Genomic DNA, 46,685 nt, shown 5'->3' on the forward strand with positions numbered 1-46,685 from the left:
TTTTCTGATTGAGAATGACGGGAATTTGGTGGTTTTTCTTGACCAGTGAAGTTTCAGCGACAGCCATTTTTCCGCAATTAGGACAGCGGAAACGGCGCTTACTTAGACGAATCAGGGTTTTATAGCCAGCACAGTCCAGGTAGGGTATTTTGGATGGTTTCTGGAAGTCGTACTTGGTCATCTGTTCTTGGCAATGTTGGCATTTTGGGGCAGGGTAGTCCAGCTTAGCGATGACTTCCTTGTGACTTCCAGCATCGATATAGTCTGAAATCGAGATATTAGGGTCTTTTATTCCGAGTAGGTTTGTGATAAAATTGAACTGTTCCATATGAGTCTTTCTAATGAGTTGTTTTATCGCTTTTCATTATAGGTCATATGGGACTTTTTTTCTACATTCAAAAAGGCTCCATAATCTCTGCAGGGGAGCTACCCACTACAGAAATTATAGAGCCTTTTTGGTTTAAATATGCTATAATAGAATGATAAAACTCAGCGAGTCGTGAGATTCTGCAGAAAGGACTATGATGTCATTTAACGATTTTAATTTTAAACCTTACATTCAGGAGGCCTTGGAGGCGATTGGTTTTAAAAACCCAACTCCTGTCCAACAAAAGTTGATGCCGGTTGTCCGTTCAGGTCGTGACCTGGTCGGCGAGTCAAAGACAGGTTCTGGCAAGACCCATACCTTCTTGCTCCCTATTTTTGAACGCCTGGATGAGACCTTGGAAGAAGTCCAGGTTGTCATTACGGCACCATCGCGTGAGTTGGCAACCCAGATTTACCAGGCAACCCGCCAAATAGCAGAGCATGCCGAACAGGAAATCCGTGTGGCTAACTATGTGGGAGGAACGGACAAGCAACGTCAGCTCGATAAGCTTAAGGTCAGCCAACCCCACATCGTCATCGGGACACCGGGTCGTATCTATGACCTAGTGAAATCAGGGGATCTCAGTATTCATAAGGCCAAGACCTTTGTCGTCGATGAGGCGGATATGACCCTCGATATGGGCTTCTTGGATACGGTGGATAAGATTGCCTCCAGCCTGCCTAAGCAGGTCCAAATCCTGGTCTTCTCGGCCACCATCCCGCAAAAACTGCAACCCTTCTTGAAGAAGTATCTCAACAATCCTGTTATGGAGAAAATCAAGACAGAGACTGTCATTGCGGATACAATCGATAATTGGTTGGTTTCGACCAAGGGTCGTGAGCGTAATGGTCAAATTTTAGAAATGGCCAAGATTCTCCAGCCTTATTTGGCAATGATTTTTGTTAATACCAAGGAACGGGCGGATGACCTGCACAGTTTCTTGGTAACCAACGGGCTTAAGGTCGCTAAGATACACGGGGGAATTCTACCACGTGAGCGCAAGCGCATCATGAACCAGTTCAAGAATTTGGACTATGAATACATCGTAGCGACGGATTTGGCAGCCCGTGGTATTGATATCGAAGGGGTCAGTCATGTCATCAACGATGCTATTCCACAGGACTTGTCCTTCTTTGTTCACCGGGTTGGACGGACTGGACGAAACGGTTTGCCGGGCACTGCCATTACCCTTTATCAACCGAGTGATGACTCTGACATTCGTCTTTTAGAAAAGCAGGGAATCAAATTTGTTCCTAAACAAATAAAAGACGGTGAGTTTCAGGATACCTATGACCGTGATCGTCGCCTCAACCGTGAGAAAAAGATGGTCGCTCCTGATACTGAAATTATCGGTTTGGTTAAGAAGAAAAAGAAGAAAATCAAGCCAGGCTATAAGAAGAAAATCGAGTGGAAGGTTGCTGAGAAACGTCGTAAAGAACGTCGTGTGGAAGCTAGAGCCAAGGGCCGTGCAGAGCGTAAAGCCAAACGCCAAAGTTTTTAAACTTTTCCAACTGATAAGTAAAACCTATCTATGTGATAAAAAATAACTATTATGCAGGTCTCCTTTGTCATGATAAACTGAAAGGAAGTTACGTGATAAAGGAGATTTATAATGAAAAAAAGTTTAGCCTATGTGTTGACACTGCTTAGTCTTTTAGTGATTGGTCTAACCCTGACATTGCCAGTCGATGCAGCTTCCAAAAAGAAAACGATAGTTCTTGCAACTGATTCCGATACAGCCCCTTTCACCTACAAGGAAGATGATAAGTTTAAGGGCTATGATATTGAATTAGCAAAGGCTATTTTCAAGGATTCTAAGGACTATAAATTGACCTTTGAAACAGTGCCTTTTTCTTCCATCTTAACGGGGATTGATGCAGGGCGCTATCAGTTGTCTGCTAACAATTTCAATTACAGCGAAGAACGTGCAGAAAAGTACCTCTTCTCTGATCCGATTTCCAAGTCTAACTACGCAACGGCAACTAAGGACGGAGTGACCTATGATTCGCTTGACGATCTTTCCGGTAAGTCAGTAGAGCTCTATACAGGTTCTAACTATGCGGCTGTTCTTGAAAAATGGAACAAGGAACATACGGATAAAACGCCGATTACCATCAACTATGTTGCCAACAGTGTGACCCTGGCTCAGCGCTTGCAAAACGTAGAGTCTGGTAAAATTGACTTCCTCTTTTATGATGCCATTTCTTTGAAAACCGTTATTGAAGACCAGGATTTTGACCTCAAGGTGACCAATATAGAAGGTTCAGTCGGTGGTGACAAGGATGGCCTGGAGTACATTTTATTTGCGGATGATGCGGAAGGTAAGAAATTGCAGAGCTTTGTCAACAAGCGTATCAAGGCCCTCAAAAAAGATGGAACAATGAAGAAACTCAGTAAAAAATACTTCGGTGGAGATTATGTATCTTCACTAGATTAACCATACCTTTGGTAAGGTAGGAGACGAGGGGTGCCCGAAATCCTTTGAGCAGTCTCTCGCCTCCGTTTTTCTATCAATGCTGATTTAGATAAGGAAAATTATGACTCATTATTTTTTAGCCCCTGCCTGGTACCAAAACCTGGTAGATAAGATTCCAGCCGGAAAACTCTTTTCATGGCAGTCCGTGTTTGATGCGATTCCAAATATTTTGGCTCGTCTTCCTATCACGCTTAGCCTAACCCTTGCCGGTGCCTTTTTTGGTTTAATTTTGGCCTTGGTGTTTGCCATCGTTAAAATCAACCGTGTGAAAATTCTCTACCCCATTCAGGCTGTCTTTGTCAGCTTTTTGCGGGGGACACCGATTTTGGTTCAGCTCATGTTGACCTATTATGGGATTCCTTTGGCCCTTAAAGCGATCAATATCAAATACGGTTTTGATTTTAATATCAATAATATTCCTGCTGAGTTTTTTGCCATTGCGGCCTTTGCCTTTAACGAGGCTGCCTATACCAGTGAGACCTTGCGGGCAGCGATTCAGTCGGTTAACCCTGGTGAGATTGAGGCGGCACGCAGTCTTGGGATGACCAATGTTCAGGTTTATCGCCGTGTTATCATTCCAAATGCGGCTGTCATTGCGACACCGACTTTGATTAACAGTTTGATCGGTCTGACTAAGGGAACTTCTCTGGCCTTTAATGCGGGTATCGTGGAGATGTTTGCCCAAGCACAGATTATTGGTGGTTCGGACTACCGTTACTTTGAACGCTATATCTCAGTAGCCATTGTTTACTGGATTATCAGCATTGCGATTGAGAATTTTGGTCGTTTCGTTGAAAATCGGATGGCCATTAAGTCACCAGTGAGCAATCTGGCAAGTGACAAGGATGATTTGACAGGAGGTTTTGGGGCATGATTACCATTAGCAATTTAACCAAAGAATTTTCAGGTCAAAAGGTCCTCGACGGTCTCAACTTGGAGATTAAAAAGGGAGAAGTTGTGGCCCTGGTCGGAGCTTCAGGAGCGGGGAAATCAACTTTCCTACGGTCGATGAACTATTTGGAGCAACCGGATTCTGGGACAATCGACATTGACGGTTTCAAGGTTGACTTTAATGCCATCAGCAAGGAACAAATTTTGACCCTCCGCCGTAAGTTGGCCATGGTTTTCCAACAGTTTAACCTTTTTGAACGTCGAACAGCGCTTGACAATGTCAAGGAAGGCCTCAAGATTGTTAAGAAGATGAGCGATGCCGAGGCTACTGTCCTTGCCAAGCAAGAATTGGCCAAGGTCGGTTTATCAGACCGCGAAAATCATTACCCTCGCCATCTTTCCGGTGGTCAGAAGCAGCGGGTAGCCTTAGCGCGGGCCCTAGCCATGAAGCCGGATGTCCTTCTTCTCGATGAACCTACATCAGCCCTGGACCCAGAGTTGGTCGGAGAGGTTGAAAAGTCAATCGCTGATGCGGCTAAGGCGGGTCAAACCATGGTTCTGGTGAGTCATGACATAGCCTTTGTCTATCAAGTTGCTGACAAGGTTCTTTTCCTAGAAAAAGGAAAGATTTTAGAGCAGGGGACGCCGGAGGAAATCTTCAATCATCCCAAAGAAGAACGGACCAAGGAATTCTTTGCTAGCTATTCTCGTAATTTTCAAGAGTAAAATCAATGGAAAAATCCTGAGAGAACCGATGAGGTTCTCTTTTTGTCTAAAGTAGAAGACTTGCGTCCTATCCTCATTAATGCTTAAAATTTCTATTGAGAAATCTGGTTCACGTAGGGAGAAGAGGTTTGACAAGGACACTTAGAAATCTTTTGTTTTATAGTTATTTGAATTAGCCTTGCTACATTGTTGTTTTCGACTTGCCGTACTCGAGTACTGTCTGCGTCTCATGCTTTGTCTCAAAGTTCTTCATTCGACTATACCCTTTAGCGAGACTAGGAATAAGATTAAGATAGGATTTGCTAGTGTTTAAAATACAGGTCCATACCCGAAAAATATTATGTCGAAATTTTCAAAAAATAAAGAGAGGAAACTCAATTTTTTATGCTATAATAGGGTCATTGAATGAATGGGAGAGCCTATGTTACTGATAAACCTTGCCTTGGTATTTGGTCTGATTGTGACCGTCTTAGTGTTTTGAAAACCGCTTTATCTAGCCTTGACTTTGGGGATTGTAGCGACGATTGTGCTGTATCAACTGAGTTTGGGTCAAGTGTGGGAGGCAATCCATAACTTTCTGACCAATCATGATTCTCTGGCTATTTTGCTGTCCATGTATTTGATTACCTTCTTGCAGAAGATGTTAGAGAGTCGTGACCAGATTAAGCTCGCAGAAGGGGATTTGTCTAGGCTCTTTCAGAATCGGCGCGTGACAATCTCAGGGGCATCGCTGGTTATTGGGCTCTTGCCATCTGCAGCCGCCATGGTACTCTGTGCCGATATCGTCAAGAACCAGACGGACGAGTATCTGGAGAAGGAGGAGCAGGCCTTTGTGACCTCTTGGTTCCGCCATACCGCCATATTCCAGAGTCTAGCCTGCCGACCTATCCCAGTGTCCTTCTCATGGCGAGTTTGTCAGAGGTCGCCATTTCCAGGTTTATGGCCTTTATGGTTATTCCTTTTTTGACCCTCTACGCCATTGGTTACCTGCGCTATCTCCGTCGGGTTCCGAAGGAACCTTCGGGGAAAATAGCAGAGCGGCACTGGCAGTCTGACCTGGTCCAATTATTCCAGCATCTCTGGTCTCTGCTCTTAATCATCTTCTTGATTTTGGCCTTCAGGGTCGAGGTGGTGCCAGCTGTTTTGATTTCGATTGCCCTGGCTGCGGTGGTCTATCGTTTTAGCCTCAAGGAACTGGTTTCTTTCTTCTTTGCATCATTTGAGGTGAAGTTGTTAGCCAGTATGGCTTTTGTGCTTTATTTCAAGGAATTTCTCAATCTGACAGGAGCTCTGGCGAGTTTGCCGGATGCTTTATCTGGTCTGCCATTGCCAACCTTTTTGATTTTCGTCATTCTCTTTTTCTTGGGAGGGATTATCAGTGGCGCCAGTGGCATTATTGCGCTGGGGACACCACTTGCCTTTGCGGCTATTTCGGATGGTGGGGTGGCCTTGCTGGTGCTCCTTATGTGTTGTGCCCATGCGGCTAGTCAATTGTTCCTTGTTCATGTTTGCTTGATAGTGGCTTCGGAGTACTACGGCATCAGCCTGGGTGATTTGATGCGCAAGACTTTGCCAGCGTCCCTGACCTTTATTGTGCTGATGATAGGGTATTATCTAGCGCTTAACGTCGTTTTCTAGGAATTCTGGCTCAAAAGGCCAGTTTTTTCTTAGCTATGCTATGTCTCAAATCAATAATATCGACTAAATTCAGCAGACATGGCAAGAAAATTAAATGAAGGCTCATAAGATTTTAGTAGTGTATCAAGTATTTGATTTTGGCTGGGAATAGGTGTAAACTAGTGATAATTTTATCTGAGGAGGGTAAGTATGAAAACAGCTATTTTTGAAAAGGCAGGATCCATGATCCTGGAAGAAGTAGCCAAGCCAGTAATAGAAGCTGAAGACGATGTCATTATCCGTATCGTGCGGTCTTGCGTCTGTGGTTCAGATCTCTGGTCCTATTCACATGGTGATGCTAAGGATGCGCATTCACTGAATTCGGGACATGAGGCACTAGGAATTATTGAGGAGGCAGGTTCTGCCATTACGACAGTTAAACCTGGAGACTTTGTTATTGTTCCCTTTACCCACGGTTGTGGGGAATGTGATGCCTGCCGTGCAGGTTTCGACGGCTCTTGTGACCGTCATGTGCCGGGAAATAATTTTTCACGTGGCTTTCAGGCGGAGTACATCAAGTTTCACTATGCTAATTGGGCCCTGATTAAGGTACCTGGCCAGCCTTCTGACTATACTGAAGGCATGCTCAAATCCCTTTTGACCCTTGCAGATGTGATGCCGACAGGCTACCATGCAGCCCGTATGGCCCAGGTTGAAAAGGGAGACCGTGTCGTTGTTATTGGGGATGGTGCGGTTGGACAATGTGCAGTTATCGCAGCTAAATTTCGCGGTGCTTCGCAAATTATCATGATGAGCCGTCACGCGGATCGCCAAGCCTTGGCCCTTGAATTGGGAGCTACTGCTGTTGTTGCAGAACGTGGTGAAGAAGGGATTGCTAAGGTTCGTGAGATTTTAGGTGGTGGTGCTGATGCAGCCCTGGAGTGTGTGGGAACAGAAGGTTCCTTGGAACAGGCCATGGGTGTTCTTCACAATGGTGGTCGAATCGGCTTTGTCGGAGTGCCTCACTATAATAGCTATGCTATTGGCTCGACCTTTGTAAAAAATACTCTTATCGGTGGCGGACCAGCATCCGTGACGACCTATGTTAAGCAAATCTTGCTAAAGGCCGTTTTAGATGGAACCATCAATCCAGGTAAGGTCTTTACAGAAAGCTATGCCCTGGCTGATATCAACCAGGCCTATGCTGACATGGCTGACCGCAAGACCATCAAGTCTATTTTGGTCGTTAGCCAGTAAGTTGTTTTCTCAGAGAGTCAGTTGCGACTGATTTTTCTGTAACTATATGATTCACGCTAACTAATAAATACTGAGCAGGCTCCCTAGACTTGCTATAAGCAATAATTCTAGAGATTTTGAAAGAATCAAGGAAGGATAGAAAGCGAAGGAATATGGGACCTTATCTCCATTTTGTACAATACTATGAAACGGACCGCATGGGTATCACCCATCATTCTAATTACATCCGTTGGATGGAGGAGGCCCGTACCCACTTTCTAGCTGAAATCGGCTGGCCCTATGACAAACTTGAGGAGTCTGGTATCATTTCACCAGTGACCAGTCTAAACTGTGATTACAAGCAGACCTCAACTTTTGCGGATGAGATTAGCATCACTCTGTCTGTTGTGGCTGTAAAAGCCGCAAAATTGAGCCTGGCCTATCAGATGATTAACCAAGCTGGAGTTGTTGTTTGTCAAGCGACCTCTGAACACAGTTTTTTACAGCAGGATGGTGGTTTTGTTAACCTTAAAAAGGACTATCCCAACTTTTTCCAGGCCCTAAAAGCATTAGAAGACTAAACAAACACCCCTAGGATTTTTCCTAGGGGTGTTTATATATGAATTAGCTCTGCTATGTTAGAGAAGACTTAGGATAACGTTGGCCCAGAACCAAGAGAAGGGCATGACCAGAATCATGGCTGGAATCATATCCGCAACAGGGAACATTTTGACTTGGATCATACGGAAACCGGTCGCTAACATGAGAAAGCCACCGCAGGCCTTGAAGTCATTGATCATGGCTGGATTAGTATAAGGCACGATAAAGACTGAGGCAAAGAAGAGGCAGACAAAGAAGAGGAATTGAGGAATGGAAATGAGGGACACGACATAACCGAGGTTGCAAGCAAAGATGGCTGCTGTGAAGAAGTCCAAGATAGATTTGGAGATGAGAATAGACGAATCTCCAGTCATCCCAGCTACGAGTGAGCCGTAAATCCCAGTCCCTGAAGCACAGAAGAGAACGATAACGGTAACCAATTGGGCGGTAAAATCTTCATCGCTGAGACCAGTTGGCTTGGTTTTGATAAATTTGGAAATCAGTCCCTGCATCCAACGACCAAACCCGTTAAAGGCTTGTCCTAAATGGCAGGCGAGACCGACTACAGTTCCCAAAATCAGAGCAAAGATTACAGCTGGCATGTTTTCCATCTTGGCAATGGAGGCAATCCCCATCCCCATAGAACAGACCCCGAAAATCATGTTGATTTGTGTCTTAAAGTCGTCTGATAATTTGTGGCCGACCAGACCACCGGCAAGTCCTCCCAAGAGGACAGAAAGTCCATTGATAATAACGCCAGTTGGCATAAGATAACCTCCTATAGGGCTTTTAGCCCTCAAATATTCTTATTATATCACTGATTTTTTGAAGAACAATTCTGTTTTTTATGGTATACTATTCCATATCGGAATAGGAGTTGTAATCATGAATCGGCAACGATTGGAATATTTTGTAGACCTTGCAGAAACTTTGAATTACACAGAGACGGCAGAGCGACTTTTTACCAGTCAGGGGAATGTGTCTAAGCAGATTCTAGCCCTGGAAAAGGAATTAGGCGTCCAGCTCTTTGTACGGGAACACCGGCAGATTCGTCTGACGGACGTTGGCAGAGATGTCCTGACTGAAGCGCAAGAAATTCTACGTTCTTATGAGGATTTGGATAAGGTGGTCAGCACCCATAAATTCAAAGCCAACCATCATATTATCTTGCATGGGATTCCAACCATGTCATCCTATGGTATCACTAGTCTCATTGGCCAGTTTCATAAACACTATCCTCAGTATGACCTCTCTATTGAGGAAGAAGAAGGGACGGATTTGTCTCGGTCCTTGCGTCAGGGGCATTGCCACCTGATTTTTAATCGTTATTTTGAAGGAAGTTTGCCAGAGGAAGACTATCTGGTTATCGATAAAGATGAGCTGGTTGTGGTTCTTCCCCAGGGACATAAAATGGCAGAGCAGGCTGAACTAGACTTGGCTGATTTAAAGGACGAAACCTTTTTAGAGCTCGGCCATTCATCAAAACTCTATGGCAAAATGATTGAGTTGTGCCAGGCGGCAGGCTTTACCCCTAAGATTTCTTACCAGGGTAAGCGCGTCAATTATATCCTGGAGTTTGTGGCCCAAGAGATGGGCATTTCCTTGATGATGAAAAGGAGTATCGCTAAGGAAAACCTGTCACAACTCGTTATCCGCCCGCTGAAAACACCGTTGATCTGTCAATTGTGCTTGGTCAAGGGGGCAACGGATTCACCAGCAGTAGAAAAATTCTGGGAGTTTGTCCAGAAGGCTTTGGAAAATTAAGAAGAACCTATTCCATTTTGGAATAGGTTCTTCTTAAACTTGAATTGTTTTTTTGAGAGAAAAGAACTAAAATGGCTGGTGTTAATACGAAAGCGAGGAAAACTCATGACTGAAAAACTATATGACCTTCGTCAGGTCTTGGAAGATTTGAAAGATATTCCTGGACAACTCCATGAGACAGATGTGGAAATCGATCCCCATGCAGAAATCTCTGGTGCCTACCGCTACATCGGTGCGGGTGGTACCGTTATGCGTCCAACCCAAGAAGGACCAGCTGTTACCTTCAACAACATCAAGGGCTTTCCTGGTGTCCGTGTCAACATTGGTACTATGGCTAGCCGTAAGCGTGTAGCCCACATCCTTGGTCATGATTACAAGACCTTGGGACACTTGCTCAATGAAGCGGTGAAAAATCCAATTGAACCCGTTAAGGTTAGCCGTGAAGAAGCACCTGCTCAAGAAGTGGTTCACTTGGCAACAGATGAAGGCTTTGATATCCGTAAACTGATTGCTGCACCTACCAACACTGAGTACGATGCAGGTCCTTATATCACAACTGGTTTGGTCTTGGGTTCAACACCTGACAAGTCCATGAGCGACGTTACGATTCATCGTATGGTCTTGGAAGATGCAGATACAATCGGTATCTACATCATGCCTGGTGGTCGTCACTTAGGAGCTTTCTTGGCAGAGCACCAAAAACTCAACCAACCAATGCCTGTTACTATCAACATCGGTCTTGACCCAGCTATCTTGATTGGGGCAACCTTTGAACCACCTGCAACGCCACTTGGTTACAACGAATTGTGGATTGCGGGAGCTCTGCGTAACCAAGCTGTTCAAGTCGTGGACAGTGTAGCGATTGACGAAGTTGGGATTGCCCGTTCTGAGTTCATCATCGAAGGGGAGATTTTGCCAAGCGAAACCATTCGTGAGGACATCAACACCAATACAGGTCATGCCATGCCAGAATTCCCTGGGTACAACGGCCCAGCCAACCAAGCTCTTAGCGTAATCAAGGTAAAAGCTGTAACTCATCGTAAGGACAACCCAATCATGCAAACTACGATTGGTCCTTCTGAAGAGCACGTGTCTATGGCCGGTATTCCAACCGAGGCTTCTATCTTGAACTTGGTTGATAAAGCCATTCCTGGTAAAGTGCCAAACGTATACTGCCCACCTGCAGGTGGTGGTAAATTCATGGCCATCCTGCAAATCCGTAAGGAAAACCCAGCAGACGAAGGAATCCAACGCCAAGCAGCCCTCCTTGCCTTTTCAGCTTTTAAAGAATTGAAGACGGTTATCTTGGTAGACGAAGACGTGGATATCTTTGATATGAACGACGTGATGTGGACAATCAATACTCGTTTCCAAGCCCACAAAGACATCATGGTCTTGGAAGGTATGCGGAACCACCCGCTCGACCCATCTGAAACACCTGAGTATTCACCAGAATACATCCGTGTCAAAGGGATGTCCTCTAAACTCGTCTTGGATGGTACCGTTCCATTTGACATGAAAGACAAGTTCAAACGAGCTCAGTTCAAAGAAGTTCCAGACTGGGAAAAATACTTGAAATAATAACACCAGCCAGTTGGCCTGTCCAACTGGCTTTTAAAGGATAAGACTATGACACGAAAAAAACGGATTATTGTGGCGATTTCGGGTGCCTCAGGGACCATATATGCCATCAATCTACTTCGGAAATTAAAAGCAAATCCAGACATTGAGACCCATGTGGTCATGAGTGACTGGGCGCGTGAAAATTTAAAAATCGAACTCGATATGTCTCACATGGAATTTGAAAGTCTTTGTGATGTGCTCTATAGCAATAAAAATCTGGGTGCCAAGATTGCATCAGGGTCCTTCATCACAGATGGCATGGTCGTCGTACCGGCATCCATGAAGACTGTAGCAGGAATCGCCTGCGGTTTTTCAGACAATCTGATTGGACGGGCAGCTGATGTGATTCTAAAGGAGCAACGCAAACTCATTCTTGTGCCACGGGAGACACCTCTCAACACCATTCATCTGGAAAACCTGACCAAACTATCAAAAATGGGCGTTCACATCATCCCGCCAGTCCCAGCCTTTTACAATAAACCGGAGACTATCCAGGACATCATCGACCACAATACCTACCGTCTCATGGACGCTCTGGGCATTGAAAATGACTATGGTCATCGTTGGGAGGGCTAGGATGGAACAAACCTTTACTTTAACAGAATCTGGCTTTCAGATGGAGGCTAGCGCTCAGTTTGTTGGGGCGGATTTGCTGATTGTTTTGACAGGGGGGAGTCATCCCCACATCGGAACAGTGACGACTTATTGTAAGGAGACAGCTGACAAGCAGACCACTCGGTTTCCAAGTCACTCAGGCCGCTTCCACAAGGATGATGTTCTAGCCGACGTCATTCTGGAAGCAATTGTTGCGCTTTTGCCACAAAATGCGACCATTACCTCAGGCATCCATGTCGATGGCATTACCAAGGAACAGATTCAGGCCTCTTTCGGGATGGCACAACATCTGGGACAACAGATAGCTGATTGGCTTCAGACTATCTCTTTCGATGCGGATAAGCCTACTTATTACAAGAAATAATGGATTTCCTTGAAAAAATACGGATTTGACAAATCAGGTATTTTTTCTTACACTATTGTTTGTTAGCTTGCTAACAAAATGAACTTAAGGAATGAACATGGAAACGATTGGACGTTTGATTCAGCGGGCTTCTCACCAGCTGAGCCGCAATTTTGACCGCTTTGCCAAGCCCTATGGGCTGACAGGCACCCAGGTCGCTATCATCGACTTTCTTAGCCGGGGGGAAAAAGATCTCTACCTGCAACGGGATATTGAGCAGGAGTTTCATATCCAGCGCTCAACGACAACAGTGCTCCTACAAGGCATGGAGAAAAAGGGATTGATTACCCGTCAGACCCTAGCCAGTGATGCCAGACAGCGGTCGGTGCATTTGACGGAGAAATCCAAAAGCTTGGCCCAGGATTGCTTGCAGTATTTTGCAGCAGAAGAAGCGCGATTACAGAGCCGATTCACCGCCCAGGAACGGGACCATTTTCAAGCAATTTTACATTTTATCATCCAAGGAGGAACCAATGACAACCCAACACGTGACGGTCTCTAAAGAGACCAACGGAGCTGTTATCGCAACAGCCTTACTTGCCTTTTGTGGTATCTTATCAGAGACAGCCATGAACGTGACCTTCTCTCATTTGACCGAGGTCTTTCATCTCTCGCTCGGGAGTCTACAGTGGATCACGACTGCCTACCTTTTGGCGGTTGCCATCACCATGACCACCAGTGCTGCCCTCAAGCAAAACATGAAGGAGCGGACCATTTTCACCCTAGCCTTTGCCTTTTTCGTGGCAGGAAGCATCGTCGCTATCCTGACCAACCAGTTCTGGCTCATGATTGTCGGTCGTCTGATGCAGGGTGTCGGTACGGGGATGGCAATGCCGCTCATGTTTAACATCATTGCGGAGCGTGTGCCACTGGAACGGATAGGTTTTTACATGGGGATTGGTGGCCTTATCATCGGGCTCGCACCAGCCTTTGGTCCGACCTACGGTGGCCTTATGATTGCCAATTTCCCGTGGCAGTGGATTTTCATTGCGGTCATTCCGATTGCAGTTTTGGCCTATGTCATCGGTTTTCTCTTTTTGGAAAATAGCAGAGCTGAAAAGCAAAAGCGTCCGTTCAATTTCCTTAGCTTTATCATGCTGGTGTTTGCCCTGTCTGCCCTGCTCCTTGCGACCAGCAGCCTTGAGGCTGGTCAGATGAACTGGCTTTATGTGGTCATCTTTGCAGTTGCCCTAGCTATTTTTATCATCCTGGCCCTCAAAGATGCCAATCCTTTCTTGGATATTCGACTCCTGGGTAATCCACTGGTTCTGTTTGGCCTCTTGCCCTTTGCCATCTTCCAGTTTGTCAACCTCTCTGTCAACTTTGTCATTCCCAACTTTTTGACCATGGGTCTGAGTGTGTCTAGCTCCATGGCAGGTTTCTCTCTCTTACCAGGAACCTTGCTGGGAAGTGTGACCGTTCCCTTCTTGGGAAAACTCTATGATGAAAAAGGCCCACGCCTGTCTCTGTATGCAGGAAATGTCATCTTCTTCCTATCAATGGTAGTGATGAGCCTCTTGACCAAGAGTCTGGTCTTGTGGTCCATTATCGTCATCTACATTGTCTTTACCATGGGACGAAACATGGCCTTTAACAACACCATGGCAGCGGTTCAAAGCCAATTGCCACGTGAAAAGTCTGCGGATATTACCGCTATTTTCCAGATGATTCAGCAGTTCGCAGGGGCTTTTGGAACAGCCATCTCAGCCGTTCTAGTAGAAAGTGGTGGCGATGTTATGACGGGTAGCCAGCATGTCTTCTTCCTCATGACAGTCCTAGTCGTTTTAAACTTCATCTTTTACAAGCTGATGTTCAAACAATTTAGCACAAAATAGAAAAAAGTCCGACTCAGTCTGAACTGGTCGGATTTTTTGTATGGATAGTCCTTATTGGCAAATGCTGTCAATCCAGGCAAAGAGTTGGTCTAGGTCGTAGTCGCCGTCGTGTTCCACTCCCCATGGGGCCTGATAATCGACAGAGTGTCCGTATTTTTCTAGCATGAGGCTTAAGATGGCTGAAATGGCTAGAGAGGTATCGCGGTCTCTTTGACCATGGCGGATACGGATGTGGGCAGCCTTGCCAGCCTGCTCATCTGCAATGTAGTGCATGGGGTTCATGAGTTTGACGATTTGCGGATCGGCTAAGGGCTGGTCTGAGGTGGCTTGCTCTTTTGTAAAGCTTGTAAAGTGTTTAAACTGGTGCTGACGGTCCCCGAAGAGGTCATTTTCACCACTGTCACAGCTAAGAGCATCAAAGGCTGGTGGTGTTTTCATCCGCGTGATGTCGGCAGCAAAGCCAGCCAAGTCAAATGTCTCTGTGGTCAGCCAACCGATTCGTTCCAAAGGAATACCAGCCTGCTCTGCCGACTGACGGAGGATATCTCCAAGATGGTCTGCATAACTCCCATGGCCATCGACATCTAGCTGCAAGGCTCTGCCATTGCCATCCGTCAACTCCAAACTGTTAAGATAGGCAGGAAAGGCTGCCTTGAGTTGATCAGAGAGGTTGAGCTGGCTAGCTGTCAAATCGCCATCTTCAGGAATGAAGTCTGGTCGACCGCCTGCTCCAATAACGATGTTGGTCCGTGTATAGGCGTGAACACTGTTGAACTGCCATTCGTAGGCCATGTCGGCGTGTTCGAGATTGGTGATGGGACAATAGCAGGAAGCCGCTAAGACACGGTCGGTTGTTTGAGCTGCCCCAATCTCTGTCAAATAGGGCTCGTAGTCAGGATGGTCAATGGTTGTCGCAATGAGAGAGGATAAGGCACCGCCTGCACTGGTACCGTTCGTGATGATTTTATTTTGGTCACCAGGAAGGACATCTGAGAAGGCATGGAGGTAGCGGATAGCCGCCTTATAGTCGACTAATCTAGCTGGAGCCTTGCCGGTCCAATTGCCAGCCTCGTCGCATAAAGTACGGCCACGAAGAGCTGGGCTAACCACGACATAGCCATGGTCAATAGCCCAAAAAAGACTGTTAATAGTTCCAGGAGGGGCAAAGAGGTTGTAGCCAGGCTCTGCCATTTCCCCTGGCATATAGCCACCAACCGCGTTTGGCACAAAAACTGGAGCGGTCTCGAGATTATAGCCATTGAGGGACTCTCCATGGTAGTAGGCCTCGGGAACATAGATTGCTAATTTTTGATAGTCAGGAACAAGGGGATTATCGACGTAGGGGATGTCTGTGAAAGCTCGGTAACGAATTGTGGTCCCTTTGAGGGTAAGTTCCTTGACGGTGTAGGCTTGCGGGTCAAAATACATGGTGAATCTCTTAGGTGTTTTTAAATTTCAGTCTAGCAGAAAGTAGATTAGGGAGCAATTCAAAAATATTTTTTCATCATTCCAAGGTAGAATAGAAAAAGTTTTTTGCCTATCAGATAGTGGAAAATATGGTATATTTAAGTATACGATTATAAAAAGGAGTCCTAATGTCTAAGAGTCAGTACTTACTAACATCCTTACAAAAATCTCTAAAAGTTCTTGATGTTCTCAGTCAAGCAGATGAGATGACCTTGACCGAAATTAAGGAGAAAACAGGATTCGATAACACGTCTATTTATCGGATGCTCTATACACTTGAATTAGAAAATTATATTGAAAAGACGCCTAAATCTACTTATCATCTAGGGACTAAGTTCATTTCGTATGGCGAAAAGTTAAAGAGCCGATTCAGTATTGCTACTCTAATTAAGGATGATATGGCGGACCTGGCTAAGAACTTGGGGCAAACCATTTATCTAGGGACCCTGACTAATACAGGGAAAGTTGCCTTTATCCATCGTGAGGATAGCCCGTCAGGCGTTCAGGTGAGTGTACCCGCTGGTCATTCTACCAAAGCTTTTAATTCTGCTTTAGGAAAAATTCAGCTTGCTTTTATGAGCGATCAAGAGCGTCTCGAGTACTTAGAAAAATTTCAAAATATTCTCAGTGACGAACAAATTCTAGCCCTGCATGGAGAATTGAATCAGGCTAAAGCCTTAGGCTATACTATTGACTGTGATGAGCACTTTAAGGGCTTCGGTTCATTTGCAGTTCCTATCTTAGATGATAAAGGTGCTTGTCAAGGGGCTTTGGGAATTGTAGCTGTAGCCAGCCAAATCAAACTCCTGATCGACGCTTATCTACCTCAAATGACAGCGGCTGCTCATGCCATGACTTCGAAAATTTCCAGTAAACCATAGATAGCAACAGCGATTTTTAGAATTGCTGTTTTTTCATGTCCTAAAAAAATTTAAAAATTGGAAAAAAGTTTCCTGAAAGCCTTTACAAGAAAAATCATTTTGCTTTAATTCGTATAAAGAAAAAAATATTTCGTAAAGCGACAAATAAAAAAGAAAGCAAGCTCTTTCATAGCTGAAAAGAAAAAGCGTAATAACTCTGTCGACTTCTGGCGAATGATCTTCACCATCGGTGTGGCATTTTAACATTCTTTTGAATGTGCTAGCATTGCACCATATTCCAGGTAAGGATTTCCATCCATGGTTTAATGGTGGCTATGTCCTTGGTTTCTTCCTGTTTGTAACAGGTTACTTTATGACGGCTTCTTTTGAGAGAAAACGTCAAAACAATCTCTTGGATCCAGCGAATGCCCATGTTTCTGCATGGCAGTATTTCTGGACACGTGTCAAAGGTTTGATGCCAGCCTCTATTCTTGGCTTCATCGTTGTATTTTCAATCCGTAATTATGCGATTAAAACACCTTTGTCTCAAATTTCACTTTATTTGATTAAAGCAGGTTATGAAATTCTTGGTCTCTACCAAATCGGTATGAATGGCTATACAGAAGGTACTGGATTAGAAGGTACTGGATTGGAAGGATTGAAAGGGGCGTTGAATGCGGTAGCTGAAAGCCGTATGGGAGCAGCACCAGCTGTTCTCTGGAACGGGCCTAGCTGGTACATTTCCGCTATTATCATTACCTCTGTTATCATCTATTATGTGTTAGTAAAAAATAGAGACTTTTTCCTTGGTTTCTTTGTTCCGTTTATGATTATTGCCACATACGGCTATACTGGTTTTGCACAAGAATCAGGTTTCCAACGGACTCAACTACATTTCTTAGGATTGCCAACAAACATTATGCGTGTTACTGGCGGTATCTGTATCGGTGTTTTGATGTACTATGTTGTTCAATGGATTAAAGAAAAACAAATTGTTGAAAAACATAAAGCTGCTTGGAACACTTTTGCAGTCTTGTTAAGTGCCTTTGTATCATGGACAGTTTGGGCTGGTATTTCATGGAGTGAAATTCAAAACAACCTCTTCCTCATTCCATTTACAGTTGTTGTTATCGTAGGTCAAGATCCGATTTCTAAATTCTTGTCTGATCAACTTGGCAAATTTAGTGTTCACGTTGGACAATTGTCTCTCTACATTTATATTTCTCACTGGGCTTATATCACCCTTTTCCAAACAGCTCCATTCTCAAAAAAGGCTTATGTTCCAATGGCCTTCACTTACATTGGTTTGTGTCTATTGACAGGTTATGTCCTTATGTTGATTGATACTAAATTGATTCAACCAAAATTATTTAAACGTGCTTAATGGCAAACAGAGAGTGGGACAAAAATCGGTAACTCGTAGAGTTCGATTTTGTCGTCCCACCTCCGCACGGTTGAGTAGGGTTATAAAAGCTGATGAAATCAGCGAATTAGAATCCACTCAACCACTGCGTCTTGCAAAGAATACCTTATTAAGTTTGAAGCTGATACTTTTGTCCCAGCCTCATTCACTTATGTTTATAAAGGAATTGAATATGAAAAAAATATTTGTCATGAACTTTGGGGCAACCTCCAGTAAGATTGCTTACTTTGAAGATGACCAGTGCCTCTACAAAGAAAATTTAACTCACCCTGCCGACCAGTTGGCGGCCTGTGAGACCATCTAGGACCAATTACCAATCCGCAAAAAGCTGTTGGTGATTTTATGGCTGAACATGGTATTGTGGTTAGTGAGTTGGATGCTGTCGTTTCTCGTGGGGGGCATACAGAACCCTTACAAGGTGGTGTTTACCGAGTAACACAGAAGATGTTGGACCAGTCCCGTTCCATGGAATATGGAAACCATCCAACAGATTTAGGTCTTCAATTGGCTGGTGTCTATACCCAAGAAGGACCAACAGCCTATACTGTAGATAGCTCATGTACTGATGAATTTGAAACCTTGGCTCGCTATTCTGGCCTTAAGGAAATCGAGCGTGTCAGTCGCTTCCAAATCTTGAACCAACGTGCGGTTTCTCCGATCTATGCAGAGTCAATCGGTAAAAAATATGAAGACCTCAACCTGATTACTTGTATGATGGGTGGAGGAACCACTTGTGCAGCTCATAAAAAAACGTGCAGTTGATGCCGATTACGGTCTTGAAGGTGATGGACCATTTTCTACGGATCGCGCTAACGGCCTTCCTTCAGGTGCCTTGGTTGATCTCTGTTTCTCTGGAAAATATACTTACAAAGAAGTGAAGCGTAAACTCAAAGGTCTCGGTGGCTTAATGAGTTATGTTGGGGATACTGATGTACGCTCGATTGAAGAAAAAGCCCTCAACGGCGATGCTGCTTGTAAGAAAGCTCTGGAAGCAATGGCCTATCAAACTGCTAAGGACATTGCAGGTCTAGCTGCTGTACTAGAAGGTCAGGTTGACGCTATCTTGATTACTGGTGGTATTGCAAATTCAAAATTTATGATGAGCGAAATTACCAAGCGGGTTAATTTCATTGCTCCTGTTAAAATCTATCCAGGTGAGTTTGAAATGGACCCTCTTGGAACCAATGTCTATAAGGCCTTTATGGGGCAAGTAGATGTAAAAGAACTCGTCTAGAAAGAGGTTGAAATGGCTTTTACAAGTTTTACAGAAATTGAATCTTACATTTTATCTAATAACATCGTTAAAACAATTGCCTTGGCCTGTGCACAGGATGAAATTGCTCTAGCTTCTCTTGTCGAAGCGAAACGCAAAGGCGTTGTTAAAGGAATTCTAATCGGTGACCTGGAAGAGATTAAGGCGATTCTCTCTGACCTCTCTGAACCTGTCGAAGATTATGAATTGATTGAATGTCTCGATGAAATGGAAGCTGGTCGTCTAGCTGTTTCTCTCGTAAAAGAAGGTCGTGCGGATATCCCTATGAAGGGATTGATGATGACGTCTTCCTTCATGAAGGCTATCTTGAATAAGGAAGAAGGTTTCCTTGGTCAAGGTGATCTTTTGAGTCAGTCAACCGTCTTGGAATATCCTGAGCAAGGTCGTATGCAAATCATTGCTGACTGTGCGGTTAATATTGCCCCAGACTTGGAAGAGAAGAAAAAATTACTCAAAATTGTATCAATTTGGCCCACAAATTGGGCATTGACAAACCTAATGTCGCTTTCTTGTCAGCCCTTGAAAAAGTGAATCCTAAAATGCCATCAACTGTTGATGCGGATGCTTTGGCGAATTGGGATGGCTTTGTGGGAGCAGGTCATCTAGCAGGTCCTTTTTTCCTTTTTCCAAAAACAGTTGTGCACTTTCAAGAGGAGAGGTGACTACTTTCATAGCATTTTTAACAAACTCATTTGAAAGCCCTGTATGACCATCAGCATTTTTAACACATAAGATTCCCTCCGTTTAAACTTAATCAAATGAGTTCTAGCCTAGAATTTTCCTCTTCTAGGCTTTTCTTTTGCCCTTATTTTTATCATTCTATGCTAAAATAAAGATAACACTTTCAAAGGAGCGATTTATGTCTCAAACATTAGCATTTGGTTATGGAAAAGCAATAGCAGAGCTACAGCTCAAGCGACTTAACCGCCACGGGATTATCGCTGGGGCGACAGGGACGGGCAAGACTGTAACTCTCAAGGTCTTGGCAGAGCAGCTGAGCGATGCAGGGATTCCTGTCTTTCTCTCGGATATCAAAGGCGATCTGACCAGCCTAGCTCAACCCAATACTGGTGAGGTTAGTCCCGACCGCCTGACAGCAACTCACTATGAGAACTATGAGCCAACAGCCTATCCTGTTGAACTCTGGGATGTGATGGGAGAGTCTGGTGTGCCAGTCCGCATGACCATCTCTGAAATGGGTCCTGTGCTTTTGACCCGTCTTTTGGGGCTCAATGAGACGCAGGAATCAATTCTTAACATTGTTTTTAGCGTAGCAGATGAACGTGGTCTTCTCCTCATTGACATGATGGATTTACGTGCCATGCTCAACTATGTGGCTGAACATGCTACTGAATTAAGCCAGTATTACGGCAATATTCCAGCACGTTCCGTTGGGGCGATTTTACGAAGCCTGGTCGTTTTGGAACAGCAAGGAGGCAAGGTCTTCTTTGGTGAGCCGAGCCTTGAAATTGCAGACCTGATGAAGACAGATGCCACAACAGGTAAAGGGGTTATCAATATCCTCAATGCGACTCAACTCTTTAACCAGCCAACCCTCTATTCAACTGTTCTACTCTCACTCTTGTCGGAGTTGTATGAGACTCTTCCGGAGGTTGGTGATTTGGATCAGCCTAAGATGGTCTTCTTCTTTGATGAGGCTCATGTCCTCTTCAAGGATGCACCGAAGGTGCTCATGGAAAAAATCGAGCTTATCGTTCGCTTGATTCGTTCCAAAGGCGTCGGGGTCTTCTTTGTCACCCAAAATCCTACCGATATCCCTGATACGGTAGCTGCCCAACTGGGGAACCGAATCCAGCATGGTCTGCGGGCTTTCACACCCAAGGAATTAAAAACAGTCGATACTGTTGCTCAGACCTTCCGTCAAGAAGACGGCCAAGACCTGGCTAAGGTCATTCAGGAACTCCAGGTCGGTGAGGCTGTCGTTTCAACGCTAGGAGCTGATGGAACACCGACTTATGCTGATCGCGTCATGATTTACCCACCAAAGAGTCTCTTAGGAACAGCAGATCCAAGTCTGGTTCTCAACCTCATCAACAACTCTGCTCTTATGGACAAGTATGCGGAAGCCATTGACCGTGAATCAGCTCATGAACAAATCGCTGCCATGACGCAAGAAAAAGAGGCTCAGCTTATGGCTGAAGCCAAGCGGGCTGAAGAAGAAAAAGCTGCTCAAGCTGCCCAAAAAGAAGCAGAAAAAGCAGCCAAACAGGCTGAGAAAGAGGCTGAAAAGGCCCGAGCTCAAGCCGAGCGTGAAGCTGCTAAAGCTAGCCGCCAAACATCAAGCCGCCGTAGCGATTCTGCCATGGACCGCCTGACCAAGAACATCATGGGCTCCGTCGGCCGTGAAGTCGGTCGTACCATCACCCGCGGTATCCTGGGGATGCTTAAAGGAAAATAAGATGATCTCTCATCAGCAGACGCTGGTGAGAGTTTTATATTTGATAAATAAAAACTAGAAGAACTTTGAAAAGGCGCAATAGAAATTGACTTTAAAACTGATTCAAAATCTCATCAGACATGGGCTCTAAACGGTGTGTATAAACCCTGCCACATCCTTGTCTTCGACTTGCGCCACCAAAGTACTATCTGCGTCTCACCGTCTTGTCTCGAAACTTTTTATTCGACTATGGCTTTGATTTTGCAAGAGTAGAGAAGTAGAAAATAACCACCCTCCTCATCCCTTCTTTTAATAGTTGGGAGAGGTAGGGTGGTTTCTTGTTTAGCGGCCGTTCATTGGAGCCATAGTGTTGAGGATGTTGTACTTGCGTTGGAGGTAGAATTTAATACCGAAGGCCACAACTGCGATGATAAGGGCAGGAATGGCAGGGGCCGCAAGGTTGATGCTGGCTGGGATGAGGGTTGACAGGGAGAAGATAGCGACCCAGCCCAGGGAAATCACGAGGAGAATTCCCAAGCGTTTCCAGAGACTTGGCACTTGACTCCGGTCTGGAGCGTTCATGTGGCGGTAGATGTAGTAGTAAGTCGCATACATTGCCCCCCCGCCAGCAAAGGCTAGGACGAAGAGGGAGATAATCCCGTAGTTGACAGTAGCCTGCTTAAAGAAGCCCAGGATACCGTTCATTCCGGCGAATAAGGCTAGGAAGAGGAGAGAAGTATCAAGCCACATGAGCCAAGGATTGGTATTTTTGGCTTCCTGGTTGGCCATGTTAGCAGCAGTCGCAGGCTTGCTAAAGCCAGCAGCCCAAGCAGTTGGTGCACCATAGAGATGACGGGCTGTATAGCCTTTTTTCTGGTTTTCTAGAATAGTTGGGATGATGGTTTCAAGGATTTCCTTGATTTCCGTATCGTTTTTCCCATCCTTGATGAGCTGGTTGGTAGCGATGTGGACAAATTCTTGGTTTTTCTTGGTGAGTTCAGTAAGGTTGTTCATGGGGCTTCCTTTTCTTTAGTTTTTAGGGGAATGGCAGAGCGGGTTTTCAAATCTTTGACAGTCCTGTCAGTGTTGGGGACGGGTCAGGTCTCTGCTCTGCTATGGCTTAGAGCTATTAGAACCACTTCTTGCGGAAGAAGTAGAGAATCATGAGGGAGCTTAGGCTAACAGCTATGAGGACGATGTACCAGAAGGCATGGGGGAGTCCGTTGAGAGGAAGCCAATTATTCTGGAAGTTCATCCCGTAAGCTGAGAAAATCACGGTCGGGATGTCCAAGGCCATGGTAACGAGGGCCAGGGTTTTCATGATGGTGTTCTGGTTGTTTCCGATGATGGAGGCAGAGGTTTCTGCCATCATGTTCAAGACGGTTTCATAGATAGTCGCCATCTCGATGGCCTGTTGGGTCTCGATGAGGGTATCTTCCAGTAAATCCTCGTCCTCAACATATTTTTTGAGGCTGCTGGTCGAGCTGGAGAGTTTTTTGACAATTCGCTCGTTGAATTTGAGTGAGGCCTTCAGGTAGACGATGGATTTTTCCAGCTCCATCATGTCGATCAGCTGTTCATTACTGGTCGAGCGTTCTAGTTGTGCCTCAATACGATCAGTTTGACGGTCGATGGACCGCAAGGCTGTCAGGAAAAGCTCTGCATTGCGGTAGAGAATTTGAAAGATGAATCTAGTCCGCATAAAGGTATAGAAGTTCTTGATGCGGCGATTATGGAAGTTGTCAAATAGGGTCAGGTCTTCCAAACATGTCGTGATGATTCCAGACTTGGTCGTGATGATACCTAGCGGGATGGTCACATAGTAGTTGCGGCCATTACGCTCTTCGATGATGGGTACGTCGACGATAATCAGGGTGTAATCATCCTCAATGGTGATACGGGAAGTTTCTTCCGCATCAAGAGGCGCCCGCAAGTCGGTGATATCGATGTTAAATTGCTCTGCTAATTTAACAGACTCTTCCTGGGAGGGGTTGACCAAATTAATCCAAGCCCCAGGCTCGAATGTATCAATTTCTTTTAATTCTGTCGCGGTTGATAGAAAAATCTGCTTCATCGCGCGCCCTCCCATTCTATAAGATTTTTGTCATGCAGGTGAGGAAGGGACTGTTCCATTTCCTCAAATTGCCATACCAATCTATTATACACTAAAACTGGTCAAAAAAGACGAGAAATGATAGTTTTTTAGAAAAGTGTTTGCCTGAAATTTTGTTATAATAGTAACAATTATTCTAGAAAAGGATGGCAGTAGGGCTGATACACACTCAGAATCAAAATGAGACGAGACAGGTTACGTAGACTTAAGTGAGTTAGGTCAGAAAAGCTAACGACGTTTGGTTTTGATTTTGGAAGAGTTTAAAAGGTCAGGCTGCCCACGGTTAAGATGCAAGAAACCATTTCTATACACGGGGCGCGTGCCCATAATTTAAAAAATATCGATGTGGATATCCCACGTGACAAGCTGGTTGTTGTGACGGGCTTGTCAGGGTCAGGCAAGTCCAGTTTGGCCTTTGATACCATCTATGCTGAGGGGCAACGCCGTTATGTCGAGAGCTTGTCGGCCTACGCCAGACAGTTTTTGGGCAATATGGATAAGCCTGACGTAGACTCTATTGATGGTCTCAGCCCTGCTATTTCCATCGATCAAAAAACGACCAGCAAGAACCCTCGTTCAACCGTTGGGACAGCAACGGAGATTAATGATTATCTCCGCCTGCTTTTTGCCCGTGTTGGGAAACCCTACTGTGTCAATGGGCACGGTCTCATTACGGCATCGTCGGTTGAGCAGATTGTAGATGAGGTCCTGGCCCTGCCTGAGCGGACACGGATGCAGATTTTGGCGCCAGTCATTCGCCGTAAGAAGGGCCAGCACAAGACCATCTTTGATAAAATCCAAAAGGATGGTTACGTGCGTGTGCGGGTCAACGGAGAAATCTACGATGTGACCGAGGCGCCGGAATTATCCAAGAGCAAGCTTCACAATATTGAGGTGGTAGTGGACCGTCTGGTGAACAAGGACGGCATTCGCTCACGGCTCTTTGATTCAGTGGAGGCTGCTCTTCGTTTGGGGGACGGCTACCTGATTATTGACACTATGGACGGCAATGAACTGCTGTACTCGGAGTATTATTCTTGTCCGGTTTGTGGCTTCACGGTGCCTGAGTTGGAGCCCCGCCTCTTTTCTTTCAATGCTCCTTTTGGGTCCTGTGCGACCTGCGATGGTTTGGGCATGCATTTGGAGGCTGACCTGGACTTGGTCATTCCTGATCCTAGCCTGACCTTACGCGAGGGGGCTATTTCTCCATGGAATCCGATTTCCTCCAATTATTATCCAGCCATGTTGGAGCAGGCCATGGCCCAGTTTGGGATTGATTTAGACACGCCTTTTGAACAAATGGCAGAGCAGGACAGGCAGCTGGTGCTCTACGGTTCAGGTGACCGTCAGTTCCATTTCCACTATGAAAATGACTTCGGTGGGGTGCGTGATATTGACATGCCTTTTGAAGGAGTTATCACCAATATCGAACGTCGCTACCACGATACCGCCAGCGACTTCACCCGTAACGTTATGCGGGGCTACATGAATGAACTGCCCTGCGCGACCTGTCATGGTTACCGTCTCAATGACCAGGCCATGTCTGTCAAACTCGGTGGTGAAGAGGGGCTGAATATCGGACAAATTTCAGACCTATCGATTGAAAACCACCTCAGTCATCTCCAAGGTTTGACCCTGGAAAATAATGACGAAGCCATCGCAAGACCCATTCTCAAGGAAATAATTGACCGCCTGACCTTCCTTAACAATGTGGGCCTCAACTACCTGACCCTGTCTCGGTCTGCTGGGACTCTGTCAGGTGGTGAAAGTCAGCGGATTCGCTTGGCGACGCAGATTGGGTCCAACCTTTCAGGTGTCCTCTATGTTCTGGACGAGCCCTCCATTGGCCTCCATCAGCGCGACAACGATCGCCTCATTGACAGCTTGAAAAAGATGCGTGATTTGGGTAACACCTTGATTGTGGTAGAGCACGATGAAGATACCATGATGCAGGCGGACTGGCTGATTGATGTCGGACCTGGTGCAGGAGCTTTAGGTGGACAGATTGTGGCCTCTGGGACACCTGCTCAAGTCGCTAAAAACAAGAAATCCATTACAGGCCAGTACCTGTCCGGCAAGAAAGAAATCCCTGTCCCCCTAGAACGTCGCGAGGGCACGGGTCGTTTCTTGGAAGTTAAGGGAGCGACTGAACACAACCTGCAAAATCTGGATGTCAAATTCCCGCTGGGTAAATTTATCGCGGTAACCGGTGTCTCAGGCTCTGGGAAATCAACCCTGGTCAACAGTATTCTGAAGAAAGCTATTGCCCAAAAACTCAACCGCAATAGTGAGAAGCCTGGCAAACATAAGTCTGTCGAAGGCATTGAGCACATCGACCGTTTAATTGACATTGACCAGAGTCCGATTGGGCGGACACCACGGTCTAATCCTGCAACCTATACAGGCGTATTTGACGATATTCGGGACCTTTTTGCCAAAACCAACGAAGCCAAAATCCGTGGCTACAAGAAGGGACGTTTCTCCTTTAACGTAAAGGGTGGTCGCTGTGAAGCCTGTTCTGGTGATGGGATTATCAAGATTGAGATGCACTTCCTGCCAGATGTCTACGTTCCTTGTGAGGTCTGTCATGGCAAGCGCTACAATTCAGAGACGCTGGAGGTCCACTACAAGGAAAAGAGTATCGCAGATATTCTTGACATGACGGTGGATGACGCGGTAGAATTCTTCGCGCCTATTCCTAAGATTGCCCGTAAGGTGCAGACCATCAAGGATGTGGGGCTGGGCTATGTCACTCTAGGGCAACCAGCTACAACCCTCTCTGGTGGTGAGGCCCAGCGGATGAAGTTGGCCAGCGAACTCCACAAGCGGTCAACGGGCAAGTCCCTCTATATTTTGGACGAGCCGACAACAGGACTTCATACGGATGATATTGCTCGTCTCCTCAAGGTACTGGAGCGTTTTGTGGACGATGGCAATACAGTTCTTGTGATTGAACATAACCTGGATGTCATCAAGACGGCCGACCACATTATCGACCTCGGACCAGAGGGCGGTATCGGTGGTGGAACGATTGTCGCAACCGGTACTCCAGAAGAGGTAGCTGACAACCCAGCCAGCTTTACAGGGCAGTACCTTAAGGCTAAGCTAAAATAAGGAAATGTACAGAGCTAAAAAGTCGACTTTTCTTGGGGTCGGCTTTTTGCTATCCCTACTTTAAAAACCAGCGATTTTTTGCTATACTAGGAGCAAAACAATGCGATTGAGGAGGCATCTGATGCAGGCACGTGTAGAACGTTTGGTGACTAAGATTGAAGAGGCTGGTTTGGGCGGTCTTTTGGTGACAGAAGCCAAGAATATTTTTTACCTGACCGGCTTTTCTGGAACGGCGGGCACTGTTTTTGTCAGCCCCAAGCGACGGATTTTTGTGACGGACGACCGCTATGCTCTCATCGCCAAGCAGACCATCCAAGGTTTTGATATCATCAGCACGCGGACAGCTCTGACAGAGATTGCCAATGCTATCGCAGATGATGGCCTAGAGACTCTCGGGTTTGAAGACACGGTCAGCTACCAGTTTTATCAGGCTTTGAAAGCTGCCTTTCCCCATCAGGACTTGCAGGCCCAGACCAACTTTGTTGAAGGGTTACGGATCATTAAGGATGCGGATGAGGCAGCGATTATTCGCCGGGCTTGCCAGATTTCTGACCAGGCCTTTATCGATGCCTTGGATTTCATCAAGCCTGGGAAAACTGAGCTTGAGGTTGCTAATTTTCTGGACTTTCGCATGCGTGAACTAGGAGCTTCTGGCATTTCCTTTGATACGATTGCGGCATCAGGTTTCCGCTCTGCTATGCCCCATGGCAGAGCAAGTGACAAAGTCATCGAGGCTGGCGAGTCTCTAACCTTGGACTTTGGCTGCTACTACCAGCACTACGCCTCTGATATGACACGGACGGTCCACGTGGGCCACGTGACCGATGAGGAGCGTGAAATCTACGCGGTAACCCTGGCGGCCAACCAGGCTCTCATTGACCAAGCTAGGGCTGGCATGACCTACATCGATTTTGACCGTGTACCACGGCAATTGATTGAGGATAAGGGGTACGGTGCTAACTTTACTCATGGTATCGGGCATGGTCTAGGACTGGACGTCCACGAACTGCCATTTTTCACCAAGACGGCTGATGAACTAAAACCAGGTATGGTGGTGACTGACGAACCTGGGATTTATCTGGATGGACTCTACGGTGTCCGCATCGAAGACGACCTCCTCATCACCGAAACTGGCTGTGAAGTCTTGACCCTGGCACCCAAGGAATTGATTGTCTTGTAAAGAGGGTAGATGAGGAATAGAGTGTCAGAAAGACAGTCGACCTTGTTTAGGATGTTCATATTATAAAAAGTAAAGATAGAAGACTTAGGAGAAAATACCTATGCCAAATCGTTTATCATGGGAAGATTATTTTATGGCTAATGCGGAGCTGATTTCCAAGCGTTCCACCTGTGATCGTGCCTTTGTAGGGGCGGTTTTGGTCAAGGACAACCGCATCATTGCGACTGGTTATAATGGTGGTGTGGCCGCGACGGACAACTGTAATGAGGCTGGCCATTACATGGAAGATGGCCATTGTATTCGTACGGTTCATGCGGAGATGAATGCCCTCATTCAGTGTGCCAAGGAGGGGATTTCGACCAATAACACGGAGATTTACGTGACCCATTTCCCTTGCATCAACTGCACCAAGGCTCTACTTCAGGCGGGCATCACCAAGATTACCTACAAGCATGCCTATCGGCCCCATCCCTTTGCCCTGGAACTGATTGAGAAGAAGGGTGTGGTCTGTACCCAGCATGATGTACCGACCCTGACCTTGGGTGAAGAGTCCTAGTTCCGATAGTTGCTCTGCTATGGTTGAAAAATAGCAGAGCAGAAATGGCACAGGTCTTGCCCTCGAAAGAGAGGATTTTTCTGAGTATTGCTTGACAGAAGCCAGCTGGTTTGTGCTATAATGGAAATAAGAAAAAAGCCCAATTTGGGTTTTTTAGTTTAGAAAAAAGGAGCATTGCTATGCTAGATTCATTTGACAAGGGCTGGTTCGTTCTGCAAACCTACTCTGGTTACGAAAACAAGGTTAAGGAGAACCTCCTTCAACGCGCTCAAACCTATAACATGTTGGAAAATATCCTCCGTGTTGAAATCCCAACACAGACGGTAAACGTTGAGAAAAATGGTGAAGTTAAAGAAGTTGAAGAGAACCGCTTCCCAGGTTACGTCTTGGTTGAGATGGTTATGACCGATGAAGCTTGGTTTGTGGTCCGTAACACGCCTAACGTTACGGGATTTGTCGGCTCTCACGGGAACCGTTCTAAGCCAACACCACTCTTGGAAGAAGAAATCCGTCAAATCTTGATTTCTATGGGACAAACAGTCGATGTTATTGATACCAACATCAAGCCTGGTGATATGGTTCAAATTATCGACGGTGCCTTCATGGGACAAGAAGGGCGTGTCGTTGAAATTGATGGCAACAAGGTCCGCATCATGATCAACATGTTTGGTTCAGAAACAGCGGCTGAATTGGAACTCTACCAAATCGCAGAACTTTAAGATAAAAAGCTGAGCTCGCTAAGGCGGGCTTTTTACCTGCTCAAAAGCTTACATGAATAAGGGATTTTTGCTATAATAGTCCACAATGTAGAGATTGCGAGGTAGGACATGACAGTCGGATTAGCTTTAGAAGGTGGAGGCATGCGGGGCCTCTATACAGCAGGAGTCTTGGACGCCTTTATGGAGGCGGACATCCGGGTGGATGGCATCGTGGGAGTGTCTGCAGGTGCCCTCTTTGGGGTCAACTATGTTTCTGGTCAAAAGGGCCGAGCCCTGCGCTACAACAAGCACTTTGCCAAGGATCCTAACTACATGGGCTTTCGCTCTTGGTTGACGACGGGTAATATGGTCAACAAGGACTTCACCTACTACAAGGTGCCCTTTGAGCTGGATGTCTTTGATGAAGCGGCCTTTGAGGAATCCTCAGTTGACTTTTATTCGGTTGCGACCAACATTGAGACAGGGAAAGCCGAGTACCATCTCATTACCGATGTCCGCCAGGAGATGGAGTTGCTCAGAGCCAGCTCCGCTCTGCCACTGGTTTCCCGTGTGGTCGAATGGCAGGGCAAAAAATACCTGGATGGCGGCCTGTCTGACAGCATTCCGATTGACTTTGCTAAGAGTCTGGGGTTTGACAAGCTGATTGTCGTCTTGACCCGGCCGCTGGATTACCGCAAAAAAGCCTCCAGCCCTCTTCCCTACAAACTGGCCTACCGCAAGTATCCCAAGTTTGTTGAGGTCGCTAGCAAGCGTTACCTCCATTACAACAAGGCGGTGGAAAAAATAGCAGAGCAGGAAATGCAGGGCGAACTCTTTGCCATCCGCCCCAGCCAAAATCTGGTTATCGGCCGTCTGGAGAAAGACTCTGATAAATTTGACGAGATTTATGGCATCGGCGTAGCGGATGCAGAAGCAGCGCTGCCAGAGTTGAGGGCTTATTTAGCAAGAGAAGACAATTAGGACACTAATATAAAAAAGATGTTGAGAAATAGCAGTCTCAACATCTTTTTGATTTATAGAAAGGTAGTGACGTCATCAACAGAGTAGCGAGTGGTCTTGACGGTATCCTTGTTTTTCAGAACATCTTCTTTTCCGATAGCGATAGCCATGGTTGGTACATAACGGACAGGGTCGAGGCCAAGTATTTCCGCTGCAACCTTGGCGTTATAACCTTGAATGGCATTGGTATCGTAGCCGTGCGCACGAGCGACTAACATGAGTTGCATGGCTGCCAATGACCCGCCAATCTTCGCATCTGTGACCAGTCCTTCATAGGAGGCAGCTTCATAGAGCGGCAAGAAGGTTCGTAAGACTTCATCCCGTTTTTCTGGAGAAATACGTCCTTCTTCAGCGGCCTTATTCCAAACATCACGATAGGACTTGTAAGCGTTGGTGTCTCCAAAGATAAAGACGATAGCTGCTGCGGTGTCTACTTGTGGCAGGTTAAACTGTAAAAAGAAGGAGCGCAGCTTTTCTTTGCCTTCTTCTGTATCGATAATGACAAATTTCCAAGGTTGCAGGTTGCAGGCTGAAGGGGCTAGGATTGTTTGCTGTATCATCTCAGTCAATTCTTCTCGGCTGATTTTAGCTTCTGTGTCAAAGTAGCGGACAGAATGGCGGTTGAGAACGACATCTGTAAAGTCATTGTTTCGTATAGTCATCATGGCAATACTCCTTTTATTATAATCTTGAATGCGCTTTCAATAATATATTATAAATCAAACTATCAAACAATGCAAAAGAAAAATAAAAAAATCACAAACTTTCCCCTTATAAAATCTCCGTTATCAAAATCCTCCCCAATTCCACCAAAACATGGTATAATAAAAAGAATATTCATTCTATTATTGGAGAGAGATATGGCAACTTACAACCACAGAGAAATTGAACCCAAGTGGCAGGGCTACTGGGCAGAAAATCACACCTTTAAAACAGGGACAGACAGCAGCAAGCCAAACTTCTACGCTTTGGACATGTTCCCTTATCCATCAGGAGCGGGTCTTCACGTAGGACATCCAGAAGGCTACACGGCGACAGACATTCTCAGCCGCTACAAACGGGCAGCTGGCTACAACGTCTTGCACCCGATGGGCTGGGACGCTTTTGGTTTGCCAGCAGAGCAATACGCCATGGATACAGGGAATGACCCTGCTGAGTTTACAGCACAAAACATCGCGACCTTCAAACGCCAGATCAACGCCCTTGGCTTTTCCTACGACTGGGACCGTGAAATCAACACAACCGATCCAAACTACTACAAGTGGACCCAGTGGATTTTCACTAAGCTCTACGAAAAAGGCTTGGCCTACGAAGCAGAAGTGCCTGTTAACTGGGTAGAAGAACTGGGCACCGCTATTGCCAATGAAGAAGTGCTGCCAGATGGAACGTCTGAGCGTGGTGGCTATCCTGTTGTCCGCAAGCCTATGCGCCAATGGATGCTGAAAATTACAGCCTACGCTGAACGTCTCCTCAATGACCTGGAGGAAGTGGACTGGCCAGAATCCATCAAGGATATGCAACGCAACTGGATTGGCAAGTCAACCGGTGCCAATGTGACTTTTAAGATTAAGGACACCGATCTGGATTTTACTGTCTTTACGACTCGTCCGGATACCTTGTTTGGGGCGACCTACGCTGTTTTGGCGCCAGAGCATGCCTTGGTCGATACCATCACGACAGCCGACCAAGCGCAAGCAGTAGCCGACTACAAGCATCAAGCCAGTCTCAAATCTGATTTGGCCCGGACCGACCTAGCCAAGGAAAAGACAGGTGTTTGGACTGGTGCCTACGCCATCAACCCTGTCAACGGCAAGGAAATTCCAATCTGGATTGCAGACTATGTCTTGGCAAGCTACGGAACAGGTGCCATCATGGCTGTACCTGCCCACGACGAACGCGACTGGGAATTTGCTAAGCAGTTTGACCTGCCCATCCTTCCTGTCCTTGAAGGTGGCGACGTAGAAGCTGCAGCCTACACTGAAGACGGCCTCCACATCAATTCTGACTTCCTCAACGGTCTGGACAAGGCTGACGCCATTGCTAAGATGGTCGCTTGGTTGGAAGAAAATGGTGTCGGCAACGAGAAAATCACCTACCGTCTCCGCGACTGGCTCTTCAGCCGTCAGCGTTATTGGGGTGAGCCAATTCCGATTATCCATTGGGAAGATGGCACGTCAACTGCAGTTCCAGAAAATGAACTTCCGCTGGTCCTTCCAGTGACCAAGGACATTCGTCCTTCAGGAACAGGAGAAAGCCCGCTGGCTAACCTGACGGACTGGCTGACTGTGACCCGCGAAGATGGTGTCAAGGGTCGTCGGGAAACCAACACCATGCCCCAGTGGGCGGGTTCTAGCTGGTACTACCTGCGTTACATCGATCCGAAAAACAATGACAAATTGGCTGACGAAGACCTGCTCAAGGCTTGGTTACCAGTGGATATCTACATCGGTGGTGCGGAGCATGCCGTGCTTCACCTCCTCTATGCCCGCTTCTGGCACAAGTTCCTTTATGACATCGGCGTGGTGCCGACCAAGGAACCTTTCCAAAAACTCTTCAACCAAGGGATGATTTTGGGAACTAGCTACCGCGATGACCGTGGGGCGCTGGTTGCGACGGATAAAGTGGAAAAACGCGACGGCAGTTTCTTCCACATCGAGACGGGAGAGGAGCTGGAACAAGCCCCTGCCAAGATGTCTAAGTCTCTTAAAAACGTAGTCAACCCTGACGATGTGGTCAACCAGTACGGTGCCGACACCCTGCGGGTTTACGAGATGTTCATGGGGCCGCTCGATGCCTCAATCGCCTGGTCTGAAGAAGGCCTCGAAGGCTCACGTAAGTTCTTGGACCGCGTCTACCGTTTGATTACAACTAAGGACATTGTGGCGGAAAATAGCGGAGCTTTGGACAAGGTCTACCATGAAACCGTTAAAACGGTGACCGAGCACATCGAAGAGCTCAAGTTCAACACCGCCATTGCCCAGCTCATGATTTTCGTCAACGCAGCCAACAAAGAAGAATCTCTCTTTGTGGATTACGCCAAAGGCTTTATCCAGCTGATCGCACCATTTGCCCCGCACTTGGGTGAAGAGCTCTGGGCAAGTGAGACTGGCAGCACCGACGGTATTTCCTATGTGGCATGGCCAACCTATGACGCTAGCAAGCTGGTCGAAGCCGAAGTCGAAATCGTTGTCCAAATCAAGGGCAAGGTGAAAGCTCGCTTGATCGTAGCCAAAGACCTCAGCCAAGAAGAACTGCAAGCTGTAGCCCTAGCCGACGAAAAGGTCCAAGCCGAAATCGCTGGACAAACCGTAGTGAAGGTGATTGCGGTTCCGAATAAGCTGGTCAATATTGTGACCAAATAATAGACAAGAGGAAAGGCTGAAATGAAACAGAGACCAACTTCCTTAAAGGAAAAGACGAAAGTTTTTTTAGAAAATTTATTTGGCATTGTGATTATAATCCCTGTGGTTATTGTGTGTTGGTTTATCTTTCCTTATGTGATTATTAGAGATACGATTGTAGCAAAAGGAGCGATTATTTGGTACACGGTCAGTTCGCGAGGAGGACAGTTGCCTAATTACATTCTAATTTTGCTCTCTCTCTTTCTCTGGTGGGCCGCTCTTAGTGAGTTTACCCCTCTTCCTCATTCCTTATCTATCTATAGGTTTATGGGGTTTGTAGAAACACCCAATACTGCTAAGTTGAGAAGGAAAAAGGCCAAAGAAGTTTACAGCTCTCTTTCCCCAGAAGAAAAAGCCATCCAAGATAAAATGGATGAGACTTTGCAAAATATTTCTTTTTTAGGGTTATTGCCAGATAAACCTGACCAAGGGCGCTTTTCCTGTGTCAATTGTGGTTACGAGTGGGAAGTCCGTATTGCTAAAATCTATCAGCGGAAGCAATGCGGTCAATGTGCTGTCAGGTATGCCAAGGAGTAGCGATACCTAGTAAATTGATAAAGGAAAATAACCATCCACCTGATCAGGTGGATGGTTTGTTTATCTTTCTTCAACGACTTCGATACAATAGTTGGTTTGGTGGCAATGTGGGCAGGTCAGCTTGCGGGTGCGAGGGGTGTGTCTTGCAAAGAAAAAGGTTTTGAAGTTCGGTTTGAAGGTTTCTTTGCAGAGAGGGCAGATATAGCTAATCTGTTGATAATAGTTCCAAATCCAGTAGCCGATTCCGTTTAAGAAAAAACAGCGGAATACAAGAAGAGGTGTTAATGCTCCGAATATCAGTATAGTTGCTGGGAGGTGTCCAGTAGCAAACAGCAAGGCAGTCAGGATATTGCTCACAATCAGCAGTTTGTTTGGAATTGTTTTTGAATTCCGAAAGAACAGTTTCCAAACAATCCAGGAGAGCAAGGACATGATGAATAATCGCATCATGATTTCTTCGACGACGCCACCATAAGTGATTGAGGATACCCATGATGCCAGTGAGGGCTTGTTGTTATAGGTTTGAGAAATCTGAGATATATGTCCAAATAATAGTTTATCTAAACTAAGGATACAACCAGTTCCTACTGCGATGACTACAGTGGCTTTTAAAGCTGTTTTTTTACTGTAAAACCTCTCATGAGTCCAATTTTTTGTGCTACTAGATAGCCAAGGAAGCCTAAAACAATCGCGTATAATAGAGTTTGCAATGTCACAATGGCATAATATGCTGGTAGTGAGGGTAATTTTGAAAGCAACAAATTTCTATTTTCAACACTCATATTTTCCCAAGTATAGATAGCGGTGACAACAACAAAACAAACTTCAATGCGGGTTTATACGACGTGAACATCCATTTTCCTCCCGGTTCTAATGTTTAGTGGAATTCTCAACCACTTCCACACAGTAACTGGTGTGCTGGCAGTGCGGACAAGGGAGTTTACGAGTTCGTGGAGTGTGTCTAGCTAGCAGAAATGCTTTCGGCTCAGGCTTGAAAGTCTTATGGCAGACTGGACAGAGATAGAGTACCTGCTGGTAGTAATTCCAGATTAAATAACCTAGGCCTCCCAGATAGAGGATCGCTGCGGGCCAAGCCAGCCAAGACATTTCCTTGGTTTTGGCTATCCAGATCATGCTGAGAAAGACAGTGACAACAAGCAGCAATTTCAAGACTTGCTTGCCAGCAAAATGACGCCAGGTGAGTTGGTGTTTCATGGTTAGAGAAATGTCAGGTAGTTGATTTAGAGTGAAATTGGTATCTTGCTGCAGGGTTTTCCGTAAGAACTGCAATTGCTTGATTTTTTCTTCTTGCAGTTTAGCGGCAGTTTCGAGACTAGTGATATGGATATCCAAGAGACTAGCCAGGGTGCTCTCAGCGTGTTGGTCTTGGATGATCTCCTTAATCTGTGGAATGGAAAAATCCAGCTCCCGCAGGTAGCAAATCATCCGTAGCTTGTTCAAGTCTTCTTCCGAATAGAGACGACGGCCGCCCTCGCTCCAGTCAGAAGGGATTAGAATCCCACGGCTATCATAATATTGTACCGTCCTCACAGAGACATTTGCAGCTGAGGCCAATTCACCCGTAGTGTATTGAGACATTTCTTTCACCTCCTTTCGATGCTATCTTACTACATGACCTTGGGTCACAAGCAAGCCCTAACGCTAGGTCATTTTTCTTTTTTTATTTTATTTTATCAAAAATAGCAGAGCTTTGCGAGGTTGACAAAAGGTTGACAGTGTTGTCAAGTAGCTCCGCTATTTAAAAAATCCATATATTAACCGTTTACAATTTTTAAATTTAGGGGTAAAATGAAGTTAGAAACATAAATGAGGTGACCTTATGGAAATCAAAACACGTGTGATTGAAGTGCTGGATGGGCAAGACTATAACCAGATTACCTTGGTCAATGACCATGGAGTGGAGGCAAGTTTCTTGACGCTTGGAGCGACCTGGCAGACATTTTTAGTGCCAGATGGTAAGGGAGGACAAAAGGACTTGGTTCTCGGATTTGCGACACCCAGCGATTACCTTAAGAGCGGGATGGCTGCAGGCCAGTCTGTTGGCCGTGTAGCAGGGCGGATTAGTCAAGGGCATGCGGAGATTAGTGGCCTTAGCTACCAACTGCCAACTAATAATAATGGCAATACCCTCCATGGGGGGCCTGGTGGACTGCATTTGCAAAATTGGGACTTTGAGACTCTGGAAGCACCTGATCGAGTTGGTGTTGTCTTTACTTACCAGGCTCGCCAGGAACTAGATGGTTTCCCGGGAGATATGACGGTTACGGCGACTTATACGCTGGACAATGCCAATCAGTTAACGGTTACTTACAAGGGAGCTGAAGCGACAGAAGATACGCTCTTTAATCCGACCAACCATGTCTATTTTAACCTCAGTAACGGTCAGGATTTGGCGACGCATCGATTTACAGTGGCAGCTGATGCCATTTTAGCGGTCGATGAATTCCTCATTCCATCGGGCCAATATTGCGATGTCACAGATACGCCTTATGATTTTCGAGCGGGCGCACCTCTGGTCCCTGCTATTGAGGCGACTGGTGGGATTGATGATACCTTTTTGGTCAATAGCAGAGCGGATGAACCGATTGCCGTTCTTCTAGATGAAGCCTCAGGCGACCAAGTGTCTATATTTTCTGACCGGAATGCCCTGGTTGTCTATAGCTTGAATTTCCCTGATGACCAAGCCTATTTTAACCGTGATCATGGAAAACCAGGCACCAAGCACGAAGGAGTGGCCTTGGAAGCCCAATTCCCACCTGATGCTATTAACCATCCAGAATTTGCGGACATCGTCTTGCCAAAAGGTCAAGAACGAACTTATACGATTAGCTACGCCTACGAAAAAATTTAGAACAAGCTAAAAAGGACTTCCATGGTCCTTTTTGCTTGCCTTGACAATCTTCCAAAATCAAAAGGATACGTCGTTCGTTTTCTATATTTAATTCTCTTTTGGATATGTTAGCCTGCCTTGTCTATTGAGGTTTTGAACGAGTATAAAACATTAAAAAGGACTTTCATGGTCCTTTTTGACTACTTTGAAGATAGGCAGGAATCTGATATCTGAAAAAGTCATCTATGGCAGGTTTTTCAGACTACACTTGTGTGAGACTGCTCTGCTATTTTTCCGTGATAAAAAAATCCTAACCCTGTGATAGACAATCTGTATTGGACGCGACTGCCTTAGCGTGATAAGATAGGGATACTAGATTTGACAGGAAGTGAGGGTGGCACATGGCTAAGGTAAAGATTGGAATTTCTGGTAATATCAAAGAGATGCCGGCAGATTCAGGCTGGATTTATGATGCGGTTCCCCGCGGTCTGTCGGATTGCGTCAAGGAGGCTGGTGGTCTGCCAATTGTCATTCCTGTTAGCGATCCTGCCCTGGCCAAGGACTATGTTGAAATGATCGACAAGCTCATCTTGTCCGGTGGGCAAAATGTGGATCCGAGTTTTTATGGAGAAGAAAAATCCATCGATTCTGATGACTATCACTTGGAGCGGGATGAGTTTGAATTGGCCCTCATTCGCGAGGCCCTCAAGCAACACAAGCCAATCTTTGCAGTCTGCCGTGGCATGCAGTTGGTCAATGTTGCTCTTGGAGGCACTCTTAATCAGGCTGTGACGAAACATTGGCAGAGCTATGAGGACTTGACGTCGCATTCGCTAGAAGTCAAACCTGACAGTACCGTCAGTCGCTTTTTCAAGGATGGTAATTCTGTCAACTCCTACCATCGCCAGAGTGTCAAGGACCTGGCTCCAGGGCTTGAAGTAACGGCGCGTGATCCTCGTGATGGAACGATTGAGGCAGTTGAAGGTAAAGATGGCCATGCTATTATCGGCTTTCAATGGCATCCTGAGTTTTTGATTGGACATTGCGAACAACACCGATCATTTTTCCAGTATTTGGTGAATCAATTTTAAAAAGCATATTGAGCAGGCTGACAAGAGTTGGTCTGTTTTTGATTTACTTCATAAAAAATAAACCACCTGTTAGACAGATGGTTTACCAATTTGAGACTTTAACGATTCTTAAGTTCAAGATAGCGGTTGTGCCAGATATCTATAAAAGCCTGCGAAAACGGCCCTTTCTCGGTGTTAATCCAATCGACAAGGATTTTAACGTTTTCTTTGATGATGAAATCCAAATCCGGACCATAATTCATGGATTTTTTATGGGTCTCGTATTCATCGACATCGAGGAGACGTTTCTCTCCATCAGGGAAAACCTTGATATCCAAATCATAGTCGATGTATTTAAGAGCTTCTTCATCCATGAGATAGGGGCTTGCAAGGTTGCAGTAGTAGGACACACCTGTGTCACGGATCATCGCAACAATGTTAAACCAGTATTTCTTATGAAAATAGACGACTGCCGGTTCTCGTGTCACCCATCGTCTACCATCGCTCTCAGTCACCAGAGTATGGTCATTAACGCCGATAAGAGCATTTTCAGTTGTTTTTAATACCATGGTATCGCGCCAAGTTCGGTGCAATTTGCCGTTATGCTTATAACTTTGAATTGTAATAAAGTCTCCTTCTTTGGGTAATTTCATGAGGATTCACTTTCTACAATTAAATTTATCCTATACAGTTTATCACAAAATTTAGAAAATTGCACCTTTTATCAGTCTAAAGATAGTCGCGGAGACTCTGGTTTATCATATCGGATGAAAAACCCTTGCGGTAAAGCCCCTGATAGAGCCGTTGTTTGAGATCGTAGCCCTCATATTTTTTACTGTATTTACGGTAAAGTTTGTCCAATTCTTTTTCTAGTAGAGCTAATTCCTGGTCTTCATCGTCGTCAAACTCAAGAGCATCTATGCCAGCCTTGGCCAGCTGGGAGGAGAAGCCCTTGGTCAGGAGAGACTGCAATAGTTTGTCACGAAGGGCACGTTCCGTCAGTTTATTGGCGTACTTGCGATAGAGCTTGCTAGCAACCTTTTCCACCAGTTGACTAAAGTCCTCATCTTCAAGGGCAGATTCGATAGTCGTCGCAGGAATTCCCTTTTGCAGAAGTTTTTGCTTGAGCACAAAGGGCCCTTTGTCGCCTGTCGTTTGGTTGCTTTGGATGAATTGCTGAGCATAACGCTTGTCGTCCAACCACTTGTCTGCCTGGAGCTGGGAGATGATTTTGGGAATGATGGCTTCATCAATCTCATGCTTGTGGAGGTAGTCGATAACTTCCTTGCAGGTCCGTTGCTTGAAGGAGAGGTGGTAGAGGGCCAAGTCTTTTCCATAGGACAATTGAGCAAATATTTTGATGTCTGCCAGTTCCTCAGATGTGAGAGATTTGCCCTTGGTCAGCATGAATTTAACAATCGTATCTTCTGTGATGTAGAGTTTGTCCGTCTCCTCGATTTCCATCAGATAGAGGCGTTTTTTCTTTTCGAGTGTGGTGATTTTCATAAGGCTCCCTTTCTATCCAAAGGCTTCAATAGCAGCAATGAGTCGTAGCTTTTCCTCCTCAACCGTTTCTCTTCCATAGCAATCTAAGAAATAATCTCCGTATTGGTCTGTGCCGGTATTGTAATGGAGTGACCAAACAGCCCAAAAGAGGTCAACATGACGGTCCGAAATGCCTGCTAAGCCTACATCTATTAGTGCGGAAACGGTTTGTTCGTTGGTTAAGAGGATGTTCGGCAAGCAGTAATCTCCGTGAATGAACGTATCGGCTGTTAGCAGATGGGCTTGTTTTGTCATCAATGCACATGCCTCCTCACGGCTAGTTATTCCAAAATCTGGCAAGAGCGCCTTTTCGTAAAAACTTCCTCTCTCAGCATTTTCTTGAGCTGTTTTTAGATAGGTGTTAAGGCGGTTTGGGAGGGGAACGTTGTCAAGGGATGTATCGTGCAGCTGTCTGAGTGTGGTTGCCAGTGTTTGACAGACAGCCTTTGGGTTATCAAGGAAGGTGTGAGCTGGTTGGCCTTTGGCGGCTCGTGTCACTAAATAATCGCGGTCAGTGGAGATATAGTCTACAACTTCCACACTAAGGCCTTGGAGGTAAAACCAGTTTGTCAGATAGGTTTCTCCCTGCAGAGCCTGTTTTTGGTCTATTTTTAGGAAAAAGTCATCGCCGATTTTCAATACCTGTGCCCCTGAGTGCCCACTGGTATCTTGAATGACTTGATTATCTAGCAGCAGCTGTAATTGCTGGGGTAAGTTTTGTAGGTCATGGTTGGTCATCTTGTGCTCCTTATCTGTATTATAGCATGTTTCAGCACTATTTTTAGGTGTGAAATGGTACAATAGACTCATGTTACTAAAAGAAAAGCAAAAATTCCCTTTAAAAATTAAGCGAATGGGGATCAATGGCGAAGGCATCGGCTTTTACAAGAAAACCTTGGTCTTTGTACCTGGGGCTTTAAAAGGCGAAGAGGTCTATTGCCAGGCGACCAAGGTGCAGAAGAACTTTGTCGAGGCACGGATTGTTACTATCAACAAGCCTTCTAAGTTTCGGGTTCAGCCGGCTTGTCCTATCTATGAGGCCTGTGGTGGTTGCCAGATTATGCACCTGCGTTATGACAAGCAGTTGGAGTACAAGGCCGATGTCCTCAGACAAGCCCTGAAAAAATTCCAACCGGCAGGCTATGAAGACTATGAGATTCGCCCGACTATTGGTATGGACAAGCCGGTTCACTACCGGGCTAAATTGCAGTTTCAGACTCGCTCCTTTGGTGGCTCTGTCAAAGCTGGGCTCTACGCAGAAGGCTCTCATCGCTTGATTGAAATTCAGGATTGTCTTGTCCAGGACAAGCTGACCCAGGACATTATCAACACCACGGTCAAGCTCTTGGACAAGCACAAGATTCCCATTTACAACGAACGAAAGATCGCTGGGGTACGGACGGTCATGGTACGCCGGGCGGTCGCAACCGACCAGGTCCAGATGATTTTTATTACCAGTCGAGAAGTCCGTTTGTCAGGACTGATTTCAGAGCTCACAAAGACTTATCCGGAGATCAAGACAGTTGCTGTCAACCTCAATACTAGCAAGTCCAGTGATATTTATGGGGATAAGACCGAGATTATCTGGGGGCAGGAAGCAATTTCCGAGGAAGTCTTAGACTATGGCTTTGCCCTGTCACCACGTGCCTTTTACCAGCTTAATCCCCAACAGACCAATGCTCTCTACGGAGAGGCTGTTAAGGCCCTGGATGTGACACCTGATGACGACCTGATTGACGCCTACTGTGGTGTGGGGACCATCGGTTTTGCCTTTGCAGGCAAGGTACGGAGTGTGCGTGGTATGGATATTATCCCTGAAGCCATTGAAGATGCTCAGAAAAATGCTGTTGCCATGGGTTTTACCAATACCTACTATGAAGCTGGTAAGGCAGAAGACATCATTCCCAAATGGTACAGAGAAGGCTATCGTGCGACTGCCTTGGTGGTTGACCCGCCTCGGACAGGGCTGGACGACAAGCTCTTAGACACCATCTTGGATTTTGCTCCTGAAAAGATGGTCTATGTGTCCTGCAATGTCTCAACCCTGGCGCGTGACCTGGTCCGCCTAACCAAGGCCTATCAGGTGGAGTATATCCAGTCAGTTGATATGTTTCCGCATACAGCAAGGACCGAGGCTGTAGTGAAATTACAACGCAAATAGTCCTTTCCCTTTTATATTGTTAGGCTCAGGCTGAAAACGTCCCCCGGACTCTTTGACACTGACTACGTCAGTTCTATTTCCCACTTCAAAAGGTCTCAGCACCAGACCTTTTGAACTCCCGCATACCGCAAGGACCGAAGCGGTTGTTAAGTTGTCCAAGCTTAATATCGACCATGATATTAATCTTGAAATTGATGAGGAAGATATCAAGCAAATTACTTTCAAGAAAGATACTACCTATCAAGAAATTAAAGATTATACTCTAAAGAAACATAGGTTAAAAGTCTCAACGCTTTATATTGCTCAAATCAAGCGTAAAATTGGCATTGTTGAGCGCAAAAACTATAATCTATCAAAAAAAGAAAAACAAAAGATTCCAGTTTGTCCACCTGAGAAAGAAGCGGCTATTAGAGATGCTTTCGAATGGTTTGGAATGTTCTAGTCGTAAATCAAGTGTTGTTCTTATCTAACTTAAACAGAATTATAAAAACTCTATTATTTAGAGCATAGCAATAACTAAATTAAGTAATGAATGTACGAATTGTTTCGTGTGTAAGGGAGAAACATTTTGAAAGAATTTAAATGTCTAGCAGAAGATGCTAAATACATCTACTCCGTCGATATAGATGCTCTTATTAGTGCCTTTTCCGTAATTAGTGTGAAACAAGAAGATATTACTACACGTGATTTTTATAGTGTAGAGCAGTGGTCGGTCTGGAAGAAAAAGTACCGTTTGGTTTTTGAAACTTTCCATTGTGTTAAAGATTTTACTGGTGCATTCCTTTTAAACTTCTTAGTAAATATGATAAATGAATCATTAACTCTTGAGATGTATGAAAAGACTATATTATCTTTATCTAAAGAAGAAAGAGTATGGCAAATAGGGGAATGGTCAGGACTATCTTCTGTTGAAATAGAAACTATAAAAAAAGCAATGACTGATGACTTTTCTTTACAGGAACTTTATGAAAAAGTTGAGGAGTACTGTACTAGTTATTTAGGTTTTGTATCTTTTGTTCGAGATAGTGACAAATATATTAATGAGTTTATGTCGTTAGCTAAAGAATTAAGAAATCGTAAGGTAGAGGATTTTAAAAGCTTCCAACCGAAATTATTTGTAGAATTTAAACATTTTCTTGAGGATCGGTTGAAAGTGACAGATGTACTAACTTTATCGGAGGAATTGATGGGGAAATCCTTCCGTAATCGAGGCCCCTATGAGGTAACATACTTCGTTCCGACTGTATCTATGCCATTTCAAGCTTTAAGGTTATTTGATGAGAATGGAACAAAAGATGCAAAACAAATTCTTTTTTATCAACTGAAAAGTGACGAACAAACTCCTAAACAAATCGTCGAAAATTTAAGAGTTCTTTCTGATGAGACAAGATACCGCATTCTAACCTTATTATCTCAGAGAGGACCATTGAAAGGTAATGAAATAGTTAAAGCTCTCAATCTTGCTCCATCTACAATTTCTCATCATATGGTTTCATTAAAGCAGAGTGGATTGGTGATGGAGGAACCGGTTAAGACAGCTAAGTATTACAGTCTTTCTAAGAAAAACATAGCACGTCTTTTTAAAAAACTATCTAAAGATTTATCACTTGATGATAATTAACATTTATACTGAAAAAGGGCTGGAAGAACTCCAGCTTTTTTCTATTGACTTTTTATTTTTGTTCGACTATAATCTAATTAGATATAAATGGAACAAAGGGGGTGAAAATGGAAACTGTTATCCGAATAAAGAATTTAATAAGGCATTATGGAAATTCTTCTCATCTATTAAAAAGGAATGATAATGTTGTTGAAGCGTTGAAAGATATTTCATTTGAAGTTAAGAAGGGAGAAATTTTTGGATTATTGGGACAAAATGGTGCTGGAAAATCCACGACTATTAAAATTTTATCCACGATGCTTCTTCCAACTTGTGGTGAAGTCACTATTTTGGGTTACGATGTGACAAAGGATGAATCGAAGATTAGAGAATGTATTAATTTTGTGTTTGGAGGAGAGCGAAGTTTATACTTTAGGTTAACTGCTGAAGACAATCTGTACTATTTTGCTGATTTATATAAGATTTCACATGAAGAACAACTGATAAAGGTACCTCAACTTTTAGAATTAGTTGGACTTGGTGATGTTGGTAAAAGACGTGTTGAAACCTTTTCTAAAGGGATGAAGCAACGACTTCAAATCGCTAGAGCTCTATTAAATGATCCTGAGATTATTTTTTTAGATGAGCCTAGTATTGGTTTAGACCCTGTAGGGGCTTTGGAGCTTAGAAAGTTAATCAAAGAGTTAGCAGCTAAAGGAAAGACAATCTTATTGACAACTCATTATATGGCTGAAGCTGAAGAACTATGTGATCGTATTGCTATTTTGAACAAAGGAAAACTATTGACGTGTGGGACATTAACAGAATTAGCAAATTTTGTGACTGATTCAGAGAAAGAAGCTATTCTAGCTGAAAAGTTAAGAAGGCAGAGCCAATTAGAAGTTACTTTAGAAGATATCTATGTTACCTTAGTTGAAAGGAGTTAGGATGAAAGTTATATTTTCAAGTGCTTTAGTTCATATGAAGCAGGCATTTGCAAGAAGTATGTTCCGATACTGTATTTTTTTAAATCCATTATGTAACGCCTTTTTATTAGGAATGATATATACCGATAAATCTGATGCTGAATTTACCTTATATGCAATCTTAGGGACAGCGTTATCGTCTTTTTGGACAATTATCTGTTTTTCTTCTGCAGGTGACATTAACCGTGAAAAATATTTAGGTACTTTGCCAGTATTATTTATAGCCCCTGCTGGATTTCGAAAAATTATTTTTGGAAAACTTTTAGGAAACAGTCTATGGGGATTAATTTCTTTTGTTTTAAACATTCTATTCGTTGTATTCTTATTTGGTCGGACACTAGTCGTTAGCAATATTATTGCACTTATTCTGTTTGTTATTTTATCAGTGCTAACATTTGTAAGTTTAGGATTGTTAATGTGCTCAGCATTTACTCTATCAAGGCTCGCTCAATTATTAATGAATACGGTGGAATATCCATTATTGTTGATCACAGGCATGGTTTTTCCTTCTCATATATTATGGGAGCCCTTTCAATGGTTAGGACTCTGTTTTTCTCCAACTTGGGTAATGAAAGGTTTTAAACTTATTGTTTATGGAGGAAGTCTGAGAGACTATTTGCATGTTGCCTTTATTTTATGCGGTCTAACTATGATAAATTTTGGACTCGCTTATTTTTCTTTTGTTAAAATTGAAAAACGTTGTCGCATAGATGCTAGTCTGGAGGTGTACTAAATGGAATTTGTAAGTCGTTTTTTTAGGAGAATTCTTTTTTCTTACAAACAAGAGTCTTTATTATCGGACTGGAAAACCTACATTTTATTTGACTTAATTCCGCCGATTTCTCAAACTTTATTTTTTTCTTTAGTTGCTTATTATAGTTACGGACCTGACTATTTAAAAAAATGGATGATTGGGAATACCTTGCTGATGGCTTCTTTTAATGCTTTATTCGGTGTAGGGACTCAAATTATGGTGGAAAAGTATCATGGAACTTTAAGTCTTTTAATGGCTTCCCGAACACGACTGGGTTCTGTTTTCATGTCAAGTACTATCAGTGCAATGTTATCCAGTTTTATTTCAGTAGTAATTGGTTTGACTTTTATTAGCTTTTTACTGAATATTCATTGGAATGTGAATTTAATGTTTTCTTTTGTTGTTGTGCTATTAGTTGCTGTCTTTGTTTCGATGAGTTTTGGCTATATTTTTGCTTGTTTTATCTTGGTAACGAGTGAAACGAATTTAGTTCTAAACTTAGTGAGTCGTATTTTACTTATTTTCACAGGAGCTAACTTTTCTATATCAAAACTCCCTCCTGTTTTACAATTCTTTTCCAATCTATTACCTCTTACCCGTTCGATTAGAGTAGCACAAGGGTTGATAGAGGGGCAATCTTTAAGCTTAAATGGTAACTTGTTGCTCCAAGAAATATTTTTGGGATGTTGTTTCTTACTGTTGGGAGTTTTTTTATTGAAAGTAATGGAATATCAGGCTAGGAAAGGAGGAAGCGTTGAGTTTGTATGATTGGAATGTTTTGACTGAGATATTTTTATTGCATATAATTTTTTAAATGATTTAATTGATGATTGACTGTGTTGTGCCCATAATAGCATAGTTGAGTTGTGAATAGCATTAAGCAGGTGTTGAACCTGCTTTTTTGGTTTGCGATTAGCCAATGTTGCTCGCTATTGGGGCGAGGGGCGCAGTGAGTAAATCGCTTGACGATTTATAAGCAAGACTGGGGGAAGCAAAGCCGTAAGGCTATTGCGTGTATATTACTTTTGTTTTACTATTATTTTTGGTGGAGAGATTCTGACATACTATATTCGTAAACGAATATAGATTGGGTGAATAAAAAATGTCGTTTTCAATATCCGCAACACATGGAGGGCAGGAAATGGTTTCTGTCCCGCATAATAAAAGGGAAAATAAGTATATTCAGCAAGCTCATATAGATCCAAAAGGGATTCACGAGACATGGATTTACGAGCCCATAAAGGAAGCATATGACCGAATCTTTGGAGAAGCCCTTGAGCTTCATAATGCTGAGCAAGTAGCAAAAGGTCGTTGAGGGAGGCAAATTAAAGACTACCAAAAGCACTGCAGGGATTCAAAACAAACGAATGAAGTTTAAGTTCGAAAGTTGACTGAAAGTTCTAAAATGAAGTTAGCCAGTTGAGGGTATGAAAAAACATCCCAGAGAGATATAATGTAGTTCACCACAAACACATTAAAAGGAACTCTGAGATGCAAAACCATTATACTACAAAAGGCAAACATT

48 protein-coding genes are annotated in these 46,685 nt (G+C 44.6%); 37 read left to right on the plus strand and 11 right to left on the minus strand.

The window, feature by feature from the left end; translation table 11 throughout:
• The coding region (locus tag ACFORF_RS00665) for a transposase family protein (protein WP_380424334.1) at positions 1–328 on the minus strand (328 nt) is incomplete at its 3' end.
• Between the two features lie 196 nt (positions 329–524).
• Between ACFORF_RS00665 and ACFORF_RS00670 the strand changes: the two genes are divergently transcribed.
• From ACFORF_RS00670 to ACFORF_RS00705, 8 genes are all read left to right on the plus strand, one after another.
• Entirely contained in the window at positions 525–1,868 is a 1,344-nt protein-coding gene (locus tag ACFORF_RS00670; protein WP_380424424.1) for a DEAD/DEAH box helicase, read from the plus strand.
• A 111-nt stretch (positions 1,869–1,979) separates the two neighbouring features.
• Positions 1,980–2,804: a transporter substrate-binding domain-containing protein gene (locus ACFORF_RS00675; RefSeq protein ID WP_380424336.1), complete on the plus strand. Its 825-nt coding sequence runs from the start codon at positions 1,980–1,982 to the stop codon at positions 2,802–2,804.
• A gap of 100 nt (positions 2,805–2,904) precedes the next feature.
• Positions 2,905–3,717, plus strand: a complete 813-nt coding sequence (locus ACFORF_RS00680; RefSeq protein ID WP_380424338.1) for an amino acid ABC transporter permease — start codon at positions 2,905–2,907, stop codon at positions 3,715–3,717.
• A complete protein-coding gene (locus ACFORF_RS00685; protein ID WP_380424340.1) occupies positions 3,714–4,460 on the plus strand; it encodes an amino acid ABC transporter ATP-binding protein in 747 nt (248 codons plus the stop codon). The genes ACFORF_RS00680 and ACFORF_RS00685 overlap by 4 nt, the downstream gene beginning before the upstream one ends.
• 499 nt (positions 4,461–4,959) lie before the next feature.
• Entirely contained in the window at positions 4,960–5,427 is a 468-nt protein-coding gene (locus tag ACFORF_RS00690; protein ID WP_380424342.1) for a DUF401 family protein, read from the plus strand.
• On the plus strand, positions 5,364–6,098 hold the full coding sequence (locus ACFORF_RS00695) for a hypothetical protein (RefSeq protein WP_380424344.1): 735 nt from the start codon (positions 5,364–5,366) through the stop codon (positions 6,096–6,098). The genes ACFORF_RS00690 and ACFORF_RS00695 overlap by 64 nt, the downstream gene beginning before the upstream one ends.
• Before the next feature lie 189 nt (positions 6,099–6,287).
• Positions 6,288–7,334 carry a zinc-binding dehydrogenase gene (locus ACFORF_RS00700; protein WP_380424346.1) on the plus strand — a complete coding sequence of 349 codons (1,047 nt, stop codon included), beginning with the start codon at positions 6,288–6,290 and terminating at the stop codon, positions 7,332–7,334.
• A gap of 152 nt (positions 7,335–7,486) precedes the next feature.
• Positions 7,487–7,894, plus strand: coding sequence for an acyl-CoA thioesterase (locus ACFORF_RS00705; RefSeq protein ID WP_380424348.1), 408 nt, complete (start codon positions 7,487–7,489; stop codon positions 7,892–7,894).
• Positions 7,895–7,951: 57 nt separating this feature from the next.
• Here ACFORF_RS00705 and ACFORF_RS00710 read toward each other — a convergent pair whose 3' ends face one another.
• On the minus strand, positions 7,952–8,680 hold the full coding sequence (locus tag ACFORF_RS00710) for a DUF554 domain-containing protein (protein WP_380424350.1): 729 nt from the start codon (positions 8,678–8,680) through the stop codon (positions 7,952–7,954).
• Between the two features lie 118 nt (positions 8,681–8,798).
• Here ACFORF_RS00710 and ACFORF_RS00715 point away from each other — a divergent pair, with 118 nt between their 5' ends.
• From ACFORF_RS00715 to ACFORF_RS00740, 6 genes are all read left to right on the plus strand, one after another.
• On the plus strand, positions 8,799–9,677 hold the full coding sequence (locus tag ACFORF_RS00715; RefSeq protein WP_380424352.1) for a LysR family transcriptional regulator: 879 nt from the start codon (positions 8,799–8,801) through the stop codon (positions 9,675–9,677).
• Between the two features lie 105 nt (positions 9,678–9,782).
• Positions 9,783–11,258, plus strand: coding sequence for a UbiD family decarboxylase (locus ACFORF_RS00720; RefSeq protein ID WP_380424354.1), 1,476 nt, complete (start codon positions 9,783–9,785; stop codon positions 11,256–11,258).
• Positions 11,259–11,306: 48 nt separating this feature from the next.
• The gene (locus tag ACFORF_RS00725; RefSeq protein WP_380424356.1) at positions 11,307–11,876 is read left to right on the plus strand and encodes a UbiX family flavin prenyltransferase; all 570 of its coding nucleotides are present in this window, start codon (positions 11,307–11,309) and stop codon (positions 11,874–11,876) included.
• A 1-nt stretch (position 11,877) separates the two neighbouring features.
• Entirely contained in the window at positions 11,878–12,279 is a 402-nt protein-coding gene (gene lpdD / locus ACFORF_RS00730) for a prenylated flavin chaperone LpdD (RefSeq protein ID WP_380424358.1), read from the plus strand.
• A gap of 97 nt (positions 12,280–12,376) precedes the next feature.
• On the plus strand, positions 12,377–12,820 hold the full coding sequence (locus tag ACFORF_RS00735; RefSeq protein WP_380424360.1) for a MarR family winged helix-turn-helix transcriptional regulator: 444 nt from the start codon (positions 12,377–12,379) through the stop codon (positions 12,818–12,820).
• Positions 12,792–14,153, plus strand: a complete 1,362-nt coding sequence (locus ACFORF_RS00740) for an MFS transporter (protein WP_380424362.1) — start codon at positions 12,792–12,794, stop codon at positions 14,151–14,153. The genes ACFORF_RS00735 and ACFORF_RS00740 overlap by 29 nt, the downstream gene beginning before the upstream one ends.
• Positions 14,154–14,204: 51 nt before the next feature.
• Here the strand turns inward: ACFORF_RS00740 and ACFORF_RS00745 are convergent, their stop codons facing one another.
• Entirely contained in the window at positions 14,205–15,581 is a 1,377-nt protein-coding gene (locus tag ACFORF_RS00745; RefSeq protein WP_380424364.1) for a subtype B tannase, read from the minus strand.
• A 167-nt stretch (positions 15,582–15,748) separates the two neighbouring features.
• Here ACFORF_RS00745 and ACFORF_RS00750 point away from each other — a divergent pair, with 167 nt between their 5' ends.
• From ACFORF_RS00750 to ACFORF_RS00785, 8 genes are all read left to right on the plus strand, one after another.
• A complete protein-coding gene (locus tag ACFORF_RS00750; RefSeq protein ID WP_380424366.1) occupies positions 15,749–16,501 on the plus strand; it encodes an IclR family transcriptional regulator in 753 nt (250 codons plus the stop codon).
• A 229-nt stretch (positions 16,502–16,730) separates the two neighbouring features.
• Complete coding sequence (locus ACFORF_RS00755; protein WP_380424368.1) at positions 16,731–17,864, plus strand: acyltransferase family protein; 1,134 nt, start codon at positions 16,731–16,733, stop codon at positions 17,862–17,864.
• 211 nt (positions 17,865–18,075) lie between these two features.
• Positions 18,076–18,207, plus strand: coding sequence for a hypothetical protein (locus ACFORF_RS00760; protein WP_380424370.1), 132 nt, complete (start codon positions 18,076–18,078; stop codon positions 18,205–18,207).
• A gap of 38 nt (positions 18,208–18,245) precedes the next feature.
• Positions 18,246–18,665, plus strand: coding sequence for a hypothetical protein (locus tag ACFORF_RS00765; protein WP_380424372.1), 420 nt, complete (start codon positions 18,246–18,248; stop codon positions 18,663–18,665).
• On the plus strand, positions 18,637–19,137 hold the full coding sequence (locus tag ACFORF_RS00770; protein WP_380424374.1) for a hypothetical protein: 501 nt from the start codon (positions 18,637–18,639) through the stop codon (positions 19,135–19,137). Before ACFORF_RS00765 ends, ACFORF_RS00770 begins: the two co-directional genes overlap by 29 nt.
• Before the next feature lie 12 nt (positions 19,138–19,149).
• Positions 19,150–19,707: a phosphate acyltransferase gene (locus ACFORF_RS00775; RefSeq protein ID WP_380424376.1), complete on the plus strand. Its 558-nt coding sequence runs from the start codon at positions 19,150–19,152 to the stop codon at positions 19,705–19,707.
• Between the two features lie 8 nt (positions 19,708–19,715).
• The gene (locus ACFORF_RS00780; RefSeq protein ID WP_380424378.1) at positions 19,716–19,838 is read left to right on the plus strand and encodes a hypothetical protein; all 123 of its coding nucleotides are present in this window, start codon (positions 19,716–19,718) and stop codon (positions 19,836–19,838) included.
• A gap of 197 nt (positions 19,839–20,035) precedes the next feature.
• Positions 20,036–21,595: a helicase HerA-like domain-containing protein gene (locus tag ACFORF_RS00785; protein ID WP_380424380.1), complete on the plus strand. Its 1,560-nt coding sequence runs from the start codon at positions 20,036–20,038 to the stop codon at positions 21,593–21,595.
• A 321-nt stretch (positions 21,596–21,916) separates the two neighbouring features.
• Here ACFORF_RS00785 and ACFORF_RS00790 read toward each other — a convergent pair whose 3' ends face one another.
• Both ACFORF_RS00790 and ACFORF_RS00795 read right to left on the minus strand, forming a co-directional pair.
• On the minus strand, positions 21,917–22,588 hold the full coding sequence (locus tag ACFORF_RS00790; protein WP_380424382.1) for a DUF1129 domain-containing protein: 672 nt from the start codon (positions 22,586–22,588) through the stop codon (positions 21,917–21,919).
• Positions 22,589–22,703: 115 nt separating this feature from the next.
• Positions 22,704–23,648: a magnesium transporter CorA family protein gene (locus ACFORF_RS00795; protein ID WP_380424384.1), complete on the minus strand. Its 945-nt coding sequence runs from the start codon at positions 23,646–23,648 to the stop codon at positions 22,704–22,706.
• 327 nt (positions 23,649–23,975) lie between these two features.
• On the opposite strand from ACFORF_RS00795, the gene uvrA reads away from it, so the two are divergent.
• From uvrA to ACFORF_RS00820, 5 genes are all read left to right on the plus strand, one after another.
• Positions 23,976–26,801: an excinuclease ABC subunit UvrA gene (uvrA, locus tag ACFORF_RS00800; RefSeq protein ID WP_380424386.1), complete on the plus strand. Its 2,826-nt coding sequence runs from the start codon at positions 23,976–23,978 to the stop codon at positions 26,799–26,801.
• A 121-nt stretch (positions 26,802–26,922) separates the two neighbouring features.
• Positions 26,923–27,981, plus strand: coding sequence for a M24 family metallopeptidase (locus tag ACFORF_RS00805; protein ID WP_380424388.1), 1,059 nt, complete (start codon positions 26,923–26,925; stop codon positions 27,979–27,981).
• A gap of 100 nt (positions 27,982–28,081) precedes the next feature.
• A complete protein-coding gene (locus ACFORF_RS00810; protein ID WP_380424390.1) occupies positions 28,082–28,537 on the plus strand; it encodes a deoxycytidylate deaminase in 456 nt (151 codons plus the stop codon).
• Between the two features lie 179 nt (positions 28,538–28,716).
• Entirely contained in the window at positions 28,717–29,256 is a 540-nt protein-coding gene (gene nusG / locus ACFORF_RS00815; protein WP_380424392.1) for a transcription termination/antitermination protein NusG, read from the plus strand.
• Positions 29,257–29,364: 108 nt separating this feature from the next.
• Entirely contained in the window at positions 29,365–30,216 is an 852-nt protein-coding gene (locus ACFORF_RS00820; protein ID WP_380424394.1) for a patatin-like phospholipase family protein, read from the plus strand.
• Between the two features lie 53 nt (positions 30,217–30,269).
• Here ACFORF_RS00820 and ACFORF_RS00825 read toward each other — a convergent pair whose 3' ends face one another.
• The gene (locus ACFORF_RS00825) at positions 30,270–30,920 is read right to left on the minus strand and encodes a nitroreductase family protein (protein WP_380424396.1); all 651 of its coding nucleotides are present in this window, start codon (positions 30,918–30,920) and stop codon (positions 30,270–30,272) included.
• A 195-nt stretch (positions 30,921–31,115) separates the two neighbouring features.
• On the opposite strand from ACFORF_RS00825, the gene leuS reads away from it, so the two are divergent.
• Together leuS and ACFORF_RS00835 are read left to right on the plus strand one after the other, a co-directional pair.
• Positions 31,116–33,617, plus strand: coding sequence for a leucine--tRNA ligase (leuS, locus tag ACFORF_RS00830; RefSeq protein WP_380424397.1), 2,502 nt, complete (start codon positions 31,116–31,118; stop codon positions 33,615–33,617).
• Positions 33,618–33,638: 21 nt separating this feature from the next.
• Positions 33,639–34,193 (plus strand): hypothetical protein, encoded by a 555-nt coding sequence (locus tag ACFORF_RS00835; protein WP_380424399.1) that lies wholly within the window; start codon positions 33,639–33,641, stop codon positions 34,191–34,193.
• A 60-nt stretch (positions 34,194–34,253) separates the two neighbouring features.
• Here the strand turns inward: ACFORF_RS00835 and ACFORF_RS00840 are convergent, their stop codons facing one another.
• Both ACFORF_RS00840 and ACFORF_RS00845 read right to left on the minus strand, forming a co-directional pair.
• Positions 34,254–34,940, minus strand: coding sequence for a CPBP family glutamic-type intramembrane protease (locus ACFORF_RS00840; RefSeq protein WP_380424426.1), 687 nt, complete (start codon positions 34,938–34,940; stop codon positions 34,254–34,256).
• A 123-nt stretch (positions 34,941–35,063) separates the two neighbouring features.
• Complete coding sequence (locus ACFORF_RS00845; RefSeq protein ID WP_380424401.1) at positions 35,064–35,792, minus strand: MerR family transcriptional regulator; 729 nt, start codon at positions 35,790–35,792, stop codon at positions 35,064–35,066.
• Positions 35,793–36,033: 241 nt separating this feature from the next.
• Between ACFORF_RS00845 and ACFORF_RS00850 the strand changes: the two genes are divergently transcribed.
• Positions 36,034–37,065 carry an aldose epimerase family protein gene (locus ACFORF_RS00850; protein ID WP_380424403.1) on the plus strand — a complete coding sequence of 344 codons (1,032 nt, stop codon included), beginning with the start codon at positions 36,034–36,036 and terminating at the stop codon, positions 37,063–37,065.
• 380 nt (positions 37,066–37,445) lie between these two features.
• Positions 37,446–38,135 (plus strand): gamma-glutamyl-gamma-aminobutyrate hydrolase family protein, encoded by a 690-nt coding sequence (locus ACFORF_RS00855; RefSeq protein WP_380424404.1) that lies wholly within the window; start codon positions 37,446–37,448, stop codon positions 38,133–38,135.
• 98 nt (positions 38,136–38,233) lie between these two features.
• Here ACFORF_RS00855 and ntdP read toward each other — a convergent pair whose 3' ends face one another.
• From ntdP to ACFORF_RS00870, 3 genes are all read right to left on the minus strand, one after another.
• Positions 38,234–38,767, minus strand: a complete 534-nt coding sequence (ntdP, locus tag ACFORF_RS00860) for a nucleoside tri-diphosphate phosphatase (RefSeq protein ID WP_380424406.1) — start codon at positions 38,765–38,767, stop codon at positions 38,234–38,236.
• Positions 38,768–38,843: 76 nt separating this feature from the next.
• Complete coding sequence (recX, locus tag ACFORF_RS00865; protein ID WP_380424408.1) at positions 38,844–39,620, minus strand: recombination regulator RecX; 777 nt, start codon at positions 39,618–39,620, stop codon at positions 38,844–38,846.
• Positions 39,621–39,632: 12 nt separating this feature from the next.
• Positions 39,633–40,397: an aminoglycoside 3'-phosphotransferase gene (locus ACFORF_RS00870; RefSeq protein ID WP_380424410.1), complete on the minus strand. Its 765-nt coding sequence runs from the start codon at positions 40,395–40,397 to the stop codon at positions 39,633–39,635.
• A 70-nt stretch (positions 40,398–40,467) separates the two neighbouring features.
• Here ACFORF_RS00870 and rlmD point away from each other — a divergent pair, with 70 nt between their 5' ends.
• From rlmD to ACFORF_RS00900, 6 genes are all read left to right on the plus strand, one after another.
• A complete protein-coding gene (rlmD, locus tag ACFORF_RS00875) occupies positions 40,468–41,820 on the plus strand; it encodes a 23S rRNA (uracil(1939)-C(5))-methyltransferase RlmD (RefSeq protein ID WP_380424412.1) in 1,353 nt (450 codons plus the stop codon).
• A 52-nt stretch (positions 41,821–41,872) separates the two neighbouring features.
• Positions 41,873–42,262: an RNA methyltransferase gene (locus ACFORF_RS00880; protein ID WP_380424414.1), complete on the plus strand. Its 390-nt coding sequence runs from the start codon at positions 41,873–41,875 to the stop codon at positions 42,260–42,262.
• Positions 42,263–42,388: 126 nt separating this feature from the next.
• Complete coding sequence (locus ACFORF_RS00885; RefSeq protein WP_380424416.1) at positions 42,389–43,441, plus strand: ArsR/SmtB family transcription factor; 1,053 nt, start codon at positions 42,389–42,391, stop codon at positions 43,439–43,441.
• 107 nt (positions 43,442–43,548) lie between these two features.
• Positions 43,549–44,367 carry an ABC transporter ATP-binding protein gene (locus ACFORF_RS00890; protein ID WP_380424418.1) on the plus strand — a complete coding sequence of 273 codons (819 nt, stop codon included), beginning with the start codon at positions 43,549–43,551 and terminating at the stop codon, positions 44,365–44,367.
• A gap of 1 nt (position 44,368) precedes the next feature.
• Positions 44,369–45,139 carry an ABC transporter permease gene (locus tag ACFORF_RS00895; protein WP_380424420.1) on the plus strand — a complete coding sequence of 257 codons (771 nt, stop codon included), beginning with the start codon at positions 44,369–44,371 and terminating at the stop codon, positions 45,137–45,139.
• A complete protein-coding gene (locus tag ACFORF_RS00900; RefSeq protein ID WP_380424422.1) occupies positions 45,140–45,928 on the plus strand; it encodes an ABC transporter permease in 789 nt (262 codons plus the stop codon).
• Positions 45,929–46,685: the final 757 nt, after the last annotated feature.

It is taken from the genome of Streptococcus caprae (genome assembly GCF_042649745.1).
Lineage (GTDB): Bacteria > Bacillota > Bacilli > Lactobacillales > Streptococcaceae > Streptococcus > Streptococcus caprae.

Bases quoted from the DNA above. Each gene is read 5' to 3' on its own strand.
- ACFORF_RS00670 (WP_380424424.1), top strand. From the start codon at position 525: ATGTCATTTAACGATTTTAATTTTAAACCTTACATTCAGGAGGCCTTG.
- ACFORF_RS00675 (WP_380424336.1), top strand. From the start codon at position 1,980: ATGAAAAAAAGTTTAGCCTATGTGTTGACACTGCTTAGTCTTTTAGTG.
- ACFORF_RS00680 (WP_380424338.1), top strand. From the start codon at position 2,905: ATGACTCATTATTTTTTAGCCCCTGCCTGGTACCAAAACCTGGTAGAT.
- ACFORF_RS00685 (WP_380424340.1), top strand. From the start codon at position 3,714: ATGATTACCATTAGCAATTTAACCAAAGAATTTTCAGGTCAAAAGGTC.
- ACFORF_RS00695 (WP_380424344.1), top strand. From the start codon at position 5,364: ATGGCGAGTTTGTCAGAGGTCGCCATTTCCAGGTTTATGGCCTTTATG.
- ACFORF_RS00700 (WP_380424346.1), top strand. From the start codon at position 6,288: ATGAAAACAGCTATTTTTGAAAAGGCAGGATCCATGATCCTGGAAGAA.
- ACFORF_RS00705 (WP_380424348.1), top strand. From the start codon at position 7,487: ATGGGACCTTATCTCCATTTTGTACAATACTATGAAACGGACCGCATG.
- ACFORF_RS00710 (WP_380424350.1), bottom strand. From the start codon at position 8,680: ATGCCAACTGGCGTTATTATCAATGGACTTTCTGTCCTCTTGGGAGGA.
- ACFORF_RS00715 (WP_380424352.1), top strand. From the start codon at position 8,799: ATGAATCGGCAACGATTGGAATATTTTGTAGACCTTGCAGAAACTTTG.
- ACFORF_RS00720 (WP_380424354.1), top strand. From the start codon at position 9,783: ATGACTGAAAAACTATATGACCTTCGTCAGGTCTTGGAAGATTTGAAA.
- ACFORF_RS00725 (WP_380424356.1), top strand. From the start codon at position 11,307: ATGACACGAAAAAAACGGATTATTGTGGCGATTTCGGGTGCCTCAGGG.
- lpdD (WP_380424358.1), top strand. From the start codon at position 11,878: ATGGAACAAACCTTTACTTTAACAGAATCTGGCTTTCAGATGGAGGCT.
- ACFORF_RS00735 (WP_380424360.1), top strand. From the start codon at position 12,377: ATGGAAACGATTGGACGTTTGATTCAGCGGGCTTCTCACCAGCTGAGC.
- ACFORF_RS00740 (WP_380424362.1), top strand. From the start codon at position 12,792: ATGACAACCCAACACGTGACGGTCTCTAAAGAGACCAACGGAGCTGTT.
- ACFORF_RS00745 (WP_380424364.1), bottom strand. From the start codon at position 15,581: ATGTATTTTGACCCGCAAGCCTACACCGTCAAGGAACTTACCCTCAAA.
- ACFORF_RS00750 (WP_380424366.1), top strand. From the start codon at position 15,749: ATGTCTAAGAGTCAGTACTTACTAACATCCTTACAAAAATCTCTAAAA.
- ACFORF_RS00760 (WP_380424370.1), top strand. From the start codon at position 18,076: ATGAAAAAAATATTTGTCATGAACTTTGGGGCAACCTCCAGTAAGATT.
- ACFORF_RS00765 (WP_380424372.1), top strand. From the start codon at position 18,246: ATGGCTGAACATGGTATTGTGGTTAGTGAGTTGGATGCTGTCGTTTCT.
- ACFORF_RS00775 (WP_380424376.1), top strand. From the start codon at position 19,150: ATGGCTTTTACAAGTTTTACAGAAATTGAATCTTACATTTTATCTAAT.
- ACFORF_RS00780 (WP_380424378.1), top strand. From the start codon at position 19,716: ATGCCATCAACTGTTGATGCGGATGCTTTGGCGAATTGGGATGGCTTT.
- ACFORF_RS00785 (WP_380424380.1), top strand. From the start codon at position 20,036: ATGTCTCAAACATTAGCATTTGGTTATGGAAAAGCAATAGCAGAGCTA.
- ACFORF_RS00790 (WP_380424382.1), bottom strand. From the start codon at position 22,588: ATGAACAACCTTACTGAACTCACCAAGAAAAACCAAGAATTTGTCCAC.
- ACFORF_RS00795 (WP_380424384.1), bottom strand. From the start codon at position 23,648: ATGAAGCAGATTTTTCTATCAACCGCGACAGAATTAAAAGAAATTGAT.
- uvrA (WP_380424386.1), top strand. From the start codon at position 23,976: ATGCAAGAAACCATTTCTATACACGGGGCGCGTGCCCATAATTTAAAA.
- ACFORF_RS00805 (WP_380424388.1), top strand. From the start codon at position 26,923: ATGCAGGCACGTGTAGAACGTTTGGTGACTAAGATTGAAGAGGCTGGT.
- ACFORF_RS00810 (WP_380424390.1), top strand. From the start codon at position 28,082: ATGCCAAATCGTTTATCATGGGAAGATTATTTTATGGCTAATGCGGAG.
- nusG (WP_380424392.1), top strand. From the start codon at position 28,717: ATGCTAGATTCATTTGACAAGGGCTGGTTCGTTCTGCAAACCTACTCT.
- ACFORF_RS00820 (WP_380424394.1), top strand. From the start codon at position 29,365: ATGACAGTCGGATTAGCTTTAGAAGGTGGAGGCATGCGGGGCCTCTAT.
- ACFORF_RS00825 (WP_380424396.1), bottom strand. From the start codon at position 30,920: ATGATGACTATACGAAACAATGACTTTACAGATGTCGTTCTCAACCGC.
- leuS (WP_380424397.1), top strand. From the start codon at position 31,116: ATGGCAACTTACAACCACAGAGAAATTGAACCCAAGTGGCAGGGCTAC.
- ACFORF_RS00835 (WP_380424399.1), top strand. From the start codon at position 33,639: ATGAAACAGAGACCAACTTCCTTAAAGGAAAAGACGAAAGTTTTTTTA.
- ACFORF_RS00845 (WP_380424401.1), bottom strand. From the start codon at position 35,792: ATGTCTCAATACACTACGGGTGAATTGGCCTCAGCTGCAAATGTCTCT.
- ACFORF_RS00850 (WP_380424403.1), top strand. From the start codon at position 36,034: ATGGAAATCAAAACACGTGTGATTGAAGTGCTGGATGGGCAAGACTAT.
- ACFORF_RS00855 (WP_380424404.1), top strand. From the start codon at position 37,446: ATGGCTAAGGTAAAGATTGGAATTTCTGGTAATATCAAAGAGATGCCG.
- ntdP (WP_380424406.1), bottom strand. From the start codon at position 38,767: ATGAAATTACCCAAAGAAGGAGACTTTATTACAATTCAAAGTTATAAG.
- recX (WP_380424408.1), bottom strand. From the start codon at position 39,620: ATGAAAATCACCACACTCGAAAAGAAAAAACGCCTCTATCTGATGGAA.
- ACFORF_RS00870 (WP_380424410.1), bottom strand. From the start codon at position 40,397: ATGACCAACCATGACCTACAAAACTTACCCCAGCAATTACAGCTGCTG.
- rlmD (WP_380424412.1), top strand. From the start codon at position 40,468: ATGTTACTAAAAGAAAAGCAAAAATTCCCTTTAAAAATTAAGCGAATG.
- ACFORF_RS00890 (WP_380424418.1), top strand. From the start codon at position 43,549: ATGGAAACTGTTATCCGAATAAAGAATTTAATAAGGCATTATGGAAAT.
- ACFORF_RS00895 (WP_380424420.1), top strand. From the start codon at position 44,369: ATGAAAGTTATATTTTCAAGTGCTTTAGTTCATATGAAGCAGGCATTT.
- ACFORF_RS00900 (WP_380424422.1), top strand. From the start codon at position 45,140: ATGGAATTTGTAAGTCGTTTTTTTAGGAGAATTCTTTTTTCTTACAAA.